The 54,875-nt window shown below is 60.5% G+C and carries 54 protein-coding genes, 1 other RNA gene and 2 pseudogenes (1 of these 57 cut by a window edge); 29 read left to right on the forward strand and 28 right to left on the reverse strand.

Features of this window, described 5'->3' with window-relative positions; genetic code table 11:
- The 4 genes from ACY8D3_RS07095 to ACY8D3_RS07110 all read right to left on the reverse strand — a co-directional run.
- Nucleotides 1–724: the 5' portion of an alanine/glycine:cation symporter family protein gene (locus ACY8D3_RS07095; protein WP_462382869.1), read on the reverse strand. 689 nt of this gene lie to the left of the window's left edge; only the first 724 of its 1,413 coding nucleotides appear in the window; the start codon lies at nucleotides 722–724; the stop codon falls past the left edge of the window.
- 238 nt (nucleotides 725–962) lie between these two features.
- The gene (locus ACY8D3_RS07100; protein WP_462382871.1) at nucleotides 963–1,628 is read right to left on the reverse strand and encodes a GNAT family N-acetyltransferase; all 666 of its coding nucleotides are present in this window, start codon (nucleotides 1,626–1,628) and stop codon (nucleotides 963–965) included.
- Entirely contained in the window at nucleotides 1,625–2,083 is a 459-nt protein-coding gene (locus ACY8D3_RS07105) for a GNAT family N-acetyltransferase (protein WP_462382873.1), read from the reverse strand. The genes ACY8D3_RS07100 and ACY8D3_RS07105 overlap by 4 nt, the downstream gene beginning before the upstream one ends.
- Nucleotides 2,084–2,091: 8 nt before the next feature.
- Complete coding sequence (locus tag ACY8D3_RS07110) at nucleotides 2,092–2,721, reverse strand: FMN-binding negative transcriptional regulator (protein WP_462382875.1); 630 nt, start codon at nucleotides 2,719–2,721, stop codon at nucleotides 2,092–2,094.
- A 111-nt stretch (nucleotides 2,722–2,832) separates the two neighbouring features.
- On the opposite strand from ACY8D3_RS07110, the gene pdxR reads away from it, so the two are divergent.
- On the forward strand, nucleotides 2,833–4,314 hold the full coding sequence (gene pdxR / locus ACY8D3_RS07115; protein ID WP_462384280.1) for a MocR-like pyridoxine biosynthesis transcription factor PdxR: 1,482 nt from the start codon (nucleotides 2,833–2,835) through the stop codon (nucleotides 4,312–4,314).
- A gap of 50 nt (nucleotides 4,315–4,364) precedes the next feature.
- Here the strand turns inward: pdxR and ACY8D3_RS07120 are convergent, their stop codons facing one another.
- A complete protein-coding gene (locus tag ACY8D3_RS07120; RefSeq protein WP_462382877.1) occupies nucleotides 4,365–5,789 on the reverse strand; it encodes an aspartate ammonia-lyase in 1,425 nt (474 codons plus the stop codon).
- Nucleotides 5,790–5,952: 163 nt separating this feature from the next.
- On the opposite strand from ACY8D3_RS07120, the gene ACY8D3_RS07125 reads away from it, so the two are divergent.
- Together ACY8D3_RS07125 and ACY8D3_RS07130 are read left to right on the forward strand one after the other, a co-directional pair.
- Nucleotides 5,953–6,873, forward strand: a complete 921-nt coding sequence (locus ACY8D3_RS07125) for a LysR substrate-binding domain-containing protein (RefSeq protein WP_462382879.1) — start codon at nucleotides 5,953–5,955, stop codon at nucleotides 6,871–6,873.
- A 193-nt stretch (nucleotides 6,874–7,066) separates the two neighbouring features.
- The gene (locus tag ACY8D3_RS07130; RefSeq protein ID WP_462382881.1) at nucleotides 7,067–9,568 is read left to right on the forward strand and encodes an ATP-binding protein; all 2,502 of its coding nucleotides are present in this window, start codon (nucleotides 7,067–7,069) and stop codon (nucleotides 9,566–9,568) included.
- Between the two features lie 228 nt (nucleotides 9,569–9,796).
- Here ACY8D3_RS07130 and ACY8D3_RS07135 read toward each other — a convergent pair whose 3' ends face one another.
- The 12 genes from ACY8D3_RS07135 to ACY8D3_RS07190 form a co-directional block, all read right to left on the reverse strand.
- A complete protein-coding gene (locus tag ACY8D3_RS07135) occupies nucleotides 9,797–10,126 on the reverse strand; it encodes a Na+/H+ antiporter subunit G (protein ID WP_462384282.1) in 330 nt (109 codons plus the stop codon).
- A gap of 13 nt (nucleotides 10,127–10,139) precedes the next feature.
- Nucleotides 10,140–10,409: a K+/H+ antiporter subunit F gene (locus ACY8D3_RS07140; protein WP_462382883.1), complete on the reverse strand. Its 270-nt coding sequence runs from the start codon at nucleotides 10,407–10,409 to the stop codon at nucleotides 10,140–10,142.
- Nucleotides 10,394–10,897, reverse strand: coding sequence for a Na+/H+ antiporter subunit E (locus ACY8D3_RS07145; protein WP_462382884.1), 504 nt, complete (start codon nucleotides 10,895–10,897; stop codon nucleotides 10,394–10,396). Before ACY8D3_RS07145 ends, ACY8D3_RS07140 begins: the two co-directional genes overlap by 16 nt.
- Nucleotides 10,894–12,399, reverse strand: coding sequence for a monovalent cation/H+ antiporter subunit D (locus ACY8D3_RS07150; RefSeq protein WP_462382886.1), 1,506 nt, complete (start codon nucleotides 12,397–12,399; stop codon nucleotides 10,894–10,896). The genes ACY8D3_RS07145 and ACY8D3_RS07150 overlap by 4 nt, the downstream gene beginning before the upstream one ends.
- On the reverse strand, nucleotides 12,396–12,725 hold the full coding sequence (locus tag ACY8D3_RS07155; protein ID WP_462382888.1) for a Na+/H+ antiporter subunit C: 330 nt from the start codon (nucleotides 12,723–12,725) through the stop codon (nucleotides 12,396–12,398). Before ACY8D3_RS07155 ends, ACY8D3_RS07150 begins: the two co-directional genes overlap by 4 nt.
- 1 nt (nucleotide 12,726) lies before the next feature.
- Complete coding sequence (locus ACY8D3_RS07160) at nucleotides 12,727–15,519, reverse strand: monovalent cation/H+ antiporter subunit A (protein ID WP_462382890.1); 2,793 nt, start codon at nucleotides 15,517–15,519, stop codon at nucleotides 12,727–12,729.
- 266 nt (nucleotides 15,520–15,785) lie between these two features.
- On the reverse strand, nucleotides 15,786–16,613 hold the full coding sequence (locus tag ACY8D3_RS07165) for a phosphodiesterase (RefSeq protein WP_462382892.1): 828 nt from the start codon (nucleotides 16,611–16,613) through the stop codon (nucleotides 15,786–15,788).
- A 9-nt stretch (nucleotides 16,614–16,622) separates the two neighbouring features.
- A complete protein-coding gene (locus ACY8D3_RS07170) occupies nucleotides 16,623–17,651 on the reverse strand; it encodes an ABC transporter ATP-binding protein (RefSeq protein ID WP_462382894.1) in 1,029 nt (342 codons plus the stop codon).
- The gene (locus ACY8D3_RS07175) at nucleotides 17,648–18,442 is read right to left on the reverse strand and encodes an ABC transporter permease (RefSeq protein WP_462382895.1); all 795 of its coding nucleotides are present in this window, start codon (nucleotides 18,440–18,442) and stop codon (nucleotides 17,648–17,650) included. The genes ACY8D3_RS07170 and ACY8D3_RS07175 overlap by 4 nt, the downstream gene beginning before the upstream one ends.
- A 28-nt stretch (nucleotides 18,443–18,470) precedes the next feature.
- The gene (locus ACY8D3_RS07180; RefSeq protein WP_462382897.1) at nucleotides 18,471–19,322 is read right to left on the reverse strand and encodes an ABC transporter permease; all 852 of its coding nucleotides are present in this window, start codon (nucleotides 19,320–19,322) and stop codon (nucleotides 18,471–18,473) included.
- Nucleotides 19,323–19,332: 10 nt separating this feature from the next.
- Nucleotides 19,333–20,340 carry an ABC transporter substrate-binding protein gene (locus ACY8D3_RS07185; RefSeq protein ID WP_462382899.1) on the reverse strand — a complete coding sequence of 336 codons (1,008 nt, stop codon included), beginning with the start codon at nucleotides 20,338–20,340 and terminating at the stop codon, nucleotides 19,333–19,335.
- Entirely contained in the window at nucleotides 20,337–21,338 is a 1,002-nt protein-coding gene (locus ACY8D3_RS07190) for a substrate-binding domain-containing protein (RefSeq protein ID WP_462382901.1), read from the reverse strand. Before ACY8D3_RS07190 ends, ACY8D3_RS07185 begins: the two co-directional genes overlap by 4 nt.
- Before the next feature lie 283 nt (nucleotides 21,339–21,621).
- Between ACY8D3_RS07190 and purE the strand changes: the two genes are divergently transcribed.
- From purE to ACY8D3_RS07225, 7 genes are all read left to right on the forward strand, one after another.
- Complete coding sequence (gene purE / locus ACY8D3_RS07195) at nucleotides 21,622–22,113, forward strand: 5-(carboxyamino)imidazole ribonucleotide mutase (protein WP_462382903.1); 492 nt, start codon at nucleotides 21,622–21,624, stop codon at nucleotides 22,111–22,113.
- 53 nt (nucleotides 22,114–22,166) lie between these two features.
- Nucleotides 22,167–23,258, forward strand: a complete 1,092-nt coding sequence (locus ACY8D3_RS07200) for a 5-(carboxyamino)imidazole ribonucleotide synthase (protein ID WP_462382905.1) — start codon at nucleotides 22,167–22,169, stop codon at nucleotides 23,256–23,258.
- 65 nt (nucleotides 23,259–23,323) lie between these two features.
- Nucleotides 23,324–23,572 (forward strand): GlsB/YeaQ/YmgE family stress response membrane protein, encoded by a 249-nt coding sequence (locus tag ACY8D3_RS07205; protein WP_462382907.1) that lies wholly within the window; start codon nucleotides 23,324–23,326, stop codon nucleotides 23,570–23,572.
- A 50-nt stretch (nucleotides 23,573–23,622) separates the two neighbouring features.
- Nucleotides 23,623–24,153: a DUF3299 domain-containing protein gene (locus ACY8D3_RS07210; protein WP_462384284.1), complete on the forward strand. Its 531-nt coding sequence runs from the start codon at nucleotides 23,623–23,625 to the stop codon at nucleotides 24,151–24,153.
- Between the two features lie 23 nt (nucleotides 24,154–24,176).
- Nucleotides 24,177–24,863 (forward strand): uracil-DNA glycosylase family protein, encoded by a 687-nt coding sequence (locus ACY8D3_RS07215; RefSeq protein WP_462382909.1) that lies wholly within the window; start codon nucleotides 24,177–24,179, stop codon nucleotides 24,861–24,863.
- A 94-nt stretch (nucleotides 24,864–24,957) separates the two neighbouring features.
- Nucleotides 24,958–25,893: an oxygen-dependent tRNA uridine(34) hydroxylase TrhO gene (gene trhO / locus ACY8D3_RS07220; RefSeq protein ID WP_462382911.1), complete on the forward strand. Its 936-nt coding sequence runs from the start codon at nucleotides 24,958–24,960 to the stop codon at nucleotides 25,891–25,893.
- Nucleotides 25,894–25,904: 11 nt separating this feature from the next.
- A complete protein-coding gene (locus ACY8D3_RS07225; protein WP_462382913.1) occupies nucleotides 25,905–26,540 on the forward strand; it encodes a DsbA family protein in 636 nt (211 codons plus the stop codon).
- 71 nt (nucleotides 26,541–26,611) lie between these two features.
- Here the strand turns inward: ACY8D3_RS07225 and ACY8D3_RS07230 are convergent, their stop codons facing one another.
- Together ACY8D3_RS07230 and ACY8D3_RS07235 are read right to left on the reverse strand one after the other, a co-directional pair.
- Complete coding sequence (locus ACY8D3_RS07230; RefSeq protein WP_462382915.1) at nucleotides 26,612–27,673, reverse strand: metal-dependent hydrolase; 1,062 nt, start codon at nucleotides 27,671–27,673, stop codon at nucleotides 26,612–26,614.
- Between the two features lie 127 nt (nucleotides 27,674–27,800).
- Nucleotides 27,801–29,510, reverse strand: coding sequence for an OPT family oligopeptide transporter (locus ACY8D3_RS07235; RefSeq protein ID WP_462382917.1), 1,710 nt, complete (start codon nucleotides 29,508–29,510; stop codon nucleotides 27,801–27,803).
- A 199-nt stretch (nucleotides 29,511–29,709) separates the two neighbouring features.
- Between ACY8D3_RS07235 and ffs the strand changes: the two genes are divergently transcribed.
- From ffs to ACY8D3_RS07250, 3 genes are all read left to right on the forward strand, one after another.
- An RNA gene (gene ffs, locus ACY8D3_RS07240) (signal recognition particle sRNA small type) lies at nucleotides 29,710–29,806 on the forward strand.
- Nucleotides 29,807–30,043: 237 nt separating this feature from the next.
- Nucleotides 30,044–30,805, forward strand: a complete 762-nt coding sequence (locus ACY8D3_RS07245) for a response regulator (RefSeq protein ID WP_462382919.1) — start codon at nucleotides 30,044–30,046, stop codon at nucleotides 30,803–30,805.
- Nucleotides 30,795–32,243, forward strand: coding sequence for an ATP-binding protein (locus ACY8D3_RS07250; protein ID WP_462382921.1), 1,449 nt, complete (start codon nucleotides 30,795–30,797; stop codon nucleotides 32,241–32,243). Before ACY8D3_RS07245 ends, ACY8D3_RS07250 begins: the two co-directional genes overlap by 11 nt.
- Nucleotides 32,244–32,306: 63 nt before the next feature.
- Here ACY8D3_RS07250 and ACY8D3_RS07255 read toward each other — a convergent pair whose 3' ends face one another.
- Nucleotides 32,307–32,594: a hypothetical protein gene (locus ACY8D3_RS07255; protein ID WP_462382923.1), complete on the reverse strand. Its 288-nt coding sequence runs from the start codon at nucleotides 32,592–32,594 to the stop codon at nucleotides 32,307–32,309.
- A 153-nt stretch (nucleotides 32,595–32,747) separates the two neighbouring features.
- Between ACY8D3_RS07255 and ACY8D3_RS07260 the strand changes: the two genes are divergently transcribed.
- Nucleotides 32,748–33,173 (forward strand): N-acetyltransferase, encoded by a 426-nt coding sequence (locus tag ACY8D3_RS07260; protein WP_462382925.1) that lies wholly within the window; start codon nucleotides 32,748–32,750, stop codon nucleotides 33,171–33,173.
- A 57-nt stretch (nucleotides 33,174–33,230) separates the two neighbouring features.
- Here ACY8D3_RS07260 and ACY8D3_RS07265 read toward each other — a convergent pair whose 3' ends face one another.
- On the reverse strand, nucleotides 33,231–34,094 hold the full coding sequence (locus tag ACY8D3_RS07265) for a methyl-accepting chemotaxis protein (protein ID WP_462384286.1): 864 nt from the start codon (nucleotides 34,092–34,094) through the stop codon (nucleotides 33,231–33,233).
- Nucleotides 34,086–34,856 (reverse strand): annotated as a pseudogene (locus ACY8D3_RS07270) (MCP four helix bundle domain-containing protein); the annotation flags it as partial. The pseudogene ACY8D3_RS07270 and the gene ACY8D3_RS07265, both read right to left, overlap by 9 nt.
- 275 nt (nucleotides 34,857–35,131) lie before the next feature.
- Here ACY8D3_RS07270 and ACY8D3_RS07275 point away from each other — a divergent pair.
- On the forward strand, nucleotides 35,132–35,644 hold the full coding sequence (locus ACY8D3_RS07275; protein WP_462382927.1) for a hypothetical protein: 513 nt from the start codon (nucleotides 35,132–35,134) through the stop codon (nucleotides 35,642–35,644).
- A gap of 12 nt (nucleotides 35,645–35,656) precedes the next feature.
- Here ACY8D3_RS07275 and ACY8D3_RS07280 read toward each other — a convergent pair whose 3' ends face one another.
- A complete protein-coding gene (locus tag ACY8D3_RS07280) occupies nucleotides 35,657–36,661 on the reverse strand; it encodes a Rossmann-fold NAD(P)-binding domain-containing protein (RefSeq protein ID WP_462382929.1) in 1,005 nt (334 codons plus the stop codon).
- Between the two features lie 78 nt (nucleotides 36,662–36,739).
- Between ACY8D3_RS07280 and ACY8D3_RS07285 the strand changes: the two genes are divergently transcribed.
- Nucleotides 36,740–37,375, forward strand: a complete 636-nt coding sequence (locus ACY8D3_RS07285) for a TetR/AcrR family transcriptional regulator (RefSeq protein WP_462382930.1) — start codon at nucleotides 36,740–36,742, stop codon at nucleotides 37,373–37,375.
- Nucleotides 37,376–37,445: 70 nt separating this feature from the next.
- Here the strand turns inward: ACY8D3_RS07285 and ACY8D3_RS07290 are convergent.
- Together ACY8D3_RS07290 and ACY8D3_RS07295 are read right to left on the reverse strand one after the other, a co-directional pair.
- Nucleotides 37,446–37,846 (reverse strand): annotated as a pseudogene (locus ACY8D3_RS07290) (VOC family protein).
- A gap of 273 nt (nucleotides 37,847–38,119) precedes the next feature.
- Complete coding sequence (locus tag ACY8D3_RS07295) at nucleotides 38,120–38,572, reverse strand: PA2169 family four-helix-bundle protein (RefSeq protein WP_462382931.1); 453 nt, start codon at nucleotides 38,570–38,572, stop codon at nucleotides 38,120–38,122.
- Nucleotides 38,573–38,802: 230 nt separating this feature from the next.
- On the opposite strand from ACY8D3_RS07295, the gene ACY8D3_RS07300 reads away from it, so the two are divergent.
- The 13 genes from ACY8D3_RS07300 (at nucleotide 38,803) to ACY8D3_RS07360 (ending at nucleotide 52,392) form a co-directional block, all read left to right on the forward strand.
- Nucleotides 38,803–40,062, forward strand: a complete 1,260-nt coding sequence (locus ACY8D3_RS07300) for an ABC transporter substrate-binding protein (RefSeq protein WP_462382933.1) — start codon at nucleotides 38,803–38,805, stop codon at nucleotides 40,060–40,062.
- A gap of 66 nt (nucleotides 40,063–40,128) precedes the next feature.
- Nucleotides 40,129–41,046: a carbohydrate ABC transporter permease gene (locus ACY8D3_RS07305; RefSeq protein ID WP_462382935.1), complete on the forward strand. Its 918-nt coding sequence runs from the start codon at nucleotides 40,129–40,131 to the stop codon at nucleotides 41,044–41,046.
- A complete protein-coding gene (locus ACY8D3_RS07310) occupies nucleotides 41,039–41,872 on the forward strand; it encodes a carbohydrate ABC transporter permease (protein WP_462382937.1) in 834 nt (277 codons plus the stop codon). Before ACY8D3_RS07305 ends, ACY8D3_RS07310 begins: the two co-directional genes overlap by 8 nt.
- Nucleotides 41,873–41,883: 11 nt before the next feature.
- The gene (locus ACY8D3_RS07315) at nucleotides 41,884–42,984 is read left to right on the forward strand and encodes an ABC transporter ATP-binding protein (RefSeq protein ID WP_462382938.1); all 1,101 of its coding nucleotides are present in this window, start codon (nucleotides 41,884–41,886) and stop codon (nucleotides 42,982–42,984) included.
- A 20-nt stretch (nucleotides 42,985–43,004) separates the two neighbouring features.
- Nucleotides 43,005–44,231, forward strand: a complete 1,227-nt coding sequence (locus ACY8D3_RS07320) for an AGE family epimerase/isomerase (RefSeq protein ID WP_462382940.1) — start codon at nucleotides 43,005–43,007, stop codon at nucleotides 44,229–44,231.
- Nucleotides 44,232–44,291: 60 nt separating this feature from the next.
- Nucleotides 44,292–45,647 (forward strand): carbohydrate porin, encoded by a 1,356-nt coding sequence (locus tag ACY8D3_RS07325; protein WP_462382942.1) that lies wholly within the window; start codon nucleotides 44,292–44,294, stop codon nucleotides 45,645–45,647.
- 137 nt (nucleotides 45,648–45,784) lie between these two features.
- A complete protein-coding gene (gene dnaX, locus ACY8D3_RS07330; protein ID WP_462382943.1) occupies nucleotides 45,785–47,821 on the forward strand; it encodes a DNA polymerase III subunit gamma/tau in 2,037 nt (678 codons plus the stop codon).
- 10 nt (nucleotides 47,822–47,831) lie between these two features.
- A complete protein-coding gene (locus tag ACY8D3_RS07335) occupies nucleotides 47,832–48,158 on the forward strand; it encodes a YbaB/EbfC family nucleoid-associated protein (protein ID WP_016491885.1) in 327 nt (108 codons plus the stop codon).
- 142 nt (nucleotides 48,159–48,300) lie between these two features.
- Nucleotides 48,301–48,903 (forward strand): recombination mediator RecR, encoded by a 603-nt coding sequence (gene recR / locus ACY8D3_RS07340; RefSeq protein WP_462382946.1) that lies wholly within the window; start codon nucleotides 48,301–48,303, stop codon nucleotides 48,901–48,903.
- A 133-nt stretch (nucleotides 48,904–49,036) separates the two neighbouring features.
- On the forward strand, nucleotides 49,037–50,026 hold the full coding sequence (locus tag ACY8D3_RS07345; RefSeq protein ID WP_462382948.1) for an ABC transporter substrate-binding protein: 990 nt from the start codon (nucleotides 49,037–49,039) through the stop codon (nucleotides 50,024–50,026).
- Between the two features lie 106 nt (nucleotides 50,027–50,132).
- Nucleotides 50,133–50,879: an ABC transporter ATP-binding protein gene (locus ACY8D3_RS07350; protein ID WP_462382950.1), complete on the forward strand. Its 747-nt coding sequence runs from the start codon at nucleotides 50,133–50,135 to the stop codon at nucleotides 50,877–50,879.
- Nucleotides 50,876–51,649, forward strand: a complete 774-nt coding sequence (locus ACY8D3_RS07355) for an ABC transporter permease (RefSeq protein WP_462382952.1) — start codon at nucleotides 50,876–50,878, stop codon at nucleotides 51,647–51,649. Before ACY8D3_RS07350 ends, ACY8D3_RS07355 begins: the two co-directional genes overlap by 4 nt.
- A gap of 2 nt (nucleotides 51,650–51,651) precedes the next feature.
- Entirely contained in the window at nucleotides 51,652–52,392 is a 741-nt protein-coding gene (locus ACY8D3_RS07360; RefSeq protein WP_462382954.1) for a type 2 periplasmic-binding domain-containing protein, read from the forward strand.
- On the opposite strand, the gene ACY8D3_RS07365 is transcribed toward ACY8D3_RS07360, so the two are convergent.
- The 3 genes from ACY8D3_RS07365 to ACY8D3_RS07375 all read right to left on the reverse strand — a co-directional run bounded on the left by ACY8D3_RS07365 (nucleotide 52,386) and on the right by ACY8D3_RS07375 (nucleotide 54,770).
- Entirely contained in the window at nucleotides 52,386–53,006 is a 621-nt protein-coding gene (locus tag ACY8D3_RS07365) for an SCO family protein (RefSeq protein WP_462382956.1), read from the reverse strand. The genes ACY8D3_RS07360 and ACY8D3_RS07365 overlap by 7 nt on opposite strands.
- A 70-nt stretch (nucleotides 53,007–53,076) precedes the next feature.
- Nucleotides 53,077–53,610, reverse strand: a complete 534-nt coding sequence (locus ACY8D3_RS07370; protein ID WP_462382958.1) for a phosphatase PAP2 family protein — start codon at nucleotides 53,608–53,610, stop codon at nucleotides 53,077–53,079.
- Entirely contained in the window at nucleotides 53,607–54,770 is a 1,164-nt protein-coding gene (locus ACY8D3_RS07375; protein WP_462382959.1) for a glycosyltransferase family 4 protein, read from the reverse strand. The genes ACY8D3_RS07370 and ACY8D3_RS07375 overlap by 4 nt, the downstream gene beginning before the upstream one ends.
- Nucleotides 54,771–54,875: the final 105 nt, after the last annotated feature.

Here is a 54,875-nt window from a genome sequence, read left to right on the forward strand (position 1 = left end):
CGAGGCCGAACGCACTACGGATGATGAGGCTGAATGTTTCCGGCACCTGCGACAGGTTGCTACCGATCACGAAGAGCGCCATCAGGATGTAGGAAACGGCCATCAGCGGCACGAGTACGTCCGCGAACTTGGCGATTCGCTTGATGCCCCCGAAGATGATCAGGCCGATCACGACAGTCAGCGCGATACCGCTTGCCCAGGTTGGGATATTGAATGTGTCGTGCAAGGAGCTGGCGACGGTGAACGACTGCAGTGCGTTGAAGCCGAAGCCGAACGTGACCAGCAACAGAATGGAGAAAAGCACCGCCATCCAGCGTTGCTTCAAGCCGTGCAAGATGTAGAAGGCCGGACCGCCGCGGTAGGTGCCGTCGCCTTCGTCGCGCTTGTAGAGCTGAGCCAGGGTGCACTCGAAATAGCTCGTCGCCATGCCGACCAGTGCGACGAGCCACATCCAGAAGACCGCTCCCGGCCCGCCGAGACTGATCGCCACAGCAACGCCCGCAATGTTACCCGCGCCCACGCGACCGGCAACGCTGAGCATCAGTGCCTGGAAGGAGCTCAGTTGCCCTGGCTTGCGCTGGAAGGCTTCGCCGAAGATACGAAACATGCTGCTGAAATAACGAAATTGCACGAAGCGCGAGCGCACGCTGAAATACAGCCCGAGGCCGACCAGCATGACGATCAGCACTTTGCTCCAGATGAAATCATTGAGAAGGTCAAGCATAGGTTCTTTCCTGTTCTTGTCTTTCTAGGGGGAAGCACCCGTCCAATCCATCGGCGAGCGCAGTCGCGAATGGTTCTTCAGGCCGGCTTGCCAGGCAATTTCGCGGTTCGCACCAAATGGGTGCGACTTGACGCCATCAGCGCGTCACTCTCGGCAGGCTTTTTCCTATGCGCCCTGGTCGCAATGCGTTGAACGGGTTCAACGAGGCGGAACAGGAGCGCCACCGTAGGGGCTTGAGTTAACGTCTTGCTGCCAAGGGGCGCTTCTGCATGCGGCGCTCATCGAAGTTTGCAGGCGACAGCCACGCTTCGAATGCCAGTCGCGCGTGCGGCCATTCGCTGTCCAGCATGGCGTACCACGCCGTGTCTCGATTCCGGCCTTTGATGATCATGTGTTGCCGAAAGGTTCCTTCGTAGGAAAATCCAAAGCGCTCGGCCGCTGCCTTCGATCGCGCATTCTCGGCGTTGCACTTCCACTCCAGGCGACGATTTCCCAGCCTGAATGCTTCGCGCGCCAGCAGATAGATCGCTTCGGTGGCGACAGGGGTCCGCTGAATGGCGGGGCCATAGATGACGTGGCCAATCTCGATGCATCCATGCGTGGTAATAATGTTCATCAAACTCAGGCTGCCACTGGCACAGTTGGTCCTGTTGTCGATGACCGCCAAATGCAGTGGGTCGCTACTCGCGCATTGGCGGGCGAGCCATTGGTCAAACGCGCTTCGCGTCGGAAAAGGGCCGTACGGAAGATAGTCCCATAGCTGAGTATCGGCACTCGGGCCCTGCAGATGCATCCACAGGTCATCGCCATGACGTGCCACGTCGAGCGGTTCCAGCTGGCAGAACCGGCCGGTCATGGTTGTGCGAGAGGGTGCTTGAGCGGGTGCCCAATTCTGCATGTTCATGGTTGCCCATTTCCGAGCACATGGCGGTATTGAATGAAACCTGTGCGCGCTGCAATCCGGTTATAGAGCGCCCGGGCTGCCATATTGCTTTCATGGGTCAGCCAGTACACGCGAGCAGCGCCATGCGATTCGGCCTCCGTGTAAACATGCTCGATAAGTGCACGGGCCACTCCTGCGCCCCGTGCTGGCGGCTGAACGAAAAGATCCTGCAGATAACAATAATCGCCTGTCGTCCAGCATGAGCGGTGGTAGATCCAGTGGACCAGGCCGAGCGCTTCGTCGTCGCGCCATGCCATTGCTGCAAACATTGGTTCTTCAGGTCTAAGAAGCCGCGCCCAGGTTACTTGAGACGTCTCTGCGGAAATGTCCGTTTCGTAGAAGCGTTGATACCCTAGCCATAGACGCATCCAGGCGTCATGTGCGTCTGCGCAGGCGGGGCGGATCGAGACTGGCATGGGAGGATTCACCGTGGCTGCATCACGTTGAGTAAGGCGTGGTCCGCGGGATTGTCGCTGGCCGTAAGGCCGACTCGGACGCCTTCGATATCTGCTTCGGGCCGGTTCTGGCTTAACTTCCATTTGCCTTCCATGCGTGTAAGCGGGATTGCAATGCCAACGATGGCGCGCAACATCCCATCGATATAGTCGCGCGGCGCATCGCTTACCGACCAGGGCGTCTTTTGCGACGCCTCATGCTTTTCGGTCAGGCGCGTAATCACATCACGAAGTCGGGTCGCGTCATCGAACACCTCTGGCTGGCCATAGGCATGCACTGCGGTGTAGTTCCACGTCGGTACCACCTTGCCGTGCTCTGCCTTGGCGGCGTACCAGGAGGGGGTGATGTAGGCATCGGGGCCTTGGAAAATGATCAACGTTTCCTGCGTGGCGACAACGCCCCGCCAATGCGGATTAGCCCGGGCGAGGTGCCCGTAGAGCGTGCCGTGCGGGCCCGCTTGCTCATCGAACACTAGCGGAAGATGGGTTGCGATCAGGCCCTCCGGACTGACACTGACGACTGTGGCCAGGCGGCTTAAGTGTATATGGCGGATTAGCTGTGCCTTGTCGGCCTGGCGAAATGGCTTCGGTATGTACATTGGATGGTCCCTAGTCACTGAGCGCCGCACGATCGCGTGTTTCGTGCAAGCCATCGTAAATGTGCTATTGGTATGCCTTAAGATCCATTTCAGGACAGAAACAAGGTGCCAATTAAACGCGGGCATGCGTCGTCGGCCGATCTGGCAGGTATTCGATTCAACGGCAAGGGCGCTTTAGCCCGGCAGCTGTACGAACAGATCCGTGAGCGCGTGCTTGACGGTCGCCTTCGCTCCGGAACGCGGCTGCCATCCAGCCGAGGATTGGCAATACTGCTCGGCGTTTCGCGCAATACCGTGGTTGACGCGCTTGACCAGCTCTACGCTGAAGGTTACGTAACCGGTCGAGTAGGGGACGGTACCTACGTTACGGATCTCTTGTCGTCACAACACACGCCTGCACCGCACGAGATGCACGCGGTGGAGGCTTCGTCGCAGCTGCCCGCGGCTAACCGCCTTGTTGCCTGTGCGATGCCCTTTCCCCCTGATGGACCACCCCGTGCCTTCAGAGTGGGCGTGCCAGCGTTCGATCTGTTCCCTTTCGAGACCTGGGCTCGTTTGCAGGCCAGATTCTGGCGCAGGCCGGCGGCCGCGCAGCTGGGATACGGCGACCCGGCCGGCGACCTTCGGCTTCGCGAGCTCATCGCTATTTACCTGCGCAATAGCAGAGGATTGACGTGTGACGCATCCCAGATCGTTGTGACTAGTGGTGCTCAGCAGGGCATCAGTTTGTGTGCGAGATTGCTTACCGATGCCGGAGACCGTGTGGCGGTGGAAGATCCCGGCTACCGCGCCGCGGGCCGCGCCTTTGCCGCTGCGGGGGCGCACCTGATTGGCATCGAGGTAGACGGCGACGGGCTGTGTGTTGAGCAGCTCAAGGCCGTCGATGGCTGCCGTTTGGCCTATGTGACCCCTTCACATCAATATCCGCTTGGGGTGACCCTGAGCTTGTCGCGGCGACTTGAGTTGCTTGAGTGGGCAATCGAGCGCAAAGGCTGGGTTGTGGAAGACGACTACGATGGGGAGTATCGGTATAACGGTCTTCCGCTCGCGCCGCTCGCGTCACTGGACCGGAACGGGCGCGTCATTTATGTGGGCACGTTCGGCAAGATTGCCTTTCCGGCGTTGCGGCTGGGGTACGTCGTGCTGCCTCCAGCGCTCGTCGATCTGTTCACGCAGCAACGGGCACTGGATGTTCGAACGTCCGATATTGGGACTCAGGCGGTCATGGCTGACTTCATCGCTGATGGGCATTTCCCGCGCCACATCAGAAAGATGCGCAAGGCCGCGAAGGCCAGGATGACAGCACTTCAAAAGCATTGGCCGGCCGAGGTGCCGGGCTGTTCCGGGCTGCCCGAGATCAATGCTGGACTGCACACCTGCGTGCGGGTGGACGGCGTCGATCGCGAGGCGATGCTCGTGCGCGCTGCGCTTGATGCCGGTATCGAGATCAATCGGCTTAGCGATTATTGGCTGGACCCGGACAACGTCGCGCCGGAGCGGCGAGCGGGCCTGGTGCTTGGATTTGCGGCTGTCCCCGAAGCCAGAATTGCCGAGGCGCTTTCGCGGCTTTCCGAGGTTTGGAAAGGCTGTTGAAGAGCCGCCGGAGGGAGGGCAATGACTGCTCCTCCCTCTGAAAGCCGAGATCAGGCGCCGAGTGGCAGGAGCCTCGGGGCGATCATGTTCTCGGGACGAAGGATATCGGCGAGCGTGGTGTCATCCAGCAATTGTTCTTCGCGGACGAGCTCCAGCACGCCTCGACCAGATTCGAGTGCCGATTTGGCGATGCGTGTGCTGTTCTCGTAGCCGATGTATGGGTTGAGTGCGGTGATCAGACCGATGGAGTTTTCCATGAGCGCCCGGCAGTGTGCTTCGTTGGCGGTGATGCCGACGATGCAATGCTCACGCAGCATATCCATAGCGCGCTGCAGCAGCCGGATCGAATCGAAGATCTTGTACGCGATCAGGGGCTCCATGACATTTAGCTGCAATTGCCCCCCTTCGGCAGCCAGTGTGAGCGCGAGATCGTTCCCGATAACCTCGAAGGCCACTTGGTTGACGGCTTCTGGAATGACTGGATTAACCTTGCCGGGCATAATCGAGCTGCCGGGCTGCCGTGCCGGTAGATTGATCTCGTTGATGCCAGTCCGAGGGCCGCTGGAGAGCAGGCGCAGGTCATTGCAGATCTTGGAGAGCTTCACGGCCAAGCGCTTTAGAAGACCGGAGAATAGAACGAATGCGCCCATGTCCGAAGTTGCTTCAATGAGGTCAGCCGCCGGCACGAGCGGTTGCCCGCTAATTTGCGCCAAGCGTTGTACGGCGATCGACTGGTAGCGGGGATCGGAGTTGATGCCTGTGCCGATCGCCGTCCCGCCCAGGTTGACCTCGCATAGGAGTTCCGGGGCGAGTCGAGCAAGCTTGTCGTGGTCTTCACCCAGTGTGTTGGCGAACGCGCGGAATTCCTGGCCAAGCGTCATCGGCACGGCATCCTGCAGCTGGGTGCGGCCCATCTTCAGTACTTGGGAAAACGCTTCGCCTTTTTCAGCCAGTGCGTCGATAAGGCTCTTGAGGCTCGCCAGCAGCGTGTCATGACCGAGCAGGAGGCCGAGGCGGATCGCTGTCGGGTAGGCGTCGTTGGTGGACTGCGCCATGTTGACATCGTTATTGGGGTGCAGATGCGCATAGTCACCCTTGGCGTGGCCGAGAATTTCAAGGCCGATGTTGGCGATAACTTCGTTCGCGTTCATGTTGGTCGAGGTACCGGCACCGCCTTGGATCATGTCGACAACGAATTGATCGTGATACTGCCCCTTGATCAGCCGTGCGCAGGCTTCGCTGATGGCCTGGTGCCGAGTTCCGGAAAGCTGGCCCAGCTCGCGGTTGGCATCCGCGGCGGCTTGTTTGACCATGGCCAGCGCAATAACGAGCTTGGGGTAATGCGACAGCGGAACGCCCGAGAGGCGAAAGTTGTTCAGCGCGCGCAGTGTCTGGATGCCGTAATAGGCATCGGCGGGTACTTCAAGCGTGCCGAGCAGGTCTTTCTCGAGGCGAACGGATGCATCAGACGACATGATTCATGACTTCCTGTATGAAGCGGCTTGGCTTTGGATGTGCCTAGGATAGGGCGCTTCGCTGGGGTTGGGCCAATGCCGTTGCTTGCTGGGTCATGCACAATCGGCATAATGAGCGTGTGACTCGAACAGCCGTTCGAACGTGTAGAGGAAATGTCCGAAGGTGAATCTCGAAACCAAATGGCTGGAAGATTTCAGCACACTTGCCGCGACCCGGAGTTTTTCCCAAGCGGCTCAACAGCGTTTCGTGACACAGCCTGCGTTCAGCCGCCGGATCAAGGCGCTGGAAGAGGCGCTCGGACTGCTCCTGATCAATCGGTCGCGGACCCCCGTTGAACTGACGGAAGCCGGGCAGCTGTTCTTGGCTACTGCCCGTGGCACGGTCGAGCAGCTCAACGATGTCGTACGGCACCTTCACCATCTGGAGGGCCAGCAGGGTGAGGTGTTGCAATTCGCAGCAGCGCATTCACTGGCACTGGGCTTTTTCCCTGCCTGGATCGCACGGCTGCGGCGTGATGGACTCAACCTGTCCAGCCGCCTGGTGGCCAGTAACGTGGGCGACGCCGTCCACGCCCTGCGAGAGGGCACCTGCGACCTCATTCTCGCGTACTACGATCCCGACGCCGCTGAGCGGATGGATCCGCAGTTGTTTCCGTCGCTTCCCTTGGGCAACACTCAAATGATGCCGGTATGCGCACCGGACGCTGATGGCAATCCACTATTCAGCCTCGCAGGCGCGGGCGGCGTGCCTTTGCTGGCCTACAGCGCTGGCGCACTGCTGGGACGATCGGTCAATACACTGGTCCGCGAGCGGCGGCTTCGTGCGACTACGGTTTACGAGACGGCGATGGCGGACAGCCTGAAGAGCATGGCGTTGCAGGGATTGGGCGTGGCGTGGGTTCCACAGCTGTCCATGACTTCCGAGCTGGAGCGAGGTGAACTCGTGCTTTGCGGCGACGAATCCTGGCAGCTGCCGCTCGAGATTCGCTTGTATCGCTGCGCGCTCATTCGCAAAGCGACCATTCGACTGTTATGGCGCAAGTTGGGGAGTGGCGTTGGCATGGTGCCACCGGGCCGCGGCTGAATGCCGCGTTCGCCAGGTCCGAATAGCGCGCCGGACCCGTTACCTCTATCCTGTCGCGCCGGCCGACGAACTGCCTGGCGAGGGCGTTCGTCATCGCCGTCTGCAATAGGAATGCAGTACGGGCGCAACATCGCGACGGGCTTCGATATGCCGTCCGCGAGCGCGCGCCCACGAACTTCGATAAGAGCCAAACATGCGTCATCTATCCCCGCCCGGCTTACGCCAATGGATGTGGCGTGCCTTCGTAAGAAGCGCGCTCGTGCCGCTGCTGCTCGTCGAGATCGGTCTGATAAGCGTATACCTCTTTAGTAATGGAGCTATCCGCGAGGCGCAGGTTGAGCATCTGCGTGAAACGGCGCTATCCGACCTCGGCCACGCAACCAATACGCAGGCGCGGGTCATCGAGGAAAAGCTCGAGCGTGTCGCACGCACCACCGATTTTTATCGACAGATGACCGGCAACGCCCTCGCCGCCAATGGTGAAGGGGTTGCCGAGACACTCGATATGACAACCGAGGGCGTTCGCTATAGCGCTACGGACATTGGAGGCGCTGCCTCGTTCTATTCCTCCGTGACTCCCCCCGAGCAGCATGACCTTGCCAAGGTTGCCCGCCTCGCGACACTTGATCCCATGGTCAAGGCGCTGGCGCAGCAGAACCCCTTGATCGCCAGCCTGTATTTCAACAGCTGGGACCACTACAACCGCATCTATCCGTGGCTCGACACCGCATCGGCATTCGACCGCAAAGCCGTGCCCTCGGAGCACAGCTTCTATTACCTCGCCGATGCAGCCCACAACCCAGCGCGCAAGGTGGTGTGGACTGATGTATATCTGGACCCCGCCCATAGGGGTTGGCTGACGTCTGCCGTGGCGCCAGTTTACCGTGGCAATTTTCTGGAAGGTGTCGTGGGCATCGATATCACGGTATCGGGCCTTATCAAGGAGCTCGGTACGCTGGAGGTTCCCTGGAACGGCTATACCATGCTCGTCAACGATCGTATGAATGTCATGGCATTGCCAGCCGAGGGCGAGCGCGACCTCGGCTTGCCCGAGCCGACCGAGTACGCGCATGAAGGCGTGGTTGCCAGCGACACGTTCCGACCGACAATCTTCAACCTTGGCAACCACACCGCTGCTGCACCCTTGCTCAAGGCAATGACGGAGGCCTCGCAGGGCGTAACCCTACTGACGCTAGACGGCCAGCCGCGGCTGGTCGCCTGGAAGCAGATACCACCAACGGGCTGGTATCTCATGTCCGTCGTGGATGAATCCGCCGTATTTGCGAAAACCGACGCGCTCGCCGCCCACTATTCCAACATTGGGTACCTGCTCATAGCAGGGCTCGTTTTCTTTTATGCAGTTTTCTTCCTCTATCTCGGATGGCGCAGCCGGCGCCTGAGCAACACGCTGTTGGAGCCGATCGCAGGCATTCGCCGGATGATGACCGATATAGGGCGAGGTCATTGGCGCCCGAGTCAGCCGAAAGCGGATGTGCTGGAGCTGAAACAGGTGATCGAGGAAACCGCGAGCATGGGCGAGAAGCTCGAGCGTAGCGAAGAGGGCTTGCGTAAGGCCAATGCGGATGCGCAAGCCTCGAGCCTCGCCAAATCTCGGTTTATCTCCAGTATTAGCCACGAGTTGCGGACGCCGCTGAACGCGATCCAGGGATTTGCGCAACTGTTGCAATTGGAGCAGCGCCAGCAGCAGGACAAAGGGGCTGATTTCCTTGGTGAGATCATTGCGGCCAGTCGGCACCTTAACCAGCTCTTGGGCGACATATTGGAGTGGTCTGGTGCCCAGAATGAACGACGCCGTATCGACCTTGTGCCTATCGTGGTCAGCCGACTGTTCAGGGAGTCCGCACAGCTGGTAAAGCTTGAGCTTGAGGCGCAAGGGCTGGTGTTGAAGATCAATCCTCCAACGCCCGGGCTGGGTGTACGGGGCGATGCACGTCGCCTGCGACAGGTGCTGCTCAATCTGCTGTCGAACGCGATCAAATACAACAAGCCGGGCGGTACCGTCGAACTCGGATGGGAGCTGAAGGGCGACGTCGTCCGGCTGTGGGTGGGCGACGATGGTATTGGTATCGATCAAAGCCTGCACGAACGGCTATTCGAGCCATTTCAGCGGCTCGGCCAGGAAAACTCCGCCATACAGGGGACAGGCATAGGCCTCTCGCTTTGCCGTGAATATGTAACGCAAATGAAGGGTCGCATCGGAGTGGACAGTGCGCCCGGCGAAGGCAGTCGCTTCTGGGTGGATTTGCCTTTTGCGGAGCTGCCTGCCTTGCCGGAACAGCCAGCACGTGAACCCGTGTCACGGCCAATGCCTGGACGAGCTCGGCTCGTCTATGTGGAGGACGACAGGGCTAGCCAGATGTTGATCCGTAAGGCGCTGAAGGATATGGCAGACATCGAAGTCATCAGCGACGGCCTCGAAGCATGGCAACAGCTGATCCAGAGCCCGCCTGATCTGTTGCTGGTCGATCTCAACGTGCCTGGCATGCGAGGAGATGAACTGGTCAGCCGTGTTCGTCGCTATCCGGGGCTGGAAGCCCTACCGATCCTGATGCTGACAGCGGCGATAAGCGATGATTTCGCCCGACTATCGGGCCTCGGGTGCCAGGCATTGCTACACAAACCTGTTGATCTCGCGCAACTGAGAGAAACGATCAGGGCGCTGTTGAGCCCCTGACGTGGCACGCATTCATATCGCGTATCCGGTGGACGCATGCAGCGAGCCGTGCATCAGGCGCCACCCTGGCAGCGCGCATAACGTCGCGGCCAGATTGATGTGCCTTCGGCTAGGCGGAAACTCGGTCGAGGTCAGAAGTAGCGCAATAGGCTACGACGGGGAAAATTGCCTGACTATGGGCGAGCGCGGTGGAGTGCGTGCAACTCCACCGCGTCGGTCAGTACCGATCTATTCCCAAGGCTTGCCCTGAGTCCGCTCGACAAGCTTAAGGCGCTGTTGCATCGCAGCCTTTGCAAGGATGTGCGCACTGACCGGCGCCGTGATGAACAGGAAGAGGGTGATCAGCAGTTCGTGGATGCTAAGGCCTTCTCCCTGATAGCTGAAAAACAGCATGGACGCTACGACCATGCTGCCGACGCCCAGCGTACTTGCTTTCGTGGGGCCATGAAGGCGGGTGAAGAAGTCAGGCAAGCGGTACAGGCCGATCGCACCGACCAGGGCAAAGAGGGAGCCAATGATCAGGAAGAACGATACGGCTGCTTCGACTATGAAGGGCATTTCCATGGTTACCTCAATCAATGATGTCGCCGTGCATCAAGTGTTTGCCGACCGCAACGGTCCCAACAAACCCCATCACGGCGATCAATAGAGCAGCCTCGAAGAAGAGGTCCGACGCCAGCCAGATACCGAATAGCACAATCAGCGCCAACGCATTGATATACAGCGTATCGAGCGCAAGCACCCTGTCGGGCATATCAGGGCCCTGAATAAGGCGGGCAAGGTTCAGAAGTGTCGCGATCCCCATTAGGACGAGACACACCGGTATCACGTAGGTGAGCATTCGAACATCTCCAGTAGGGGAACTTCGTATCGCTGTTTGATCTCGGCGATGAGCGCGTCGATGTCGTCGACATCCAGGCCATGCACCAGTAGCAGCTTGTGATCTTCACTGAGGCCGGACGATACCGTGCCAGGCGTCAGCGAGATGATGCAGGCGAGTACCGTCAGCAGGAATTCATCTTCCAGATCCATTGGAATCTCGACGAACGCCGGACGCAGGCTTGCTTTTGGCCCGATAACCAGTCGCGCAACCTGAAAGTTGGCGACGAGGATGTCCCACAGCACCATCAGGCTATAACGGCAAAGGCGCAGTGGCTGTTTGACCCGCGGGACGTGGATCAGGAAGCGCCTGCAACTCAACGGAATCAGCCAGCCGAGAAACAAGCCGAGCAGTAGATTGCCGAGCGTGGGCGCGTTGACCAGCAGGATCCAGATGATCGCCAGGAGCAAAGTCAGCGGCGGGTGAGGCAACCAACGGGACCGGGTCATACGGCACCTCCCCGGATGATGTTCATGTAGAGGCGTACATCGAGCAATTGCTCGGCAATAGCTTGGGTGAAGGCATGTACGGGGCCAGCAGCCACCACCAGCACGACGCTGCCAGCGAGTAGGCCAAATGCCGCGACCGTCCGGATCGTGTCGGCCTTCACAGGGGTGAAATTCGCGTCCTCACGGGTGCGCCAGAACAGAGTGCTACCGGCCCGACTGAGCGCGATCAACATGCCAAGCCCGCCGATGAGTACCACGGGCCAGAGGGCCAGCGCCTGATCATTAGTGGTTGTTGCCTGCAGAAGCATCACTTTCCCGAGGAAACCGGAGAGCGGCGGCAGGCCTGCAATCGAGATTGCGCCGGCAAAGAACGCAGCGGACAGGAGCAGAGGATTCGCCAGGACAGGCCCGCTGACAAGATCCGAGCCCAGAGGACCACGCTGGCGAGCAATGAGGTCTGCGAGCAGGAAGAGCGCGCCAGAGATCCAGGTGCTGTGCACGAGGTAGTAGAGCGCACCGGCCAGCCCTCGTTCGCTGCCCAATGCGACGCCGGCGAGCAAGGTGCCGACTGACACGATCACCAGATAACCGAGCATCACCTGCAGATTGCGGGCTGCAAGCGCACCAACCACGCCAGCGGCAAGTGTCAGGATTGCCAGAGGCCACAACCATGGCAGAACCATGTCGGCAAGTGCACCGGCCGCGCTACCGAAGATCAGGAAGAAGACTCTGATGATCGCGTAAAGGCCAATCTTGGTCATGATCGCGAACAAGGCGGCGACGGGAGCGGTTGCCGAAGCGTAGGCACGGGGCAGCCAGAAATAGAGAGGAAGGATGGCGCCTTTCAGCCCGAACACGACCAGCAGTACCAGGCCGGCTGCGCCGATGATTGGCAGGCGCTCCGGATCTGCCTCGGACACGCGCACTGCCAGGTCCGCCATATTAAGCGTACCCAGCAGACCATACAGGGTGCCAACCCCGATCAGGAACAGCGACGAACCCACGAGGTTAAGCACGACGTAATGCATCCCCGAGCGAACGCGAGCCGCACCGCTGCCATGCAGGAGCAGGGAGTACGAGGCGATCAGCAGGATCTCGAAGAACACGAACAGGTTGAACAGGTCGCCCGTCAGGAAGGCGCCGTTGATCCCTACCAGCTGGAACTGGAAAAGCGCGTGGAAGTTCGGGCCAAGCTCATCGTCCCCTCGTACGGCGTACAGAAGGGCGAAGGCGGCCAGCACCGCACTCACGAAGAGCATGAGGGCAGACAAGCGGTCCAGCAGCAGGATGATGCCGAATGGCGGCTGCCAGTTGCCCATCGCATAGGCAGTCAGCTCTCCGCTACCCGCCTGGTTCAAAAGCGCAATAGAGACAGGAAGCAGTATCCAGGTGCTTGCGAGCGAAATGATCCGTCGCGTGTTCAGCGACAGGTTCGTGAGCATCAACAACAGGCTGCCTACGAGCAGGGGCAGTACGATTGGTACGGCAATCAGGTGGCTCATCGACGGGTCTCCTCGCCGTCCACGTGATCCGTCTTGACCTCACCGATAGCGCGCAGAGACAGCACGACCACGAAGGCGGTCATGGCAAACCCGATGACGATAGCGGTCAGCACGAGCGCCTGGGGTAGGGGGTCGCCATATTCCGCGCTCTTGCCGATAACCGCAGGTACGCCAGTACCCAGTCGGCCCATGGCGAACAGGAACAGGTTCACGGCATACGAAATGAGCGTGAGCCCCATGACGACCGGGTAGATGCGCGCCCGCAACAGCAGGTATACGCCGCTGGCGGTCAGAACGCCGAGCGTGATTGCAAATAATGCTTCCATGTCAAAGTACCTCTTTGCTCGTCTCGTCCTGGCTGACGTGTCCGATGTTGGACAGAATCATCAGCGTGGCGCCGACGACGGCAAGATAAACGCCCAGATCGAAGAACAATGCGGTGGCCAGTTCTATTTCCCCAATCAGCGGAATATGGAAGTGACCGAAGGCGGACGTCAGGAACGGGTAGCCGAACACCAGCGAGCCCAGACCTGTTAGCCCTGCGATCAGCACACCGGCCCCTGCCGTAGCGTGATAGCTGAAGCGGATGCGTTCCTGGGTCCACGTCACGCCATGCGCCACGTATTGCAGGATCAGCGCGATCGACGTGATCAGGCCTGCGATGAATCCTCCGCCCGGCAGGTTATGGCCCCGCAGGAAGATGAACGCCGATATCAGCAGCGCAAGCGGCAGCATCGTGCGGGCAACAACGTCGAGAATCATTGGATGGGCATCGGTCGACCAGGGCTTGCCCCATGGGTCCACCGTTGGGTGGGGGAGGTGCAGACCTTTGAGCAATCCGAAAATACCAACTGCGGCAATCGCCAATACGGCAATCTCACCCAGGGTATCGAAGCCCCGGAAGTCCACCAGGATGACGTTGACCACATTGTGGCCGCCGCCACCCGGCACCGCCTGATCCAGGAAGAAACCGCCAATGCTGTCGTAGGAGCGGGTCATCACGGCGTAGGCCAGCAGCGCTACGACAACGCCCGAACCGATTGCAAGGATGAAGTCGCGAAGACCGCGCAGGCTGCTGGACTCCGCAGGCGTGCGATCCGGCATGAAGTAAAGGGCGAGTACGAGCAGGATGACAGTGACCATCTCCACGGACAGCTGCGTCAGGGCAAGGTCAGGCGCGGAGAAGCGTGCAAACGCGAGCGCAACCATTAGCCCCGCACCGCTCAGCGTCATCAGTGCCACGAGCCGCCGACGGTGGACGAAGACCGTCAGAACGGACGTGACACAGAGAATCGCCAGACCGAGTGCAGTGATGCCATCGACTGGCGACAGCTCGATCGGCCCTTGCAGAAGGTGCAGCGGCGCCAGCCCCCAAACCACGAGGATCAAAGTCGCGGCCAGCATCAACGCGATGTAGCGCTGCAGCGAGCCGGTCTCAAGTCGATCCGTGATGCTTTGCGCCAGCCGAACAACGGCCTGCATCGACCGCTCGAATACCACTTTAGAGTCTACGTGAGGGATGCCGTAGTACCAGCGGAACAGCGGCTCACGGAGAACATAGATGAGCGCACCGCCTCCAAGCGCGACGAAGCTCATCATCAGAGGCAGGTTGAAGCCGTGCCAGATCGCCAGGCTGTACTCCGGCACGGGCCCGCCCAATGCGGCGGACGAGGCCGCCGCGAGCAGCGGGGCGACGGTGTATCCGGGAGCCATCCCGACCGCGAGGCACAGCAGGACGAGAATCTCGACCGGTACCTTCATGTAGCGTGGAGGCTCATGAGGGTTCGGCTTGGGCAAATCGGTTGGCTTGCCGTTGAAGAACACGTCATGAATGAAACGGATCGAATAGGCCATCGACAGCGCGCCCGCCAGCGTGGCCGCAGCAGGGATGACCCAGTTGAACCCGCCAAGCATGTCTTGTGTCAGCGTCTCGCTGAAGAACATCTCCTTGCTCAGGAAGCCATTGAGCAGCGGTACGCCGCCCATCGATGCCGCAGCGACCATCGCAAGTACCGCCGTGTGCGGCATGTACTTCCACAGGCCCCTGAGTGTTCGCATGTCGCGCGTGCCCGTCTCATGGTCGATGATACCGGCCGCCATGAAGAGCGAAGCCTTGAACGTCGCGTGGTTGATGATGTGGAAGACCGCGGCGACCGACGACAACGGGGTATCCAGGCCGAACAGGAGGGTGATCAGGCCAAGATGGCTGATAGTGGAATAGGCAAGCAGGCCTTTCAGGTCGTGCTGGAACAACGCCATTCCCGCGCCTAGCAGCAACGTGATCAGGCCGGTCAGGCTGACGAGATAGAACCAGAGTTCGGATTCGCCCAGCGCTGGATGCAGTCGCGCCAGCAGGAACACGCCTGCCTTCACCATGGTGGCCGAGTGCAGATAAGCCGATACCGGCGTTGGCGCGGCCATTGCCTGAGGCAGCCAGAAGTGGAAGGGGAACTGAGCGGACTTGGTGAACACACCCAGCAGCACCAGCACGAGTGCAATCGGATAAAGATCGTGGTTGCGGATGATATAGCCGGACGCCAGCACATCGCTCAGTTCGAAGCTACCAACCATCTTGCCGATAAGCAGGATCCCTGCGAGCAGGGCCAGACCGCCACCGCCTGTAACCGTCAGCGCCATACGCGCACCGCGGCGGGCCTCGGCCTTGTGGTTCCAGAAGCCGACGAGCAGGAAAGACGACAGGCTCGTCAGCTCCCAGAAGATCAGCATCACGAGCATGTTTTCGGAGAGCACGACACCCAGCATCGCGCCCATGAAGAGCAGCAGATAGGCAAAGAATCGTCCCTGCGGTTCCTGCTTGCTCAGATAGTAGCGGGCGTACAGGATGATCAGCAGGCCAATGCCTAGGATCAACAGCGCGAAGAGAAAGCCCAGGCCATCGAGCCGGAAGCTGAGATTCAGCCCTAGCGCCGGCAGCCATTCGAAGCTGTAGACATGGACATCCCCGGCAAACACCGTCGACTGGTATTGAAAGAGCAATACCAGAGCGATCGCAGGCGCTAGCGCCGTGGCAATCGCACAGGCAGACCGACCCAGTCGGTCACCCATTATCGACAGGAACGTCCCCAGGAGTGGCAACGCGATGATCAGCGCTAACGCCATACAAAACCCTTTTTCTAAAGCCGCCTTCCGGTGTTGGCGACAGGAATGCTGAAACCGTTTGCTACGGCGCAAGATTACCGTGTTAGAGCGGACCAGGCCGAGCCAGAGGAGGTGTTTGCGAGGTACTCGCACGCACGCCCTCTAATAACGATCCGCGATAATAAGGTACGAACAGCTTACAGTTCGAGTTGAGTCCCTTTCAAAATGTTCGCGCCCGGTCACGCATTCGATGCGTGCCGGGCGCGATTGACTGCATTGCAGCGAGATCAGTCGATCAATTCGTTACCATCGAAGAAAGGATAGGGCCCCGGGAAATCACCCATGACGGCGTTGTGGGTGACGAGACCCGTCTCGGCATCCCAATAATGAAGCAGGTAGCCTGGTGGCTCCAGCGTGAAACGAGACGGTGCGTCTTCCCGGAGATCCAGGACGACTTGATGCGACGTGCCTGGGCAGACGCACGCGACCGTGTTGGCGAAGCGTTTCAGGATGGGGCGGTGCAGATGACCGCAAAGCACCCGCTCAACCTGCGCGTGCCGGGCGATGACCGCTTCCAGCGCATCGCCGCCTTCCAGACCCAGTCGGTCCATATGGCCAATTCCGCTCTTGAACGGAGGATGGTGAAGCATGACGAGAGTAGGCTGTGTGGGCTTCTCAGCGAGCGTCATTTGCAGCCAATCAAGTTGTTCCTGTTCCAGGCGCCCACCGTGTTCGCCTGGTACGGTCGTGTCGAGCCCGACCAGTCGCAGCGGGTAGGTATCCACGGTCCAGTGCAGTCGGCCCCGTGATGGCAGGTAATAGTGGTCGGCGAAGGCGCGCTTGAGTTGTTCGCCGTCGTCGTGATTGCCTGGCACGAAGTAGAACGGCATCAGTAATTCGAGCAACGCTTCGCGCAGGGTGGCGTACTCGTCGGCAGTTCCAAAATCAACGAGGTCGCCAGTAATCAGCACGATATCCGGGCGTGGATTCAGGCTGTTCAATCGTGCTATGACCCGCCGCAGTGACCCCAGCGTATCGACGACGCCATAGGAGCGGCGCCCGCCGGCTTTAATGTGAAGGTCACTGATGTGTGCAATAAGGAAGGTACGGCTCATTGGATGTCCTCAGGCGGCTAGCGGAAATAGCGGGCCGATGATGTTCAATTCGATGGTATCGCCAGCCTGTCGCGCCCGTGCATCGCGGCTGTCGACGAGGATTGGCTGACTGTCCCCGGTATCCACGAGAACCCGTGTATGTGCGCCCTGGAAGAACTGGCCAAGCACCCGACCGCGCACGTCGCCCTGGCCCACCGCGATCTCCAGATGCTCGGGGCGGCAGCAAAGCGTGGTGGCAGGCTGGCCGGTCCACGGTAATGACCCACCTTGGATCTGGGCACGACCATCTGCCTGGCGCAGAACGCGGAATCGGTTCAGGTTGCCGATGAAACCGGCGACAAAAGCGCTTGCTGGCTGCTGGTAGATCTCCTGCGGGGTGCCAATTTGCGCAATTTGGCCTTTCTCCATCACCACGATTCGGTCGCCTAGCGCCATGGCCTCACCCTGATCATGCGTGACGTATATGGCGGTGATGTGAAGCGCTCTTAGGAGGCGGTCGATGTCCACGCGCAATTGCTCGCGAAGCTGTGCATCCAGTGCCGCCAAGGGTTCGTCCAGAAGCAGGATGCGCGGCCGTGCAGCCAGGGCGCGTGCAAGGGCTACACGCTGGCGCTGCCCACCGGATAGCGCCTGGATCGGGCGACTCGCAAAGCTTTCGAGCTGCATCATCTCGAGCATTTCCGACACCCGCCGCGCGCGGTCGGTCTTGGGCATGCCCCGCACCTTCAAGCCATAGGCGACGTTGTCCCCCACATTAAGGTTCGGGAAAAGCGCATAGCTCTGGAACACCATGCCAACGCCACGCCGTTCTATCGGGACGTTCGTCACGTCGTCATCGTCAAACAGCACCTGTCCACCTGCATCTGGCTGTTCGAGGCCCGCAATGATTCGCAGCGTGGTGGTCTTGCCACAACCGGAGGGGCCAAGAAATACCAGTGTTTCGGCGGGGCGGATATCAAGGTCGAGTGGCATCAGTGCGGCCTGGTTGCCTTTGAAGGTCTTGGCGCACTGGCGCAGGCGAATGGCTGTGCCTGTCATTGCGTAACTCCTCGGGAAAGGCGATGGCTGATAGCCTGCAGCGCAACCAGCAGCGGCACGATCAGCATCAGGAAGATGAGCGTGTAGGCCGACCCGACCTCCAGCCGAGCCGAGGCATAGCTATCGGCTAGCCCGACCGGGAGCGTCTTGGTCAGCGGTGTATGAAGCATCCAGGTCAGGTTGAATTCACCCAGTGAGAGGGTGATCACCATGAGCGTACCGGCCAGGATCCCAGCGCGTGCGTTGGGTACGACGATGCCGAAGAAGCGCCGGATCGGGCCAGCGCCCAGGCTCGCCGCGGCTTCTTCGAGCTCGGGCAGCTGCGCGCGCTGCATCACGGCCATTACCGGGCGAACCAGAAATGGCAGTGTGAACAGTACATGGCCGATAAGGATGAAGCCGGCGCTGCTGCGCAGGCCGCTCACATGGCCGTAGGTAAGGAGCAGGGCGAGCGCAGTCGCGAACCCAGGCATCGCCACTGGCAGAACAAGAAGCTCCTCGACAGCGCGGCTGAAGCGGTTATCGAGCTTCACCAGGCCGTAGGCGGCCGGGACACCAATTATCACGCAGCAAAGCGCGCAGGCGACCGCCAACTGCAGCGACAGCCACACGGTTGGGGAGTAGGCCCGCCAGACCTGTGTGACCCAGTCGAACGTCAATCCGCTGGACAGTCCTTGGAAATAGTTGCGAGTAAGGCCTGCCATCACGGAGAGCACGATCGGCACCAGCATGAACGCGCAAACGAGCAGCGTGAACGTCAGCGCAGCGATAAAGGGAACGCGGCGTGTCATTCGTTAATTCTCCCCATTCTGATAGCCCTCATGGCCCCGGTGTCCGTCCTGCAAAATGACGAGCCGTCATCAGCGCGATCCATGTGATTACACCAAGCACGACGGACAGCGCCGCTGCGACTGCGAAGTTCGCGAAATTGGTAAAGGTGTCGTAGATCGCGATTGGTGTGACGGACAGTTTCGTGCCAAGCGTGAACGCCGTACCAAAGGCGCCCATGGCGGTTGCGAAGCAGATGGCGCCACTCGAAACCAGTGCCGGTGCGAGCCCTGGCACAATGACGTCGCGGATGACTGCCCACTGACTCGCGCCCAGCGAGCGTGCCGCTTCCTCCAGGTTGCGATCCAGCGTCTCGCACGCCGCCATGACCGTGAGAATCACCCTCGGAATCGAAAAGTAGAGATAGCCCAGGAACAGGCCAAACAGGGAGTACGCAAAGATCCAGCGGTCTCCAGTCAGAGAAAGGCCCAAGCTTGCGAACAGCCCCTGGCGTCCCCCCAGAAGAATGATTAGAAAACCAACCACAACGCCTGGAAACGCCAGTGGGAACGTCAGCAGCGCGACGAGCACGCTTCTACCGACGAAGCGATGGCGGGATAAAAAGCATCCCGCTACGCCTGCGATTACCAATGCCGCGGCTGTGGTGACTGCAGCCAGCGCCGTTGTCTGGACCAGTCCGCTGAGGTAGGCGCTGCTCGTCAATACTGCCCAGTAACCGCTCGCGCCGCTGCGATCCGGTTCGGTGCCGAGCAGCACCAGATGTGCCAGTGGCAGGATCCAGAACGCAGCGAAAAAGGCCAGTGCCGGTGCAAGGCCCAGGACAACCGAAACGGGCATGCGCCGTCGCGATCGAAGCGCATGTGCCGGACGGGCCATGGCCATCTCGGTCACCTTAACGAATCTCGGCGAGGTAACGGTCGGCGAACGCCTGTTGCGCGGCCGCCATCTTCGCGTAGTCGACCGGGTTCGCCCGAGCATAGTCCGCTTCAGGAAGGAAGCGTGCGGCGACCTCTTCTGGCAGGGCAATGTCGCGTACAGGCCGGAGATACGCCTTGGCCCATAGCGCCTGCCCTTTATCCGATAGCACATAGTCCAGCACCCGCTTACCGTTCGCGGCGTGTGGCGCTCCCTTAACCAGGCTCATTGTGTAGGGCACGGTGACCGTTCCTTCGGACGGAATCACGAATTCCACGTTTGCCTTGTCGTCATAGCGCGCGCGGTAAGCGTTGAAGTCGTAGTCCACCAGGATTGGAATCTCGCCCGACAGCATTCGGGCGTACGCCGTTTGCTTGGGCACGATCGGATCGTTCGCGGCGAGCTTTTTGAAGAACGCCAGTGCGGGCGAGAAGTCATCAAGCGTGCCGCCCATGGCACCGTTGATGGCGACGGCGCCGACGTAGCCAACGAAGGCGCTCGACGGATCGAGGTAACCGACCATGCCGGCATACTGGGGATCGAGCAGATCGTTCCAGCTCTTGGGCACCGGCTTACCTGCCAGCGCGTCGACGTTCACCATCAGGCCAAGGGTGCCGGAGTGGATCGCGGTCCACTGGCCGGCCGGGTCTTTCAGGCCATCCGGTACCTGATCCCAGTGTGTGGGCTTGTAGGCGTCCAACACCCCCGCCTGTTCCGCCTGGATGCCGAATGAAACGCCGTAATAGACGACGTCAGCGACCGGCGCGTTGCGCTCGGCCACGATCTGCGCGAGGGATTGACCAGAGTTCTTGTTGTCCTGCGGAACCTGGATGCCCGTGTCCTTCCGGATGGCTTCGAGTTGGGCGCCCCAGTTTGCCCATTCGAGCGGGCAGTTGTAGCAGATTGCGGTATCGGCGGCGTGCGCCGTCGAGCTCGCCAACAGCAGAGCCGCCAAGCCCTGTCGTACGCGCGTGAATGTGGTCATGCCGGATTCTCCATGAGCGGTTTCGTGCTTTCGCCTGCTCGCATATGGCACGAGAGACGGTGATGGGTGGGTGCGGCACCGTCGAGCTGTGCCAGCAGTTCGTGAATCAGGGTGTGTCCCAGCGCCTCGATGGGCTGAACCACGGTGCAGAGGGACGGATGCATCTCCTGGCCAATTGCAACGCCGTCGAAACCCACCACTGAAACGTCTTCCGGGACGCGTCGGCCGAGCCGCTGGAGCTGGCCCATGACGCTGATGGCCAGCAGGTCGTTGGTGCAGAGGAGAGCGGTGGGGCCATTTGAGACGATGCGCTCGGCGAGCACCTTCGGGCACGCCTGCGTATGTGCAGGCATCTCTATCGTCGGCATCACGGCGAGCCCGTGGGCCATCATGGCGGCTCGGTAGCCGGCGACACGCTGGCGAGCGCGGTCGGACTGCAATTCAGGGCCCGTCACCATGGCGATGCGCATGTGACCGGCCTGGATCACGAAGCGTGTCGCCATGGCCATGCCGTCATGGTTATCGACGGACACAGCCGCATAAGGACGGCTCGGCTGGTGGTAGGCAAGAACGAAGGGTGTGGACTCTTGTGCGAGCGTTGCCAGGAGTTCGCTGCCATCGGCATCCGCAACGGTGAGCACCAGCCCATCCACCCGTTGGCGCAGAAGGTCCTCCAGCATTTCGCGCTCACGGTCGGCGCAGTAGTCGGTGGTCGCAATCAGCAGGGCGTACCCGCGTTGACGGGCCGCGTGCTCCATCGCATGCAGTTGCTCAGCGAAGACCGGATTGATCAGGCTGGGCAGTATCACGCCGATCAGCCGAGTTGTTTGTTGGCGAAGTTGCTGGGCCAGGCGATTCGGGCGGAAGTTCAGTGCTTCCGCGGCGTCGAGAATGCGATCGAGCGTGCTCTGACGCACGAGCTCCGGCGACGCAAACGCGCGCGCTGCGGTCGCCCTGGAGACGCCTGCTCGTTCTGCAACCTGCTTGATACCGCCCACGTTAGCCTCACTGAGATCGATCTCATTTGTTGCAGGCTAGGTGCGCGGAATGACAACGAGACGACACCCAGATGACAATTCAGTGTCAGGCTTTTGGCGCGTTTGCAGGCGGGTATAGGTCGGCGATCACGGCGGGCTGTGCGACCTTGCGGCTTGGGGTATACTGCCGCGCTTTCCGCCGGCTAGCCCCGGCGGCATTCGCACACAAGCCACGCCCGGTCTTCCGGCGTGGCTTGTTGGTTTATGCCGCGCCACAATGGCGCCCGAAGCGAGAGGCAAGACGATGAGCGCACTGGTAGGCGTGATCATGGGGTCCAAGTCGGACTGGAGCACCCTGAGCCACACGGCGGACATGCTGGAAAAGCTCGGCATTCCCCATGAAGTGAAGGTGGTGTCCGCGCACCGCACCCCGGACCTCCTGTTCCAGTACGCCGAAGAGGCGGAAGGGCGGGGCATTGAAGTCATCATCGCCGGTGCCGGCGGCGCGGCTCATCTGCCCGGCATGTGCGCCGCCAAGACGCATCTGCCCGTGCTCGGTGTGCCCGTACAATCCTCGATGCTGTCAGGTGTCGACTCGCTCCTGTCCATCGTGCAGATGCCAGCGGGTATACCGGTGGCAACCCTGGCAATTGGCAAGGCGGGCGCTGTCAACGCTGCACTGCTCGCGGCGAGCATCATCGGCCACGGCCACCCGGAATTCCACGACGCTCTGAAGCGCTACCGCAACGAGCAGACGCAGACTGTTCTGGAAAATCCCGACCCTCGCGACGTTTGAGCCTGGCCGGCCATGAGTGGCCGCCTGAAGAACACTTTGGAGAACGCATTGACATGAAGATCGGTGTCATCGGTGGAGGCCAACTGGGCCGCATGCTTGCATTGGCGGGGACGCCGCTGGGCATGGACTTCGCATTCCTCGACCCGGCGACGGACGCCTGCGCACGTGCGCTGGGTGATCATCGTGTCGGGGATTACACCGATCAGACCGCACTGCGCCAGCTTGCCGATGACGTTGACTTGGTGACGTTCGAGTTCGAAAGCGTGCCGGCAGAAACGGTGGAATTCCTGTCTCAGTTCGTTCCGGTTTATCCAGGCGCCGAATCGCTTCGAATCGCTCGGGATCGCTGGTTCGAGAAGTCCATGTTCAAAGACCTGGGTATTCCGACGCCTGCCTTTGCCGACATTCAATCCCAGGCTGACCTCGATGTGGCCGCGGCGAGTATCGGCCTGCCCGCCGTGATGAAGACCCGTACCCTGGGCTATGACGGTAAGGGCCAAAAGGTGCTGCGCCGCCAGAGCGACGTCGCGGGCGCCTTTGCCGAGCTGGGCAACGTTCCATGCATCCTTGAAGGGTTTGTCCCGTTCACAGGTGAGGTTTCATTGATTGCCGTTCGAGCACGTGACGGTGAGACGCGCTTCTACCCACTTGTTCACAACACCCATGCCGATGGCATCCTTCGTCTGTCTGTCGCGAGCACGAATCATCCGCTGCAGAAAATGGCCGAAGACTATGTCGGGCGTGTGCTGGAAAAGCTCGACTACGTCGGCGTCCTGGCATTTGAGTTCTTCGAAGTAGACGGCGGCCTGAAGGCCAACGAAATCGCGCCCCGAGTACACAACTCCGGGCATTGGACGATCGAAGGCGCGGAATGCAGTCAGTTCGAGAATCATCTTCGTGCGGTGGCAGGGCTACCGCTGGGTTCTACCTCCAAGGTTGGCGAAAGCGCGATGGTCAATTTCATCGGTGAAGTGCCGCCTGTTGGCGAGGTACTCGCGCTGGACGGCTGTCACCTGCACCACTATGGCAAAGCCTTCAAGGCTGGCCGCAAGGTAGGTCACGCGACCCTTCGCTGCGGCGAGAGCGCTAGCCTGCAGGCGGGCCTTGAGCCACTGCAGGCACTCGCAGCCGACTCGCATCGCTGAACCCCTGGAGGCCTCCGACTGTCCGAATGCATGAGTTCGCCGCATTCGCTATCAGGAGGCTTCACATGGGCATCATCGGTACCATCATCATCGGATTTCTCGTCGGGCTGGTTGCTCGCTTTCTAAAGCCGGGTGATGACAGCATGGGCTGGATCATGACGATCCTGCTAGGTATCGGCGGCTCGCTGCTGGCAACCTACGGCGGGCAGGCAGTCGGCTTCTACCGTGCAGGCGAGGCTGCGGGTTTCATCGGGGCGGTGGTTGGCGCGATCATCCTGCTGGTACTTTGGGGTATGATCAGCAAGCGTCGCTGATCCGCTCGGGCCGCCTCGGGCGGCCCGTTTCCCTTTACGTGTCCTCGATCATGCGTTTTCTTCCCGCTCTCGCTCTACTTCTCGTTCTCCCACTCGCTCACGCCGCCCCGCCTGAACTCGACTGGCTCGACATGATGCCACCCGAGGACCTCAAGGCGCTGGAAGATATGCCTGAAATCGACCACAGCACGCCAGAGGGCGCCGGTTTCAGCGATCAAGGCGGTCTCAAGCAAAGCCCCAACTTGCCTGCGGTTATGTATTCGGCGAAAACCGTTCCCGAGCTGGATGGCCGCAAGGTGCGTCTGGGCGGCTATCCAGTCCCCTTGGATGCAACCGAAGCCGGCACTTATGACGCGTTCTTCCTCGTTCCGTACCCGGGGGCCTGTATCCACGTGCCACCTCCGCCGCCCAATCAAATCGTGGTCGTTCGCTTCCCGAAGGGATTCAAGGTCACCGACATCTACGCACCTATTTGGGTGGATGGCACCCTTAAGATCGAGAAAACCAACAGTGACCTCGCCGATGCGGCCTATGTGATCGATGCCGACGGCGTGAAAGAGGTCGAGGAGAGCGACTTCTGACGGCACCCATTACCCGGCAGCGCTTGCCACCATCGACGCTCGAGGCGTTCCGAGCCCTGGCCCGGGAGACACCGGGGATCGATACGGATGTGTACGAGCGTTTCGGAAAGGGTCCGCTCGACCCTATCGTCGGGTTGGGTGAGCCCGGTGCGCCGCTTGCCTTTCTCGGGCGCGACCCCGGCCGCGATGAGGTACGCCATGGCGAACCCTTCATTGGTGGAGGCGGGCAGATCGTCCGCCGGGTGCTCTATCAACACTTCCACGGCGAGCCGATGCCGGATTTCGAAGCGTCGCGCCTCGTTGGCAAGCCGTTCTTCTGGATGAACACCGTGCCGTACAAGCCCATCGGCAACAAGGCGTGGTCGATGAAGGTGAAGCGGCGTTTCCATCCGTTGATGCGCGAGTTGCTGCTAACGCGCTGGAACGGGCGCGACATCATCACGCTGGGGCGCGAAGCGTTCCTTTGGTTCGGTATCGATCAGGCAAGGGATTTGCGCGAGGCACTCGAAGCGTTCTGGCATAACGAAGCGCGCTTTACCCAGGCTATCGAAGTGCCGCTGACGCTGCCGTCTGGGCCGTCCCGGACATTCCGTCTTCATCCGCTACCGCATCCATCGCCACTGAACCAGACCTGGTTCAAGCGCTTCCCTGATCTGCTTGCGAGCCGGCTCACTCAGCTGAAGATCGGGCAGCACGGCTCGCAAGCCTGAAGGCAGGGCGTTAAGATACGCGCCGCCGAAAACCATCGGCATCCTGACACGACCCGGTCCGCCCTTTGCGAGGGCGACCACTGAGGAGTTTTTCATGAGTCAATCGATCGTCGTCGCGGCGATGTACAAATTCGTCTCGCTTCCGGACTTCACCGAGCTACGCCAGCCGCTGCTCGATACCATGTTGGTGAATGGTGTCAAAGGCACGTTGCTGCTGGCCGAGGAAGGCATCAACGGCACCGTTTCCGGTACAAGAGAGGGCATCGATGGGCTACTGGCCTGGCTGCGTAGCGACCAACGCCTGGTGGACATCGACCACAAGGAATCCTACTGCGACGAGCAGCCGTTCTATCGCACCAAGGTCAAGCTGAAGAAGGAAATCGTTACGCTCGGCGTTCCCGGCGTGGACCCGAATCAGCGCGTCGGCACCTATGTTGATCCAAAGGATTGGAACGCATTGCTGGACGATCCTGAGGTGGTGCTGATCGACACGCGCAACGACTATGAGGTTGCGATCGGTACGTTCGACGGCGCTGTCGACCCGAAGACCAAGTCCTTCCGCGAGTTTCCCGAATACGTCCGCGCCAACTACGACCCCGCGCGCCACAAGAAAGTCGCCATGTTCTGCACCGGCGGCATCCGCTGCGAGAAGGCGTCGAGCTTTATGCTCAATGAGGGGTTCGAAGAGGTCTACCACCTCAAGGGCGGTATCCTGAAGTATCTGGAAGAAGTGCCCGAAGCCGAAACCAAGTGGAAAGGCGACTGCTTTGTCTTCGATAACCGCGTCACGGTTCGCCACGACTTGAGTGAGGGTGAGTACGATCAGTGCCATGCTTGCCGTGCGCCCGTTTCGGACGCCGACCGTCAGTCCGAGCATTATGTGGCTGGAATCAGCTGCCCGCATTGCTGGGATTCGCTTCCGGAAAAGACCCGCGCTAGTGCCCGTGAGCGGCAGAAGCAGATCGAACTCGCGCGTGAGCGTAACCAGCCACACCCCATCGGACATAACCCCCGACAGCACGCGGGATAGGAGCGACCTCGATGAACGCCCGCCTGATTTATGTGATGGACCCGATGTGCTCCTGGTGCTGGGGGTTTGCGCCGGTAGCCGATGCGCTAGCGGCCCAGGCAGCAGAATACGGTGTCTCGCTGCATCTCGTGGCGGGCGGGCTGCGCAGTGAGCGTTCACCCATCGAGCCGGCTGACCGGGAGCGCTATCTGGGCTACTGGCGCGCCGTGCAGGAGCGGACCGGGCAGACTTTCGATGTAGAAGCCGGCCTGCCCCAGGGCATGGCATACGATACGGAGCCGGCATGCCGCCTACTGGTCACTGCGCGTAAGCTCGACGCGGCGCGGGCATGGGCCTTGGTCAAACGCGTCCAACGGGCATTTTACGTGGGAGGTCAGGACACAAGCGCGTCCGGTATCCTTCTGGGGCTTGCTGAAGCCGAAGGGTATGAGAGCGGTGCGTTCGCTTCCCATTTTGACAGTGATGCGGCACGTGAGCGCACGCGTCTGGACTTCGCCTGGGCGCGTCAGCTCGGCATCTCCGGGTTTCCCACCATGCTCGCTGAGCGCAATGGCCAACTGGCCCTGTTGACCAACGGGTATCAGCCAAGCGAGCAGCTGTCGCCGCTCCTGGGCCGCTGGCTGGAGCACGGCGCCAGCCTGGCCTAGCGGACGGCGGTATCGCTCGATCGCGCTATTACGACGAAGTCGCGAGCCGCCGGTTTGCGGCTTCGCGCGTCTTAGCTGTCCTGTTCAGCCATCACTCCACCCGCCATCGGCGCAGCCCAGCGCTGCAGGGGTAGCTCGGGCGATTGCGACCAGATCCGCTGCCAGATAAGGCGCAGCTGTTCCGCACCCCCACGATAGGTGGGTTCCCGTTCGACATGATCGATCATTTGCCAATGTCCGGCAGCGTCACGCTGTGCCATTGGAAAACGGAACGGATGGTAACCCGTCATTCCCAGGCGAAGGTCGGTCACCAGGAGGCGACCGTCCACTTCGTCGTAGCGAAGAATATTGGACGTGAACCAGGCCAGCCGGTGCCACTGGGGTGATGCCTCCAGTGCGGGACGGAGTTCCTCGCCGCTTGGCAGCGTTTGCAGAATTGGTGGCTCGCTGTCGAACCAGCTCACCATGCTCTCGTGATAGCGGTCGCCGTCCATCACCGTCACGCGCCACAGAAGCGTATTGAGTGGCGTCGGCGTGCTGAAAATGGCTTCAGGCTGGATGCCGTTAGCCTGCAGCTGCTGCTCTACGCGGCTTTCGGCCATCCATTTGCCGCTAACCGAGAATGCGAGGTAGAGCGTCGACACGGCGAGTGCAGCCACTGGCAGCTTGGGTGTCTTGTCCTTCAAACCCAAGGCCAACCCCAGGATCACCGCAAGCAGTAACGGAACGGTATAGAGCGGGTCGATGATGAATATCGTGGACCAGGCAACCGGTGGCGGTGTGAAAGGCCAGAAGAGCTGTGTCCCGTAGCTGGTAAACGCATCGAGCAACGGGTGCGTAACCAGCACCAGCCACAGTGTGATTAAGAGTCTCCCTGCGGAATAGCCCGGATGGGGCCTGAGGCGTAGCAATGCCGCCAGCGCGATCGCCAGCACACTCAGTACGAAAAGCGAATGGCTGAAACCTCGGTGGTACGTCATCTCTGCGACGGCATCGCCGTAGTCGATGAACACATCCAGATCAGGGACCGAGGCCAGCACTGCGCCGTAGAGCAAGGCTTTGCGGCCCTGCCAGCGGCCTAATAACGCGCCCTGGATCGTGGCACCGAGTACAGCCTGCGTGATCGAATCCATCGTGACCTCAGCGGGGAAAAGCGCAATACGTTAGCGAAGCGGCATAAGCCCGGAAACGACGAATGTCGAACAACGTTTTACGAAGTCGCCGGTGCCGTACCGTGCCGCTTTCAGACGCGTCCCTGGGTCAGCCGGTTCCGCTGAGCATCATCCAGAACGATGTACCCACGCCAACAATGCTTTCGCCAGCAACGAGGCCCGCTGCCGCGGCGATAACGAAACGCTCGGCAAGCGTGGGAGCGGCACGCGCGCACAGCCACGCCAGCCCTGCGCCAAAGGCCATCATGAGGGAAATCGATGCAGGAATAATGAAGGCGAGTCCGAAGGCCGCTGCGCTGGGTAGCCAGCGGGCCAGCCGAGCAGAGTGGTCTGCGCGGACCTCCAGTAAACCCAGGACGAGTCCGGCCAGGCTGCCGGCCAACATGGCCCACCGAACGCTCGTATCGATCGCCGCCAAGCCGCCTGAGAGCACTTCTGCAACGGCCTTCCAGGTTGCGACTGCCGGCGCAGGCCACTCCGGCGTGATCAACAGGGCCTGGGGATCTGGTATCAATGCCCGATAAGCCATGACCCCAACAAGGCTGCCGATCACTATCCCCGTGCACTGAGCAACGAGCTGGCGGGCAGGGGTGGCTCCAATCAAGTGGCCTACGCGGAAATCATTGAGCAGATCGGTACATTGGCCGGCAGCGCCGCCGGCCGTATTGGCGCTCATCAGATTGACCGTCATCTGGCCGGGTGCGATGAGGCCGAACGTCAATTGCGACAGTTGGCCTGTTGCGCCTATGGGAGGAATGCCGGTGGTGCCGACGACCCGGGCGGCCATGCAGGCCAGCGCAATGGCCAGCGGCAAGCTCAGTATGGCCATGAACAGCGAGATACCGAACAGCGTCACCTGCAACAGGATCACCAGTCCGGAAGCAAGCAACAGCATGACGAGTGGGATGCGGCGAGGTGTGTTTGCCGTGCTGGTCTTCTTGCGGAGGTGGCGACTACGCCATTGGCGTAACGCGAGTGATACGAGCGTGGCACAAACCAGCAGGCTGACGCCTGGCCATAGGAGCCATTCTACAAGCGTGCCGAATTGAGGTCCCTCGGCCTCGGCTGGCAGTGTCACAAGCCCCGCGCCCAATAGCCATGGCGCGACGCCACCCCAGGCGATTGCCGCGCCCAGCAGTAGCGAGAGACCGACACGTATCCCGATGATGCCGCCGAAGCCGACAAGCAGGGGTGAAGGATCCAATGTAAACGTAAGGCGCTCCAATGCCGCGTTCGGTGCCCAGCGTGGAATCGGGCCCGCCAACAGGTCGATAGCCTTTATCGATCCGGCCAGTGCCGCCGCCGCTCCCAGTGCATACAGCCGGTGCAGTGCTTCGCGCCCCTGGTTGTAGACCTGTTGCATGGTCTCAAGCGTTGCTACCGCCTCGGGAAAACGCAGTCGCTCGTCAGGAATCAGGGTATCCCTGAGATACCAGGCGACCCAGACTCCAAGGAAACTAACGGCGAATACCCAGGCCATCATCGGCGCCGTACCGATCGTGTCGCCCGTGATGAGTGTATAGGCCGGAATGGGTGCTACCAGGCCACCTGCCACGATCGACGCAGCCGAGGAGGTGGCCGTCTGATTGATATTGCTTTCATGCAGGCTCCAGGGCGCTGCCCGCCGTACGCGCGTCACGGACTGCCAAATGCCGTAGCCGAGCAGCAGCGCGATGATCGACATGTTGAATGACCAGCCGATCTTTAGGCCGGCATAAACATTGGAAGGCGTAAGTAGGGCGCCGAGCACCACGCCGGTGCCCAACGCGCGGACAGTCAATTCTCGTTGGGGCTGCATGCTTGTTCGCTGGTCGGTTTGAAGGTCCGACCGACCCGGGTGCGCACGGTTCATCCCGCATTCCTGTTCACTTGGTTGCAGCCAGTAACTATAGACAGGGAACGTCATTGGCCTTTATTGGCACTGGCGCCTTGTAAGTTGCGAATCAGACGGTACAATGGCGCCGCTCGCCGCAAGGGCGGGTTTGTTATGGTGGCCCTGCCGGTCCCCTCGCAATGATCAGCCGTGAACCCGGTCAGGCCTGGAAGGGAGCAGCCGCAGCGGTGACATCGTGTGCCGGGGTGTGGCTGGTAGGGCCGCCACCCAATCTTCGCTTTCTCCCCAGTCCTTCCTGTCCCTGACGGTTTACGTCCAAGTTCGCATGCGCATGCTCTTTCGGTACGTGTGCCTGATCGTGGGATCTTATATTCCCTGAATGCGTACGCCGCTCTTCGGTCTGATGCCCGCTGACTGGATGCAATGCGCCGGTAGGCCCATACTGCATCAGGCATGCAGCAGTGCGTCATCAGAACAAGAACAAAAAAGGGGTTGGGATGAGCCAGTGTGGTAAATCCGTTCTTCTGGTCGATGACGATCAGGAAATACGTGAGCTGCTCGAGGTCTATCTGACGCGAGCCGGCTTCCAGGTGCGCAGCGCACCGGAGGGTGACGCGTTCAAGCAGGCGCTCGAGGCATGCAGTGCGGACCTCATTATCCTGGACGTCATGCTTCCGGGGGACGATGGCTTCAGCCTTTGTCGCTGGGTTCGTGCCCATGAGCGCTACGCGGCGATTCCTGTGATCATGCTGACAGCCAGCTCCGATGAAGCCGATCGGGTCATCGGCCTCGAGTTGGGCGCTGATGACTACCTTGGCAAGCCCTTCAGCCCACGAGAGCTCCTGGCCCGGATCAAGGCGCTGCTCAGGCGCGCCGGCTTCGCCGAGCAACGGACTGCCGGGCAACGAGTCGTTGAACATCGCATCAGTCGCACCCTCGAGTTCGGTGAATGGCGACTGGATACGGTGAGCCATCGGCTTTTCCATGTTGATGGCGAAGAGGTCCTGCTGTCCGGCGCCGACTTCACGCTACTCAAGCTCTTTCTGGATCACCCCCAGCGGGTACTCGACCGCGACACCATCGCCAACGCGACCCGCGGCAGGGACGTCCTGCCGCTGGACCGTATTGTCGACATGGCTGTAAGCCGCCTCCGGCAACGCCTGAGGGACACCGGCCGCCCGGCCCGGCTCATACGCACCGTGCGGGGAAGCGGTTATCTACTGGCAGCCGAGGTATCAGGCCTCGCCGATGTCGGTTAGCCGGGTTTTGCAGCGGCTGGTTCCGCGCTCTCTCCTCGCACGGATGTTGTTGCTGACGCTATTGGCCGTGCTGTTGGCGCAAGGCGCTTCGGCGCTGTTCTGGGCGTCGAGCCTGCGTTCCAGCCGAAATGAAGGCCTCCTCAGCGCCGCCCACAACCTGGGTTACTCTATTGCGGCCAGTGTTCGATATTTCAGTCTGCTACCGCCCGGATACCGCCCGCTGGTGTTGGAACAACTGCGCAATATGGGGGGGACGCGCTTTCTGGTGAGCCTCAATGAACGTCGCCTGGAAATGCGTTCATTGCCGGATACGCCCGGTCGGCGCGCGGTGCTTAGCAGCGTGCGCGCGGTGCTGAGAGAGCGGCTCGGCCCCAATGTCCCGCTGGAGGTAGAGTTCGTTGGGCCGGACGAGCTTCGGCTGTTCAATGGCGCGCTGGCTCTCAGCGACCTGCCGCGCTCCTGGGCACATTATGTGCTTAGCTTCGAGCCGCTCGACCCGCCTGTGCTAGTTGCACAAATACGGATTGCCGAAGGGGAGTGGGTCTACATCGCGACCCTGATGCCGGCGCCGTACTACACGCTTGATGAGCCCTGGATCCCCGCTCAGCAGCTGTTTTTCATCCTGTTCAGCAGCGCGTTTCTGCTGCTGTTCATCGGCCTGTTGATCCGTTGGCAGAGTCGTCCGCTCAAGCGCCTGGCAAAGGCCGCTCGCGAGCTCTCTCTGGAAGTGCATACGCCACCGGTGCCTGAAGAAGGCGCGCAGGAAATACGTGAGGTCACGCGTGGATTCAATGCCATGCGTGAGCGCATCGCCCGATACCTGGATGAGCGCGCGCAATTGTTCAGCGCGATTTCCCATGATCTGCGGACACCGATCACTCGGCTCAGGTTACGCGCGGAATTGATCGACGATGAGCATGTGCAGGCCAAACTGAATCGCGACCTGGATGAACTGGACATTCTCGTCCGCGGGGCACTGCAGTGCGTGAAGGACACCGATATCCATGAGAACGTTGAGCCGGTCGATGTTCAGGCGCTCCTGGAACAGCTCGTCGACCCCTACCAGCAGGAGCGGCCACCTCGCGCTACTCTTCATGGCCGTGCGAACGCACCCGTCCTGGGCAAACCGCTGGCGCTGAAGCGCTGCATCGGCAATCTGCTGGACAACGCGCTCAAATATGGCGGCAGGGCACACGTAAGTGTCGAAGACGGTGTACGCGAACTCGTGTTGCATGTGGACGACGAAGGGCCCGGTGTACCCGAGCAGGATCTCGAACAGGTCTTCCAGCCGCATGTTCGTCTTGCTTCACAGCGAAACGGCTATGGGTTAGGTCTGGGGATCGCCCGCAATCTCGCGCATGCGCATGGCGGTGAAGTCGAGCTGAGAAATAGGAGAGAAGGTGGCTTGAGGGCAACGCTTACGCTGCCGAGGGGCTGACGTCACGCTGTGGAGGTGAGCGTAGATCGAGGTGGGCTATTCGCTCCACCTCGATTCGTTGGATCAGTTCTTCTGTACAGTCCCCGCACCGGAAGGGGAATCGCCAACGCTAGGCGCGACGCCTTCTTCGCCTTGCGGTCTTGGATTGTTCGCGTCTGCCGGAATGTCCGCCGAGTTGTTGCTGGGTGCACCCTGGTTACTGGACTCCTCACGCGGTGCGGGCGCCGGCGATGGGCCCGGGTCAGCGGGTTGCCCGTCACGGTTGGTGCCTCGTGGCCCATGATCGCCCGAGTCGCAGGCGGCCAGCGGAAGCGCCAGGATCAAAGGAATCAGCAATGCTGCTATACGCATGGTTCGGTCCTCTAGGAAGCGCACGAACGAACGTCGTACGGCTTGTGGTTTCTCTCTGAAATGGACCGCCCGACGCCAGGGAAAGTGCCAGCCTCATGAGGATGCTGCACGTTTTGGTACAGTACCGGTCCACAACAATGGATCGAGACTGGCATGGTTCGCGATTTCGAAACCACTGACATGGACGCGGTACTGCGCATCTGGCTGGACGCTTCCCTCCATGCACACCCCTTCGTAAGACCGCAGTTTTGGCAGGATCAAGTCGCGAACATGCGGGAGTGCTATATCCCAGACAGCCATACCCGTGTTGTCGAGCACGAGAATAGCTGTGCCGGGTTTTCATGTGTCCACGGGGTTACGCTGGCAGCGCTATTCGTCGCACCTGTCCATCAGGGCAAAGGGCTGGGTGCCCTATTGATGGCAGACGCAAAACGAGAGCGTAATTCACTCGAGCTGGCCGTTTACGTCCAGAACAAGCGTGCTGTCGAATTCTATGAGCAGCAAGGATTTCGTGCCCTGCAACAAAGAGTCGACCAGCACATCGGCGAAGCTGAATGGATAATGCGTTGGGATCGCTGACGCAATCGCACAGTGGAGTGGCCTACGTCCGGGCGGCTCCGGACGTAGGTGACGCGTTTAGACCTTGAAGCGACCAACCAACCGGTTGAGGTCGCTGGCCAGACGTGAGAGCTCGTGGCTGGATGCGCTGGTCTGATGAGCGCCGGTAGCCGACTGGACTGACAGGTCGCGAATATTCACGAGGTTGCGGTCGACCTCACGCGCAACCTGAGCCTGCTCTTCTGCCGCACTCGCGATAACCAGATTACGCTCGTACATCTCGCTGATGCTGTTCGTAATTTGTTCGAGTGCGCTACCTGCGCTCTGCGCAAGAGACTGCGTTTCACGGGCGCGCGCGTTGCTCGACTGCATCGACGTCAGTGCCTGGCTGACGCCCGTGCGCATGTTGCCCACCATCTGTTCGATTTCCTGCGTCGAGTTTTGCGTGCGGTGTGCCAAGGCACGTACCTCATCGGCAACTACGGCGAAGCCACGGCCTGATTCGCCGGCACGCGCTGCCTCAATCGCGGCATTGAGCGCGAGCAGGTTGGTTTGTTCGGCAATCGCACGGATAACGTCCAGCACCTTGCCAATCTCTTGCGATTGCCCAGCGACTTGTTCGACCAGTGATGAGGTCGTCTCGACATCGGAAGAGAGGCTGCCAATCGCTGCGATGGTCTCAGATACGCGGTGCTGGCCCAGTTGCGCCGACTGGCTGGAAGCCTTCGAAGCCTCCGATGTCGACACCGCGTTGCGTGCGACCTCGTCGACGGCGGCGCTCATCTCGTTCACGGCGGTCGCCGCCTGTTCGATTTCGTCGTTCTGCTGTTGAAGCCCACGGCCTGCCTCTTCGGTTACCGCGTTGAGCTCTTCAGCCGCCGCGGCAAGCTGCGTGGACGATCCGGAGATCTCACTCAGGGTCTCACGAAGACGCCGCTGCATCTGGGACAAGGCCTCCTGCAACTGTGTAACTTCGTCACGGCCCTGTACGTCGATGCGCTGGGTGAGGTCGCCCTTAGCGACATGTTGAGCTGATTTCACTGCGCCGCGAAGCGGCACCACAATGCTCCGCGTGATCAACCAGGCCAGCAAAATGGTAAGGATGGCGGCCAGCGCTATCACGAGGCTCACCACGAACTGCGACCGGGAATATTGCAGAGCCGAGGCAGCACCTTCCTGCTCGATACCTTTCTCGTAGATTTCGCCCAGAGAGGCGAGCTGTGCCCCGGTGCCATCAACGACCGGTTTCATGTCGATGAGTAAGAGTTTGTTCAAGGCCTCGCTTTCGCTGTTCCGCGCGAGGACGAATGAGTCCGACATGCCTTTCTGGTATGCCGCGAAATCACGCTGGAACTGCTCGTACAGTTTTTTTTCTTCCGGCGTGTCGATGTATCCCTCGAAGTCCGTGATGTTCTGCATCAGGGCCTTGTGACGGGTCTCGTATTGTTTGACATACGTTTCGACGTTCTTCGGATCGGGGTCGAGCGCAACGCGCAGGGAAATCGTGCGGATGCGCAACATGTTTTCCCGGATCGTGCTGACTAGCCGGATGCGAGGCACCCAATCCGTCTCGATAACGACAGCGCGTTCACGGATGTTGGACATCGTGGATAGTGAGAAGAGACCGAGGAACGCGACCATGAGCGCGATCAGCGCGAATCCAAACGCGGCGCGTGGGGCGACCTTCCAATTGCGTAAGTGCATAGCGACCTCTGAAGTCTGGCAGGTTAGAGTTGTAGTTGTATGACGACTTATCGGCAGCGCCCGGTCGGCCTTTAATGCGTGCGGAAAAACAAGCGACGGTAAGCACCGGCACGGGCGCTGAAGGAGGGCGCAGGGAGGCGGTGACGTTAAACCGACCGGCTCTAGCTGAATGATGGGACGACAACCGGGGTCAACACTTTAGGCGCGGCAGGGCTCCCTGCCATGACGTTATTCATGCATCCGCGCAAAAGTGGAGCAGCGTACTGGGAGGCAACATGACTCAACGGCTAGAGCTTGGATACGGGACGGACGTGTTCGTGTCGGGCGGTTTCAAGATCTGCATTCGACAAGTGCAGGATGGCGCGGCGCAAACGCTCATATTTGACGACGACCAGATAGACGTGTTGGTTGAAGCGCTTTACAAAGCCCGCGAGCTTTCCAGGAGCGATCGTGAATCCGATGTGGAGCACGGCGAACCGGCGGATAGCCTCTCTCCCAGGCCTGATGGAGAGCGTGCATATTTCGAGGTGCCGGAGATCTCGCTGGAAGACGCACCGCTTCGGATCCCACACAAGTTCACATTTCCGCTTGGCCCGCACACGCTATTCGTGCATGTACTTGGCGTCGGCACCGATCATGTACCGCCCCGCTGGGCAACGGCGATCGAAATGTTGCGCGACGGTGAGATCACCTTGCCGGTCACCCGCATCAATGATGAGTTGTATGACGATCTGGACGAGGCACGCGATGCCGGCGTCGCTGAGGCGAAGCGCCGGCTGAAAGCATGAGGGTTGGCCGGGTCAGGTATCCAGCTCGATTAGCTGACCGCCGTTATGCCTGAGGCGGTCCAGGTAATCCTCTGGGCTAAGTAGCTGATAGGGAAAATACAGCCCAGGTGCCGGCTTTGGTGCGCCATCGAGGCCAAGCAACCGCTCGGTCAGCATCGATACGCCGGTGCTTGTCACCTTGCGCTGGCCGTCGGGGTGAATGATCGCATGGCGCGTGGAGCGACGCTCCCCGTTCCGACCGATCCCGGACAGTTCGATGATGATTTCAGTTGAGGGCGGTTCGCCTTTGCGCCGACTGGACGTTACGGCCGTTGCGAGGTTGAACTCGATATTGGTCGCGTTCGTGGCCGCCGCGAGGCTGGGCACGTCGTAGGCCGAAAAAGGTGCTGCTTCGACTTGTGTGCCGTCGACCGCGCGGAAGAGGGGTGTAGGTTCGTCCGTTGTACGCCAGTAGAATCCACCGTTTCGGCGTGCCATTGCGACGGGCAGAACCTCGGCGAGCCGCCCGAGATCTTCGTAGGTGGCGGGGCCGCTCGTATCGTCCTCGTCAATGAGCGCGCCTACTCGAATGTCTGTCAGGCGTCCGAAAGCCTTCGCAAGTTGCAGGATTGGCAATGTTGTCGCGCCCACGAGCCACTCCGTGCCAAGCACCACAGGCGCCGCTTCCCGATCATTCAGGTAGGTGGCGACCTCAAGCGACATTTCCTGAACCGCCGAAGAAAAGCTGAGATACGGCACCTTCCGGGACAGGGCATAACGCAGCGAAGTCATGCGCTGGTCCATGAGAAACACCACCACGGCACCAACGACACGTTCACCCAGTCCAAGGTCTTCAGCCGTTAGGTCTATACGTACGGCCTCGGCGTTGCCGATGGCCTGCGCGGCCTGGTGGGCCTTTTCGACATCTCGCCCACCGATCAAAAGCGGAAGTGCCGGGTGACGTGCTCGGAGGTACTCCGCAGTCTGGCGGCCGATGACGCCTGAACCGCCAACGAGTAGAACAGGATTCGATACCATGACGTGTCTCCTCGATAGATGATGACCTACTAAAAGTAGGTTGTGGTAAGGCTAAGTTACTAAAGGTAGGTTGTGCAAATGGGAGCCGACGAAGTGGATACCTGCGAACGGGGCGGCGAGCCCGCGCGAAAGCGCCTCACCCGCGAGGAGCGCCGTTTCCAGCTACTCGAAACGGCACGCTTGATCGTTCGGGAAGAGGGCGCGGATGGGCTCACGCTTGGGCGACTTGCCGCACGAGCGGGCGTCTCAAAGCCAGTCGCCTACGATCACTTCGAGACACGCTCGGGTCTGTTGATAGCGCTGTATCGGTGGCTCGATACGGAGTTGATCGACGCGTTTGGCGCGGCGCTGGCAGCCAGTGGCGCCGGCCGTGATGAAACCATCGAGGTCCTGGCATCTGCCTACATACGCTGCGCGAGTAACACGGAAGGTGATTTCCATGCCGTGGGGGCTGCGCTGGCTGGCAGCGAAGAGAAGGCGGCCGTTTTGCAAGAGCTGCTCGATAACTGCGCCCAGATGTTCCTGAACGTGCTGCAGCCGCACTGCGATGTACCTCGCACAGAACTGGAGCGCCGTTGCGTCGGTCTGGTAGGCGCGGCCGAAGGATTGTCGGCTGCCAAGATCCGAGGCCGCGTGACAGAAGCGGAGGCCATCGAAGCGTTCATTCCGCTTGTCTATGGGGCGCTGGTCAATGGTGAACGTTCCGCTAAATAGCGGCTTCGCTTAGCGCCGCCAACTCCTCCATTTGAGGGGGTGCGGCATATCGTGCGAGTGCTTTATTCCTTTATAGCAAGTCGTTCGCATGGACGAAGCATAGCTTGTTGCCTTCCGGGTCACGGCAATAAGCGCCGTAGTAGTCAGGTGCATAATGGGGGCGTAAGCCGGGCGCGCCCTCATCAAGACCACCTGCGGCCAGTGCGGCTTTCCACGCAGCGTTGACATGTTCCTGAGAAGGCGCGGCAAAGCTCACCTGTGTTCCGTTAACGGGGCTGGCTGGGCGCCGTTGAATGGGCGCTGGACATAGAACTGCGGCCATCTTGCCGCTGGCATTTGCCAGCCTGCCCCCTCGGGGCTCCGTCGCCATGTTCGTCCGCCATTCGGATCAGGCCAAGCAGGTAGCACGGCTTCGTAAAATGCGATCATTCCCGGGAGGTCGCGGGCGCCTATCTGGATGTGACTGAACATGCTGTCTGCTCGTTGTGTGTACCTGGAAAGACCCCGGCCTCCGCAGCAGAACGCAGGCCGCGTCGTGCACATTGGCCCAGCGAAGAGCCAGGTGGAGTGGCTCGCGTGGCGCTGGAAGCACTGACCAAATAGACCTGAAGTTACGCGATCACCAACCAACGTCCGTGTGGACAGTGTTTCTATCGTCACACAGTGGACCTTAGGGTCTGCGACGGTAGGGCTGCACATAGCAAAAGGGCCCGCATGAGCGAGCCCTTTTCGATCAGCCACCGATCAGGAGCGTGCACGCTCGGCATCGCGCAGCGCTTTGACCTGGTCATGGTTGCGTTGAACGCCCTGAAGCTGGCGCTCAATGACGGTGCGGACGTCCGCAGGCAGGTCTTTCTGGACCGCTTCCTTGTATGCCTTGAGCGCAACATCTTCACCGCGCTCGCATTCGTTCAGGATCGCTTCGTCGCTTTTACCGGTGATCGAGGATTTGATGTCGACCCATTTACGGTGCAGCGCACCGGAAACACTGGATGACTGCTCAGGATCACCGCCGAGCTGCTTGACCATCTGCTGGAGTTCGGTGGCGGCGGTGCTGCAGTCCTGAGCGCGGGCCATCATGGTGCTCTTCAGCTCAGGATTCTTCAGGTCATCGGCGCATTCCGAGAAGCCTTTGTGCCCGTCGAGGCAGGTTTCAATCAGGTCATTCAGTACGGAAATGGTTGCTTTGTTATCCACGAGCGTATCTCCAGGCAGCAATGAAAAAAGCCTCGCCATTCAACATGACGAACCTGTAAGAGCTGACCTGCTGCTGCTCCGCTTCGTTCACGGCGAAAGCCGAGCGGTGCACCTGTAGCCGCATCGAATGTCACGAGCCCGTGACAATTCACTTGCCTTTCGTTACTTACGCGCTTCTCCTCCCCGCTAGACTCCTCAGCAGTCGAATACAACAAAAAGGACAGCTTTCGATGAACGCCATGAACCGTCTCACGCTCGCCGTTTCCCTGTCCTGTGCCGCTATCGCCGCACCCATTGCCCATGCGGGAGAAGTCGAAGTCCTGCACTGGTGGACATCCGGCGGCGAAGCCCGCGCGGTCGATACGCTCAAGCAGATGATGCAGAAGCAAGGCGATACCTGGAAGGACTTTGCTGTTGCAGGCGGCGCGGGTGAAGCCGCCATGACAGTGCTCAAGACGCGCGCGGTATCAGGTAACCCACCGTCCGCGGCGCAGCTCAAGGGGCCTGACATTCAGGAATGGGCGGAGATGGGCTTTCTCGCTGATCTGAATGATGTGGCGAAAGAGGATGGCTGGGACGATTTCCTACCTTCGCGTGTCACACAAACGATGCAAAATCAGGGCGATTATGTAGCCGTACCGGCGGGTATCCACCGGATCAACTGGCTCTGGGTCAATCCTGAGGTCTTCAAGAAGGCGGGCGCTTCCGTACCGACCACGCTCGACGAATTCTTCGCCGCCGCCGACAAGCTGAAGGCAGCGGGCGTCGTACCCATTGCCCACGGTGGGCAAAACTGGCAGGACGGTACGATCTTCGAAACCCTTGTCATGGCCATCATGGGGCCGGAAGGCTACGACAAAGTCTTTGTAGAAACGGACGAAGACACGATTCGTAGCGACCAGATGGTAAAGGTCTTCGAGACCTTCAAGCGTATCAAGGGCTATGTCGACCCGGACGCAGCGGGCCGTGACTGGAACCTGGCTACCTCGATGGTGATAGAGGGTAAGGCCGGCATGCAGATCATGGGCGACTGGGCCAAGGCCGAGTTCGCCGCAGCCGGCAAGACGCCAGGTGTCGACTACCAGTGTGTCGTATTCCCAGGGACCCAGGGCGACTTCATCTACAACATCGACTCGCTGACAATGTTCCGTATCAAGAACGAGGCGAACCAGGCCGCGCAGATGAACCTCGTGAGAACGGTCATCGACAAGCCGTTCCAGGAAGTCTTCAATCTCAACAAGGGTTCCATTCCGGTTCGCACGGACATCTCGCTCGACAAGTTCGACGACTGCGCGAAGCAGTCCTCGAAGGACTTCCAGGCGGCAGACAAGGCCGGTCGAGCAGAGCCAAGCATGGCGCATAGCATGGCCAACACCAGCTATATCCAGGGTGCGATCTTCGATGTCGTGACGAACTTCTTCAACGACGCGAACGCTGATCCGAAGAAAGCGACCGAGCAACTCGTCGCAGCGATCAAGTCCGCCCAGTAATCCAACCTGAACGCCGAGGGTATGACGCCTGTCGTGCCCTGCGGTGGCCTGCGCCTGGAGGTTCCAATGGAGCGCACTTTGTCCGATGCGAGCGTGGCGACGCCGAGCCTGGGTGACCGCATCCAGCGCTGGCTGCCCAAGCTGGTGCTCGCGCCGACTGCCCTGGTGATGGTGGTGTGCCTGTACGGCTACATGCTCTGGACGGCAGTGCTGTCCTTCACCAATTCGCGGTTCATGCCGGTGTACAACTTTGCCGGGCTGGCTCAATACGAGCGCTTGATGGATAACGACCGCTGGCTCGTCGCCTGCAAAAACCTGGCGATCTTTGGTGGGTTGTTCATTGGTACGTGCTTGGTCATCGGGGTTTTCTTCGCAATCTTGCTGGACCAACGCATCCGCCGTGAAGGGTTCATTCGCACGATCTACCTGTACCCAATGGCGCTCTCGATGATCGTTACCGGGACTGCCTGGAAATGGTTGCTCAACCCAGGACTGGGGCTAGACAAGCTCCTTCGCGACTGGGGCTGGGAGGGCTTTCGTTTCGATTGGCTGGTCGACCCCGACCGGGCGATCTATTGCCTTGTACTTGCCGCGATCTGGCAAGCATCGGGCTTCGTCATGGCGTTGTTTCTCGCAGGACTCCGGGGCGTCGACAACTCGATCATTCGCGCGGCGCAGGTCGATGGCGCAAGCCTGCCCACCATCTATTGGCGAATCGTCTTGCCGAGCCTGCGGCCAGTGTTCTTTAGCGCCGTCATGATCCTTGCGCATATCGCGATCAAGAGCTTCGACCTCGTCATGGCGATGACCGCAGGCGGGCCTGGCTACGCCACGGATCTGCCAGCCGTCTTCATGTATCAGCACACGTTCACGCGCGGTCAGATGGGCCTTGGTTCGGCAAGTGCCGTTCTGATGTTGGGCGCGGTGATGGCGGTGCTGGTGCCGTACCTGTATTCGGAGCTGCGGAGCAAGCGTTATGACTGAATCGCACAAGCGCTTCCATCGCCTGGTCATCTACTCACTGCTGTTACTGGCCTGTGCGGTCTACCTCGTGCCGCTCATTGTCATGCTGCTTACCAGCTTCAAGACGCCCGATGATGTGCGTGCGAGCAACCTGCTGACCTTTCCGGCCCAATGGACGGTGGTGGGTTGGCTCAAGGCCTGGGACACGGTAAACGGCTACTTCTGGAACTCGATCATGATCACGGTACCCGCCGTGGTGATCTCGACGTTTATCGGGGCCATGAACGGCTACGTACTATCGAAGTGGTCGTTCAGGGGATCGAATCTGCTGTTCAGCCTGTTGCTGTTCGGCTGCTTCATTCCGTTTCAGGTCATCTTGCTGCCGATGTCGTTCACCCTGGGCAAGCTGGGGCTGGCGAACACCACGACGGGGCTCGTGATCGTCCACGTCATATACGGCCTGGCCTTTACCACGCTGTTCTTCCGCAATTACTACGTGGGCATCCCGGATGCGCTGGTGAAAGCCGCGCGGCTCGATGGGGCAGGGTTCTTTACGATCTTTTTTCGCATCCTGATGCCCATGTCCACGCCCATTTTTATGGTGAGCCTGATCTGGCAGTTCACCCAGGTCTGGAATGACTTCCTGTTCGGCATCGTGTTCGCCAGTGGCGAGGCGCAGCCCATCACTGTTGCGCTGAACAACCTCGTGAACACCAGTACCGGTGCGAAGGAATACAACGTGGACATGGCGGCGGCGATGATCGCCGCGCTGCCGACGCTGCTCGTCTACATCTTTGCAGGCAAGTATTTCATCCGGGGCCTGACCTCGGGCGTAGTCAAGGGATAGGGTTAAAAACGATGTCTGGACTCGAACTCAGGGGTGTGCGCAAGACCTACGGCAACGCGAGCCAGGAGGCGCTCAAAGGCATCGACCTGGCGGTTGATGAGGGCCAGTTCCTGATCCTCGTCGGGCCGTCGGGGTGCGGCAAGTCCACGTTGATGAACGCCATCGCCGGGTTGGAAGGTATAACAGGTGGCTCGATCCATATCGACGGGGTCGACGTCACGAACGTAGAACCCAAGGACCGGGACATTGCGATGGTGTTTCAGTCCTACGCGCTCTATCCGACCATGACGGTGCGCGAGAACATCGCCTTCGGCTTGAAGATCCGCAAAACGCCACCGTCGGACATCGAGACTGAAGTAGACCGCGTTGCCAAGCTCCTGCAGATCGAGGCGCTGTTGCATCGCAAGCCTGCGCAACTCTCCGGCGGCCAGCAGCAGCGTGTTGCAATGGGCCGTGCGCTGGCACGCCGTCCGCGGTTGTACCTGTTCGATGAGCCGCTATCGAACCTCGACGCCAAGCTGCGTGTGGAAATGCGCACCGAGATCAAGCTCATGCACCAGCGGCTGCAAACGACCACGGTCTATGTGACGCATGATCAGATCGAGGCGATGACCCTGGGCGATCGCGTTGCTGTGATGAAGGACGGTGAGGTGCACCAATTCGGGACACCCGCTGAGATCTACAACAACCCCTGCAATCGGTTCGTGGCGAGCTTCATCGGCTCACCGCCCATGAACTTCATTCCGGCGAAGGTGCAGCAGGGCCGCGATTGTGCGGTGGTTCACGTGCAAGGCGATCGCGGCGATGCGCACGTGTCAGCGCCTGGGCTGGATCCAGCGTGGATCGGCCGCGAGGTGATCCTGGGCATTCGCCCCGAGCAGATCAGCGTCCTGCCACAGGGGGCCTCGACTGCGGACGGCGTACCGACGGAGGTCATGGTGGTCGAACCTACCGGTCCAGACACATTGCTTTATGCCGAGTGGAATGGAATCAAGGTGTGCTGTCGCGTGTCCCCTGATGATGCGCCGCGTGTGGGAACGTCATCGGTCTGGGCGATCGATGCGCGGCGCGCCGTGTTTTTCGACCCTGACTCCGGCCAGCGACTGGCATGAACGCCAGAGCGGCACTTCGTATGACCGAGGTAGCAATGGACTTTCCTGACTTTCGTTCTCGCGACACGCTGCTCGCCCACATTCGCCATACCATGGACTTCTATCATCCGCGTTGCATCGATGATTGTGGTGGGTTCTTTCACTTCTTCAAGGACGACGGCACCGTCTTTGACCGGGACACCCGGCACCTCGTATCCAGCACCCGGTTCATCTACAACTACGCGACGGCCTATCGGCGCTTCGGAGAGCCTGAGTATCTGAAAGGGGTGCGGCACGGTCTGGCTTATCTTCGGAACCGTCATATTCAACCCAACGGCGGCTATGCCTGGCTGATCCAGGGCGCGAACGTCGAAGACGCCACCAACCATGCCTATGGGCTGGCGTTCGTCATGCTCGCCTACGCACATGGCCTGATGGCAGGTGTAACCGAGGCGCGGCTCTGGCTCGATGAGATATGGGAGACGCTGGAGAACCGATTCTGGTTCGCGGCAGACGGACTGTATGCCGACGAAGCCGACGGGCAATGGCAGGCCGTCTCCCCATACCGCGGGCAGAACGCGAACATGCATCTCTGCGAAGCGCTCCTGGCCGCCTATCAGGCGACGTGGGAGCCTCGTTACATGGACCGAGCGGAGCAGCTCGCGCATAACATGACCATGCGCCAGGCAAAGCTGACGGTTGGCAAGTGCAAGGCAACGGAAGGCGTCCCGCACGGCCTCGTTTGGGAGCACTACCACACCAACTGGTCGATCGACTGGGACTACAACCGCGACGATCCTGCGAACCTTTTCCGCCCCTGGGGCTTCCAACCCGGTCACCAGATCGAGTGGGCCAAGCTTCTATTGATCATCGAACGTCACCGACCGGCCCCCTGGCTAGCCCCGCGAGCGCGAGCGCTTTTTGACGCCGCCTGGCGCCTGGCCTGGGATGAGCAACATGGCGGACTCCACTACGGCATCGCACCGGATGGCAGCACTTGCGATGCAGACAAGTATTTCTGGGTGCAGGCCGAAGCGATCGCTGCGTCGGCGCTCCTCGCAACCCGCACCCGAGATGCGGGTTACTGGAGCCGCTATGACGAACTTTGGCGCTATTGCTGGGAGCACTTCGTCGACCATGAGCATGGCGCCTGGTGGCGCATCCTTGATGGGCAGAATCGCAAGTACTCCGACGAGAAGAGTCCGGCCGGCAAGGTCGACTACCACACCATGGGGGCATGCCACGAAGTCCTTGAGGTCCTGCAGTGATGACCTTGAGTGGCGCTCGGTTTGGTTCCTGTTTTCAACAATAACCAGAGGGACGCAATAATGGATTTCATGAGTTTCCTGGCGTCAGGGCGGCGAGTAACGCTGCCGGCGCTTTCCCTGATCGGCGCGGGAGCGCTCAACGGCGCTTATGCGGCGGACGCCTTCGATCCGCAAGCCGGTGGCATGACGGGCGACTGGGGCGGCCTGCGCACCGAGTGGCTGGAGAAGGGATATGACGTGAAGCTCGAATACGTCGGGGAGGGCGCCAGCAATTTGCGAGGGGGCTATGACGACGACCGAACCGCACGCTGGACGTCGCAGTACATGTTCGGTCTGCAGGTTGACCTGAACAAGGTGCTGGGCTGGCAGGACTCTGTCTTCAAGGTGGCGATTACCGAGCGCGACGGCCGTAATATCACCAACGACCGCATCACCGATCCGCGCGTCGGCGGTTATTCCTCTGCCCAGGAAGTGTGGGGCCGAGGCCAGACCTGGCGGCTGACGCAACTCTGGTTGAGCAAGGGCTTCTTCGACGGCAACCTCGACATCAAGGCTGGCCGTTATGGCATTGGCGAGGACTTCAACTCGTTCGAGTGTGACTTCCAGAACCTTGCCTTCTGCGGGTCGCAGGTCGGCAACTGGGAGAACACCTGGTACAACTGGCCGATCAGCCAGTGGGCGCTTCGCGTGAAGTACAACCTGACGCCAGAGCTGTTCGTGCAGATCGGTGCATTCGAGCAGAACCCTTCACTGCTGGAAACGGGTAACGGCTTCAAGCTCAACGGTAGCGGCACCAAGGGTGCGGTGATTCCGGTCGAGCTGGTCTGGACGCCGCAGGTGAATGGGTTGCCTGGCGAGTATCGCGTCGGCTACTACCGCAGCACTGCCAACGCGGACGACGTTTATGAAGACGCGGCTGGCAACTCCGCGGCGCTGACGGGTGAGGCCTATGATCGCCATAACAGTAAGCATGGCTATTGGGTCGTGGCCAAGCAGCAGCTGACCAGCCACAACGGCGATGCCTCTCGCGGGCTTTCCGTCTTTGCCAACGTGACGGTGCATGACAAGGACACCAACAAGGTGGCCAATTACGTGCAGGCTGGCCTTGTCTACAAGGGGCCTTTCGATGCACGTCCGCAGGACGACATCGGCCTGGGTGTGGCGCGCATCAAGACCAACGGCGACTTCCGCGACAACCAGCGCGTACTCAATGGCGTGGCGGGTGCGACGGCCTATGATGACCCTGCCTTCACACCGCTGCAGTACAGCGAGTACAACGCCGAGCTGTATTACGGCGTGCATGTCACCAACTGGCTGACCGTTCGACCCAACCTGCAGTACATCCGCCATCCAGGTGGGGTTCGTGAAGTCGACAACGCGCTTGTCGGCGGTCTGAAGGTGCTAGCGACCTTCTGACGCGATGGCCCCGTATCACGGCGGTGATGCGGGGCATTCCGCGAGAGGGTAGTCGTCGCATGCGTGCCGTGGCGGATGCAATTTGGCGGACGCTCCGCTAGCATTACCGCTCTTCGCCACCAGCTCCGACGGTATTCATGAGTTATCAGGTCCTTGCACGTAAATGGCGCCCTCGCTCCTTCCGCGAAATGGTCGGCCAGACGCACGTGCTCAAGGCATTGATCAATGCGTTGGACAACCAGCGACTGCACCACGCCTACCTGTTTACCGGTACCCGCGGGGTGGGCAAGACCACCATCGCACGCATCCTCGCCAAATGCCTCAATTGCGAAACCGGCATCAGTTCAACACCGTGCGGCCAGTGTTCCGTCTGCCGCGAGATCGATGAAGGGCGGTTCGTTGACCTGATCGAGGTCGACGCCGCAAGCCGAACCAAAGTGGAAGACACCCGCGAGTTGCTGGACAACGTCCAGTACGCGCCCAGCCGCGGTCGGTACAAAGTCTATCTCATCGACGAAGTGCACATGTTGTCGACGCATTCCTTCAATGCGTTGCTGAAGACACTCGAGGAGCCGCCGCCGCATGTGAAGTTTCTGCTGGCCACGACGGACCCGCAGAAGCTGCCCGTCACGATTCTTTCGCGTTGCCTGCAGTTCTCCCTTAAGAACATGCCGCCGGAGCGGGTCGTCGACCATCTTTCCCATGTCCTTGCCGCTGAAAACGTCCCGTTCGAGGAAGATGCTCTGTGGCTGCTGGGCCGAGCGGCCGACGGTTCCATGCGCGATGCCATGAGCCTGACCGATCAGGCAATTGCATTCGGTGAGGGCAAGGTCGTCGCAGCGGATGTCCGCGCGATGCTGGGCACTCTCGACCACGGCCAGGTCTACGGCGTATTGCACGCGCTCATCGAAGGCGATGCGCGTAAATTGCTCGGTGCCATACGTCACCTGGCAGAGCAGGGCCCTGATTGGAACGGCGTGCTGGGCGAGATGTTGAATGTACTTCATCGCGTCGCAGTGGCCCAAGCGCTCCCGGAGGCTGTCGACAACGGTCAGGGTGACAGGGACAAAGTGCTCGCGTTAGCCGAAGCGCTACCCGCCGAAGATGTGCAGTTCTATTACCAGATGGGCCTTATTGGGCGGCGTGACCTGCCGCTCGCACCAGATCCTCGAAGCGGCTTCGAGATGGTGGCGCTGCGCATGCTTGCCTTCAGGCCCGCGGGCGCGGATGGCGCGCCGAGTCGGCCGCTAAAGAACCCGGGAATCAGCAAGGCCCCCACTGATTCCGACATGCTCAACGGGGCCGGCACCCGAATCGCCGGCGAAACCCCGGCGTCTCCGCCGGTTCCAACGGTTGCGCCTGCACCTGCGGCGTCGGTAAAAACTGAATCTGAGCAATCAGGCCTACAGCGCTCGGCACCGGAGCCCGCATCGAAACCGCCGGCAGTAGATCTTCCGTGGGATGAACCTCCGAGCACCCCTCATCAGTCTGAGTCAGACGCGCTGGTTGAGGCAGTGGAGAAGGCCGAAGCGGCCTTGCCCAACGCCGAGCCCGCTGTGGGTGCAGACGCGTCATTGCTGGCCGAAGCAATGACAACCGCCGTGACCGATCCGCAAGTGACCGACGCGCCGCCCTTCGACGCTGACGTTTACGCGGATGACCGCGATGATGATGTCGATGCCGACGTCTATGCGTATATGGACAACTACACCATCGGTGATGCTGAGCCCGAGCCTGAGCCTGCGGTTGAAGAAGACGCCCTGCGCCCCGATATTCCGCCGGCAACCGGTCTGGCCGCCCGCTGGCTGGAAGTCTTCCCGCAACTTGGGCTTGCGGGCCTTACGGCAAGTATTGCGGCGAATTGCACACTCGCCCGGGTTGAAGGTGATACGTGGTATCTCTATCTCGAGCCTGCGCAAAGTGCGCTTTTTAACGCGACGCAGCAGCGCCGGTTGAACGATGCCGTGAACGCCTTCGAAGGGCGAACGATCCAGGTCGACGTTGCCATCCAGCCGCCGGGGCAGGAAACACCCTCGCTGGCTGCCGCACGTAAGCGCGCTGCCCGCCAACGGCAGGCGGAGCAAGCCATCGTGGAGGACCCATTGGTCCAGAAAATGATTGAACAGTTCGCCGCGGTCGTTCGCGCCGATACCATTGAACCCTTGGAAAGCTGAGGAACGCACCATGATGAAAGGTGGCATGGCTGGTCTGATGAAGCAGGCGCAGCAAATGCAGGAAAAAATGCAGAAGATGCAGGAAGAGCTGGCCAACGCCGAGGTCACCGGCCAGTCGGGTGCGGGCCTGGTCAGCGTCGTCATGACGGGTCGTCACGACGTCAAGCGCGTGAGTCTTGATGACAGCCTGATGCAGGAAGACAAGGAAATCCTGGAAGACCTCATCGCAGCAGCCGTCAATGATGCCGTTCGCAAAATTGAGCAGAACAGCCAGGAAAAGATGTCAGGTATGACAGCTGGCATGCAGCTGCCCCCTGGCTTCAAGATGCCTTTCTAAGCGCGGCCCTGGTACCGCCACGCATTCGCATGGCGGTAGACGCCACGGGGCGTAGTGCCGTCCCGCTGGTCCCACAGGCGCGGAGCCGATCCGAGCCTGTGAGTCTTCTGAAGATCCCAATCCCGTTTCGTCCGGAGCCTCCATGAGCTTCAGCCCCATGATTCGCCAATTGATCGACGCCCTGCGTATCCTGCCGGGTGTCGGCCAGAAGAGTGCTCAGCGCATGGCGCTGCAAATGCTCGAGCGGGACCGGAGTGGTGGGCTACGTCTGGCTTCTGCGCTTCAGCAGGCAATGGAGGGCGTTGGGTACTGCCAGCAATGCCGTACGTTGAGTGAAGATCCGCTGTGCCATCAATGCTCCGATCCGCGCCGCGACGACACCGTGCTGTGTGTGGTGCAAAGCCCGATGGACGTATTTGCCGTCGATCAAACCGGATTCCGGGGCCGCTATTTCGTGCTCAAGGGGCACTTGTCCCCGCTGGACGGTTTGGGCCCGGACGCTATTGGCGTACCTGAGCTCATGGCGCGAGTCGAGCGTGCCGAGGGCCTGCGTGAGGTTATTCTCGCCACCAATCCGACGGTCGAGGGCGAGGCGACTGCTCACTACATCGCCCAGTTGCTGATCCCGAAGGGTTTGACGGTATCACGGCTCGCGCATGGCATACCGCTGGGTGGCGAGTTGGAATTAGTAGATGGCGGCACCCTTGCACATGCCTTCGCAGGCCGTAAGCCCATGAGTAGCTGAAGGGCGGTCGTCGATCCGTCGCGTTCTGTCATGCTAAGCTTGCATAACGCCACGGCTTGAAATTCCTTTTTGGAATAAGTGCCTAGGTTTTCGTTATAACGGCTTGGCCGTACCGCTGTGAGAGAGGACCTCCGTGAAAGCTCGATTCCTTCTGATTCCCGCACTGATGGTGCTGGGCGCCATCGCCCAGGCCAATGAGAAATTCAAGGTCGGATACATCCGTGTGATGGATGATGCGCAGGCATTGGTCGCCTATGAGGCCGGTCTGTACAAGTCCCATGGGCTCGATGTTGAAATGGTCGAGTTCAGCTCCGGTACGGACCTCATCAAGGCCATTGTCGGCGGGCAGTTGGACACCGGTGTACTAGGCTTCACCAATGCTGTTGCATGGGCGTCCAAGGGGGCCGACCTCAAGGTCGTCAGCGGCGCACAGCAGGGTTATCATTCGATCGTAGCGCGTGAAGGCACGGGCATCGAAAAAGTCGAAGATCTCAAGGGCCACAGCCTGGCCTCCCAGAAGGAAGGCAGTACCGCCGACGTGGTACTCCGTGGTGTGACCTTCAAGAATGCAGGCCTCGAGAAGGGCGACGTGAATGTGCTGGGTGTGAGCCCGGCGGTTGCGGTCCAGTCGTTGGTATCGGGCCGCGTCGACGCAGCCTTCCTGTTCGAGCCCTACGACCGTATCGCCCAGCTTGTCGCGCCGGTGAAGCAGGTTTATGAGATCGGTGAAGTCTGGCCATTCCCCTGCATGGTGGTAATCACGTCGGGTGACATTCTTGCCAAGCGTAAGGATGCCGTCTGGAAATCGCTGGATGCACAGCGCGATGCGATCGAAATGCTGCAGCAGAAGCCGGCCGAAGCCGCCAAGCTGATCGCTCAATATTTCATTGCCGAGCCGACCCTCAAGACGCGCGAGATGGGCGAGCTGCCCCGCGAGCAGGTCATTCAGGATGCAATCGCCACCCAGACCTTTACCGCCAAGCTTGAGCAAGCGGATCTGGATCGTATCCAGGAGCTCGCAGATATCCTGCAGGAGCAGGGTGCACTCAAGACGCGTGACGGCAGCGCCTTCGATACCAAGGCCATCGTCGATTTGTCCTGGCAGGATGCGCGCGGACTCTGATCCTTCGGTCAAGCGGGCCAACGTTCCGCCGGCCTTACCGATCCATCCTTTCGTGTGCCTCGACGCCGTGCCTCCCGCGCGGCGTCGCCATGTTTGAAGTGGTCTCATGCATCTTTCGTTCGAACAGGTAGATAAACGCTTCGGCAAGCTGGAAGTCATCAAGGGCTTCAATGGCCAAATGGCCAAGGGCGAACTTGTAGCACTCGTTGGGCCGTCCGGCTGTGGCAAGTCAACATTGCTTCATCTCGTGGCTGGGCTCGAGAAGCCATCCGCAGGGAAAGTCACCGCTGATGGGCAGGCGATTCGCGACCCAGGGCCCAAACGCACCCTCGTATTCCAGGAACACGCGCTGTATCCGTGGCTAACGCTGGTGGCAAACGTTGCCATGGCGCTCGAAATGCAGGGCGTCGGGAAGGGCGAAGCACAGGAGAAGGCACGGGCCTGGCTCGCCCGCGTCAATCTGATCGGATTCGAGGATTACTATCCGCACCAGGTGTCCGGTGGCATGCGTCAGCGTACGGCGCTTGCCCGCGCTTTTATAGCAAACCCTGAAGTGCTGCTGCTCGACGAACCCTTCGGCGCCCTGGATGCCCTCACGCGCATGGCGCTGCAGGACGTCTTGCGCGAGCTGATCGAAGAGCACAAGCCGACTGTTTTACTGGTGACGCATGATGTCGATGAGGCGCTGTACCTGGCGGATCGTATTCTCGTGTTTAGCAGCCGTCCGGCCACGGTGCTGAAGGAATTCAATTTCAGCCATCACGAGAAAAGCCACGACCTCTCCGAATTCGCTGCCGAGCGCAAGGAGATCCTTGCCTTGCTTGGTATCAAGACCGAGGTATCGCACGCATGAGTCAGCAGCGTCGTCTCACCGGCCCCAAGAAGTACCTTGCAGTACTGCTGGCCGTTCTCTTCATTCTCCTCATTTGGCAGGCGGCTGCCTGGAGCCTGCCTTCGTTCCTCATGCCCGGCATTCCAACCGTGCTGGATCGCCTCGTTCAATCGGTCCAACAGCCAGAGTTCCGCGAGGGCCTGGCCGGAAGCATGTCGCGCCTGGGCGCCGGCTATGGCTTTGCCTTGCTGTTTGGCATCGGGTTCGGCCTGCTTGGCGGCATCCTATTCTTCTTTCGTGAAACGCTGCGTGCCGCCATCGTCATCCTGCAGTCCATTCCGTCGATTGCCTGGGTGCCGTTGTTCCTCATCGTCATGGGCTTCGGCAATCTGCCGATGATCGTGGTGGTTGCCCTGGCTGCATTCTTCCCGATGGCGCTGTCTGTCATGAACGCAACGGAGAGTGTGCAGCCGGTCCACGTTTCGGCTGCACGCGTGATGGGTGCATCTCGCTGGCAGCTGATAAAGCGCGTGTACCTGCCGGCGGTGATGCCTGAATTGATCACGGGCGCGCAGCTGGCATTCGGTAATGCCTGGCGGGCGTTGATCTCGGCTGAGATGCTGATCGGCTTCGGACAGGGGCTAGGCCGGTCACTCGCGTACTCCGGTGAGATCGCCGACATGGTTGGCGTCATGACCAATATCCTCGTCATTGCCATTTTGGCGACGCTGATCGACCAGGTCATTCTCGAAAAATTCAAGCAGCGCATGCTGCGCTATCAATACGTGTGATGATGAAACCCCGGCTCGCAGTTTGGCCTCTGGTCGCCCTGGCGTTCCATTTGAACGCGTCAGGGGCCGACGACCAATCGGTCGCAGTCGCGACTGGGGGATATGCGCTGTTATCGGCATCCGAATCGCCGGAAGGTGGCCACACGTTCGAGGTGACGCTTGCCGCGAGATTGGGTGAGCAGCTGCACCGTCCGATATCGATGCGCAATGTGTCGCCTGGTAATGATCCGCACGCGGCGCCATCAGAAGCGGATGTACTGATGGGCCGTACTGCAGGTGTCGTCTATTTCGACTCTGCCATTTCAGCCCTTGGCGCTGCCGAGTCGGGCTCTTCGGATTGGCACGCTTTGAAAGGCCAGCAGGTGTGTTTGACGCGGAATAGTCCGTATGCCTCGACGCTCATCCAGCGTTTCAGCGTTGTGCCGCGCTTCTATCCAAGCACGGCCCATGCGCTTATCGGACTGAAGCTCGGCGAATGCGCAGCCGTCGCGGCTGAAGACACATTGTTGACCCAGCTTGCCTACCTGCCGGAATGGGTGCGCTATAACCGCAGGATCGAGCCCGTTGCCGGATATCGGTTCACCCAGGCATTCCACGTTTCAGATCCGGCATTGCGCGATGACGTCACGGCCGCGGTTGCGGCACTTGAGGCGTCTGGCGAATTGAAACGACATGTGCAGTTCTGGATCGATGAAGTCGCGTTCGAAGCCTACGTGCTATCGGATACGCTCGATTGTCATTGACCTTCTTGACCCATGACGCGCGGAAGCCAGCGCTGTAGGGCTTCGATGTCGATGGGTGCCCTGATGATCCCGCGAAGTGCCCCGTCTGGCGCAATGAGCGCCATGTTCGCGCTATGAGTGACACTGTAGCCGTCTTCTTGGGTGTCGGGCGGAACGAAAGGCAGGCCAACGGCTTTCGATAGTGCCTGCAAATTTTCCATGTCACCGGTAAGCCCTTCGAAGCCTTCGTCGAAATAGTGCAGGTAGGTGGCAAGACGATCAGGCGTGTCGCGCGCAGGGTCGGCCGTCACGAAGACCAGCCTGAGCTGCTCGCGCTCCTCGGCATTCAAGATGCCGAAGAGCCGACGCATGTCGCTCAGTGTGGTGGGGCAGACATCGGGACAGAACGTAAATCCGAAGAACAGTAAAGACCAATGCCCCCGCATGCCCTGCGTGCTGTAGGGCTCACCCTGGAGATCCGTAAGTGTGATCTCGGGGATTGCCCGTGCGCGCGGGAGCATTAGAAGATTGGCTTCTTCCAGCATCTGCTTGCGCGCGTCTGCTGGGATCTCAGCCGAGGCAGAGAGGGCGGCAGTCAGCGAAAGGCTGGCGACCAGAACGCGTAGTGAAAACATGGGCAAATTGGGTTCGCAAATGAATCGCCATTGATACCACGAACCCGGAGCCCTTTCACGTCGCTATATCTCAGGAAATGCTGCAGGCCCAGAGCGAGCTGCCCGCTAGTGCACCGCCAATCAGGGTCGCAGCCAGTACGTCGCTGGGGTAGTGCAGGCCCAGTACGACTCGGGATATCGCCACTGCGGCTGCAAAAGGAATGAGGACCGGCGCCAGCAAAGGGTAGTACGCAACGGCTAGGCAGGTGAACGATACGGCATGTAGCGTGTGCCCCGACGGGAAGCTGAATTCGTCCAACGGCGCTACGAGCGCCTGTATCCGGACGTCGCTGGCGTAGGGTCGAGGCCTGCGCGTGTAGCGCTTGAGCCAGCGGTACATGAGCAACGCTGCTACCGCAGTCACCGCCATGTGCGCGGCGGCGGCCAACCCGTCGTAACCGTCCACGATGATGATGGCTGCCATTAGTGTGTACCAGGCGACACCATCCCCGAGCCTGCTCGCGACTGCGAAGGCCCGGCGGACCGAATGGCGTGTGCCCCATTGGTTGGCGAGCAGGCACCAGGCCCGCTCCCGTGCTCGCATCGTTCTGACGTGTGCGTTCATCGCAGTTGCCCCCCCGGTGTATCGAGACCCAAGCGCTGATCGCCCTGCTGGGCGACCGTCATCAATACCTGCTCAAACGCACGTGCGACCGAAATCGGATCGAGCTGCGCCACGCATGCACGACCCGCAGTAGCCATTCGCGATCGCGCATCTGGATCACCCGCCAAACCGACGGCCGCGGCAATGAATGCGTCCTCATCCTGCTGCGTAGCCAGTCGGCCCGTGACGCCGTCCATGATGTGTTCGCGGGCGGCCCCGTCGTCAAAAGCAACCGTCGCCAGTCCGCTGGCCAGCGCTTCCAGCGTTACGTTGCCAAACGTCTCGGTGAGGCTGGGAAACAGGAAAATATCCGCGCTCGCATAGTGTGCAGCTAGATCATCAGCATGGCGATTGCCCGCAAAGATAAGATCGGGATTGGCCGACTGTAACGAGTCGCGTAGCGGACCATCGCCGACGAGAACCATCCGCGCTGCTGGGCATTTACGCTGCACTGCCCTGAAGGCACGTATGGCGAGGTCGACATTTTTCTCGGGTGCAATGCGGCCAACATGCAGCAATACCGGGACTTCGGAGGCCGCGCCCCACTGCGCCCGCAGAGCGACGTCACGCTTCGCTGGGTTAAAGCGCACGGCGTCAACGGCTCGCGGCACCCAACGCACATGCCGGTAGCCTTGATTCGTGAGTTCACGCTGCAATGCGGCGGTCGAGACGATTGTTGCGCGCCCGAGGTTGTGAAGTCCGCGGAGCCATCCTCTCGCAGGGCCGGCCAATAGCGATAGTCGGTAGCGAGACATGTAGTGATCGAACCGCGTGTGATAGCCCGTCACGACGGGTATCCCCAGAGATCTCGCCGCGAGGATCGCCGTGGCTCCAAGGAGGCCTTCGGTGGCGACGTAGATTACGTCCGGCCGTGCCGTGCGCCACTGCCGTTTCAAGCGGCGACCGGCCGGCAACCCTAGGCGAAGGCCGGGGTAACGAGGCAACTTGATACTGGAAACACATAGCGTGTCGAGCAGCGTATCACCATCGTCATCGCGCCGCGGGCGGACGATATTGACTGAGTGGCCAAACGCCCGAAGGCGCTGTTCGAACCCCAGGACGGTAAGCGCTACGCCATTCACATCCGGCGGGTACGTCTCGGTGACTAACGTGACGAGCATCCGCGAGCTTCCTTGGCTTGGTCGACTCGATCTTATGAACCGCGGGTAACCGAAACTTGACGGTTCGATGACCACCGTGTGACAGGCGGCCGAATAATGGACAGG

The sequence above is a fragment of the Pseudomonas sp. Marseille-QA0892 genome (assembly GCF_054950135.1).

What these genes read in the sequence shown, in the direction of transcription:
- ACY8D3_RS07285 (WP_462382930.1), top strand. Translation starts at nt 36,740, where the DNA reads ATGGGAGCCGACGAAGTGGATACCTGCGAACGGGGCGGCGAGCCCGCG.
- ACY8D3_RS07365 (WP_462382956.1), bottom strand. Translation starts at nt 53,006, where the DNA reads ATGTTTTCACTACGCGTTCTGGTCGCCAGCCTTTCGCTGACTGCCGCC.
- ACY8D3_RS07165 (WP_462382892.1), bottom strand. Translation starts at nt 16,613, where the DNA reads ATGAGCCGTACCTTCCTTATTGCACACATCAGTGACCTTCACATTAAA.
- ACY8D3_RS07155 (WP_462382888.1), bottom strand. Translation starts at nt 12,725, where the DNA reads ATGGAAGCATTATTTGCAATCACGCTCGGCGTTCTGACCGCCAGCGGC.
- ACY8D3_RS07360 (WP_462382954.1), top strand. Translation starts at nt 51,652, where the DNA reads ATGAAACCCCGGCTCGCAGTTTGGCCTCTGGTCGCCCTGGCGTTCCAT.
- ACY8D3_RS07370 (WP_462382958.1), bottom strand. Translation starts at nt 53,610, where the DNA reads ATGAACGCACACGTCAGAACGATGCGAGCACGGGAGCGGGCCTGGTGC.
- ACY8D3_RS07245 (WP_462382919.1), top strand. Translation starts at nt 30,044, where the DNA reads ATGAGCCAGTGTGGTAAATCCGTTCTTCTGGTCGATGACGATCAGGAA.
- ACY8D3_RS07160 (WP_462382890.1), bottom strand. Translation starts at nt 15,519, where the DNA reads ATGGCGTTAGCGCTGATCATCGCGTTGCCACTCCTGGGGACGTTCCTG.
- ACY8D3_RS07175 (WP_462382895.1), bottom strand. Translation starts at nt 18,442, where the DNA reads ATGACACGCCGCGTTCCCTTTATCGCTGCGCTGACGTTCACGCTGCTC.
- ACY8D3_RS07305 (WP_462382935.1), top strand. Translation starts at nt 40,129, where the DNA reads ATGGAGCGCACTTTGTCCGATGCGAGCGTGGCGACGCCGAGCCTGGGT.
- ACY8D3_RS07300 (WP_462382933.1), top strand. Translation starts at nt 38,803, where the DNA reads ATGAACGCCATGAACCGTCTCACGCTCGCCGTTTCCCTGTCCTGTGCC.
- dnaX (WP_462382943.1), top strand. Translation starts at nt 45,785, where the DNA reads ATGAGTTATCAGGTCCTTGCACGTAAATGGCGCCCTCGCTCCTTCCGC.
- ACY8D3_RS07320 (WP_462382940.1), top strand. Translation starts at nt 43,005, where the DNA reads ATGACCGAGGTAGCAATGGACTTTCCTGACTTTCGTTCTCGCGACACG.
- ACY8D3_RS07275 (WP_462382927.1), top strand. Translation starts at nt 35,132, where the DNA reads ATGACTCAACGGCTAGAGCTTGGATACGGGACGGACGTGTTCGTGTCG.
- ACY8D3_RS07355 (WP_462382952.1), top strand. Translation starts at nt 50,876, where the DNA reads ATGAGTCAGCAGCGTCGTCTCACCGGCCCCAAGAAGTACCTTGCAGTA.
- ACY8D3_RS07205 (WP_462382907.1), top strand. Translation starts at nt 23,324, where the DNA reads ATGGGCATCATCGGTACCATCATCATCGGATTTCTCGTCGGGCTGGTT.
- ACY8D3_RS07100 (WP_462382871.1), bottom strand. Translation starts at nt 1,628, where the DNA reads ATGAACATGCAGAATTGGGCACCCGCTCAAGCACCCTCTCGCACAACC.
- ACY8D3_RS07130 (WP_462382881.1), top strand. Translation starts at nt 7,067, where the DNA reads ATGCGTCATCTATCCCCGCCCGGCTTACGCCAATGGATGTGGCGTGCC.
- ACY8D3_RS07255 (WP_462382923.1), bottom strand. Translation starts at nt 32,594, where the DNA reads ATGCGTATAGCAGCATTGCTGATTCCTTTGATCCTGGCGCTTCCGCTG.
- ACY8D3_RS07310 (WP_462382937.1), top strand. Translation starts at nt 41,039, where the DNA reads ATGACTGAATCGCACAAGCGCTTCCATCGCCTGGTCATCTACTCACTG.
- ACY8D3_RS07140 (WP_462382883.1), bottom strand. Translation starts at nt 10,409, where the DNA reads ATGCTCACCTACGTGATACCGGTGTGTCTCGTCCTAATGGGGATCGCG.
- ACY8D3_RS07145 (WP_462382884.1), bottom strand. Translation starts at nt 10,897, where the DNA reads ATGACCCGGTCCCGTTGGTTGCCTCACCCGCCGCTGACTTTGCTCCTG.
- ACY8D3_RS07335 (WP_016491885.1), top strand. Translation starts at nt 47,832, where the DNA reads ATGATGAAAGGTGGCATGGCTGGTCTGATGAAGCAGGCGCAGCAAATG.
- ACY8D3_RS07315 (WP_462382938.1), top strand. Translation starts at nt 41,884, where the DNA reads ATGTCTGGACTCGAACTCAGGGGTGTGCGCAAGACCTACGGCAACGCG.
- ACY8D3_RS07210 (WP_462384284.1), top strand. Translation starts at nt 23,623, where the DNA reads ATGCGTTTTCTTCCCGCTCTCGCTCTACTTCTCGTTCTCCCACTCGCT.
- ACY8D3_RS07260 (WP_462382925.1), top strand. Translation starts at nt 32,748, where the DNA reads ATGGTTCGCGATTTCGAAACCACTGACATGGACGCGGTACTGCGCATC.
- ACY8D3_RS07170 (WP_462382894.1), bottom strand. Translation starts at nt 17,651, where the DNA reads ATGACAGGCACAGCCATTCGCCTGCGCCAGTGCGCCAAGACCTTCAAA.
- ACY8D3_RS07225 (WP_462382913.1), top strand. Translation starts at nt 25,905, where the DNA reads ATGAACGCCCGCCTGATTTATGTGATGGACCCGATGTGCTCCTGGTGC.
- recR (WP_462382946.1), top strand. Translation starts at nt 48,301, where the DNA reads ATGAGCTTCAGCCCCATGATTCGCCAATTGATCGACGCCCTGCGTATC.
- ACY8D3_RS07150 (WP_462382886.1), bottom strand. Translation starts at nt 12,399, where the DNA reads ATGAGCCACCTGATTGCCGTACCAATCGTACTGCCCCTGCTCGTAGGC.
- ACY8D3_RS07200 (WP_462382905.1), top strand. Translation starts at nt 22,167, where the DNA reads ATGAAGATCGGTGTCATCGGTGGAGGCCAACTGGGCCGCATGCTTGCA.
- ACY8D3_RS07325 (WP_462382942.1), top strand. Translation starts at nt 44,292, where the DNA reads ATGGATTTCATGAGTTTCCTGGCGTCAGGGCGGCGAGTAACGCTGCCG.
- ACY8D3_RS07180 (WP_462382897.1), bottom strand. Translation starts at nt 19,322, where the DNA reads ATGGCCATGGCCCGTCCGGCACATGCGCTTCGATCGCGACGGCGCATG.
- ACY8D3_RS07185 (WP_462382899.1), bottom strand. Translation starts at nt 20,340, where the DNA reads ATGACCACATTCACGCGCGTACGACAGGGCTTGGCGGCTCTGCTGTTG.
- ACY8D3_RS07250 (WP_462382921.1), top strand. Translation starts at nt 30,795, where the DNA reads ATGTCGGTTAGCCGGGTTTTGCAGCGGCTGGTTCCGCGCTCTCTCCTC.
- ACY8D3_RS07120 (WP_462382877.1), bottom strand. Translation starts at nt 5,789, where the DNA reads ATGTCGTCTGATGCATCCGTTCGCCTCGAGAAAGACCTGCTCGGCACG.
- ACY8D3_RS07230 (WP_462382915.1), bottom strand. Translation starts at nt 27,673, where the DNA reads ATGGATTCGATCACGCAGGCTGTACTCGGTGCCACGATCCAGGGCGCG.
- ACY8D3_RS07105 (WP_462382873.1), bottom strand. Translation starts at nt 2,083, where the DNA reads ATGCCAGTCTCGATCCGCCCCGCCTGCGCAGACGCACATGACGCCTGG.
- ACY8D3_RS07235 (WP_462382917.1), bottom strand. Translation starts at nt 29,510, where the DNA reads ATGCAGCCCCAACGAGAATTGACTGTCCGCGCGTTGGGCACCGGCGTG.
- ACY8D3_RS07375 (WP_462382959.1), bottom strand. Translation starts at nt 54,770, where the DNA reads ATGCTCGTCACGTTAGTCACCGAGACGTACCCGCCGGATGTGAATGGC.
- trhO (WP_462382911.1), top strand. Translation starts at nt 24,958, where the DNA reads ATGAGTCAATCGATCGTCGTCGCGGCGATGTACAAATTCGTCTCGCTT.
- purE (WP_462382903.1), top strand. Translation starts at nt 21,622, where the DNA reads ATGAGCGCACTGGTAGGCGTGATCATGGGGTCCAAGTCGGACTGGAGC.
- ACY8D3_RS07135 (WP_462384282.1), bottom strand. Translation starts at nt 10,126, where the DNA reads ATGCCCTTCATAGTCGAAGCAGCCGTATCGTTCTTCCTGATCATTGGC.
- ACY8D3_RS07350 (WP_462382950.1), top strand. Translation starts at nt 50,133, where the DNA reads ATGCATCTTTCGTTCGAACAGGTAGATAAACGCTTCGGCAAGCTGGAA.
- ACY8D3_RS07265 (WP_462384286.1), bottom strand. Translation starts at nt 34,094, where the DNA reads ATGCAGCGGCGTCTTCGTGAGACCCTGAGTGAGATCTCCGGATCGTCC.
- ACY8D3_RS07110 (WP_462382875.1), bottom strand. Translation starts at nt 2,721, where the DNA reads ATGTACATACCGAAGCCATTTCGCCAGGCCGACAAGGCACAGCTAATC.
- ACY8D3_RS07280 (WP_462382929.1), bottom strand. Translation starts at nt 36,661, where the DNA reads ATGGTATCGAATCCTGTTCTACTCGTTGGCGGTTCAGGCGTCATCGGC.